This window comes from Mycobacterium stomatepiae, assembly GCF_010731715.1.
Lineage (GTDB): Bacteria > Actinomycetota > Actinomycetes > Mycobacteriales > Mycobacteriaceae > Mycobacterium > Mycobacterium stomatepiae.
On record NZ_AP022587.1, the window covers coordinates 6,138,157 to 6,195,827 of the forward strand.

The window sequence follows — 57,671 nt, forward strand, 5'->3', positions numbered from 1 at the left end:
CGATTCCACTGCAGCATATTCAGAGGAAGCGGGAGCTTGTCGATGAAGACGAGAAATCAACTGATCTGCTTATCCAGCGGGTACGGATTCTTTGTGCTCTACCTGCTGGGACTGGTGCCGGTGGCCGGCTTCATCTCACCACCGGCGCCAGACTGGGGCGACAACATCGTCGCTGCTTACTTCCACGCACGACATTTCCGCATTCTGGCGGGCATGTCCATCTGCGCGGTCGCATCCGCCCTGTATGTGCCGTGGGGTGTGGCCATTGCGGGTCAGATGCTGCGCATGGAGAAGGGCCGTTTTCCGGCTCTCACTGCCGTGCAGGCTATTTCGGCCGGGGCCGGCGCCGTGTTCTTTGGCCTGTCGCCATTTCTGTGGCTGACCGTCGCCTACCGCGCCGGACATTCCGGAGACATTATGGTGGCGCTCAACGACTTCGCCTGGATCTCGTGGATCGTGAGTTGGCCCTTCTTCTTCGTACAAGCGGGGGCGTTCGCGCTCAGCGTGCTGATGTATCCGACTGTTGTCATCCCGCGCTGGGTCGGATATCTGAGCCTGTGGTTCGCAATCAGCATGTTTCCCGCGAGTGCGATCGTGTTCTTCTACCACGGCCCGCTGGCCTGGAACGGTGTCTTCGCGCTTTATCTGCCACTGACATTATTTGCCCTGTGGTACAACGTGTCCGCGTTCTGGCTACTCAGGGCGATCAGGCAGGAGAGTCAGGCCACCACAGCGACTGCCGCGCCACCTCGGGAAGTCGCGACAATCTCGCGTTGAGGGCGTTCAGTTCACGTGCGCCAGGTCTTCTTGTTCAAGGCGGCGCACCGCGCGAAACGCGTAGGGCGTGACGGCAGCAATGAGGACGAAGAACATCACGAACACCGCCCAAAAGTTCAGCAGGCCCTGCCAAGCGAACGGACCCGTCCGGACAAAGGGCACCAGGCTCAGCGGAATATAAAGCGCCGCAGTGAAAAAGCACAAGTAGCCGACCCACCGCGGAAACAGTGGTTGCGCACGACGATCCAGCAGTATCGCGAAACCCAGTGCCACACTCTGCAGCAGCGAGAACATAAAGGTCAGGTCGAAGAACAGCCATCCGAAGTCGTATAGCGTCTGCACGGTTTCCGAAGAGCGAGCTTCGGCTCGGAACGCCGCCGTCTGCCACACTACCGCCGGCACAGCTGTGACGAGGCCCGTCATCAAGCCACCTAGCAGCTCGGTGGTCGAAAGAATCCCCGTCGGTCCTTCCATGCGACCGATCAACTTGGAGATGGCGGCACTCCAGGTGTAGTAGCAGGGTGCGCCGACAATCATCAACACCATCCCCACCTGAATGGCGGTGTGGTGAGTTTGGAAGTAGCGAGATATGGCCGAGGCGTCCAGCTGCTGTCCTGGCGGCGGCCAGAAACCGGCGAACACCGCGAAACCCAGCAGGCCCAGGGCCGCGTACACGCACACGGACCATAGGCCGAGGCGAAGGGTCGTGTAGTCGGCGCTCGTCGTCCGGGCATTCTCAACCGTGGTGTGTCGCGCTGTCGTTGTCATCGTGCCTCCCGAGTGTCGGATCGTGAGTCGCGTCGATGGGATCACTTGCCGGCCGCGGCCGAGAGAATTAATTTAACAAGCACTAGAAAAATCTGCTAGGGTGCGGATAGAATGCTCTTTAGCTGGTCTAATGCATGTCTAATGAGCCTTAAATAACTAGCTGGTGCCGTTCATCCGAAGGGAAATGGAAGCCATGGCGCTTGACGCGTCGACGCCGTGGGAGGCCAACGTCGCCGCCATTCGCAGCCTGTACCGTGCATTGGCCGCGGGCGACCGGGAAACGCTGGGCAAGCTGTTGCATCCGGACTTCATCGGTCGCGCCACGACGGGTCTGCCGCTGGGACTGGGAGGCGAGCACGTCGGGCCGGAAGCCATGCGCCGGCAATTCTGGTGGGAACTGGGTCGGCACTACGACGTCGCGGCGTATCCGGACACATTTCATGCCCTCGATGACGGCCGTCTGCTGGTGGCGGGCCGCTATCGCGGCCAGGCGCGCCGCTCCGGCAAAAAGCTCGACGCGGCTTTTCATCACGTAATCGGTTTTGCCGAGGACGGGCGTATGACGTCGCTTGATCAGCTGACCGACAGCGCACTGTGGGCCGACGCGCTCGACGAGCGATCGTCGCTGGAAACAATCGATTACCACGTCACCGATGGGGTGGCCACAGTTTGCCTGAACCGACCCGAGGACCGCAACGCAATCGACATGCGGATGGCGAACGAATCTCTAGTCGTGGCACGGCGAATCGCGGACGATCGGTCGGTTCGCGCGGTGCTGATCTGCGGTAACGGGCCGTCATTGTCGGTCGGCGGCGACATCAAGTCGTTTCCCTCGGATCCGTCTACGGAATACGGTGACCTGCTGGAGCGGATGACCACACCGTTCCACGAAGCTTTCCGCATACTCAGCGGAATCGACGCGCCTATCGTCACCGCGGCCCGCGGGACCGTCGCGGGCGGCGGCTTGGGCTACGTGTACGCGGCCGAACAGGTCATCGCTGCCGAGGGTACCAAGTTCCTGACAGCGTTTGCCGCCCTTGGTCTTTCCGGAGATGGGGGCGGCACCTGGCACCTGCCGCGCCTGATCGGCGCGCGCCGCGCGGCCCAGGCGTACCTGCGCAATACGCCGATCGAGACGAACGACGCCCTGGCGTGGGGGCTGATCAACGAGATCGTGCCCGCCGACAAGCTGCGGGTGCGGGCCCTGGCGCTGGCCACCGAGTTGGCGCAGGGCCCCACCCGAGCGTTCGCGAAAATGCGAACACTGTTGCGCGAGTCCTGGCACAACGACCTGGCAACGCAACTGAAATCGGAGACCGACGCACTAAGTGCCGCCGCGAACACCGCCGATGCCGCAGTCGCGCTTTCGGCATTTCGGGCCAAGCGCGCGCCGCGCTTCACGGGAGGCTAGGAGATGGGACTGATCAGTGATTCGCCCGAGCACGAGGCGATTCGCAACAGCGTTGCCGGGATTGCCGGTCGGTACGGCCCTGCCTACTTTCTGGAGCGGGCACGTACCGGCGGGGGAATCGAGGAGCTGTGGAAGGACCTCGGTGCCGCCGGGCTGCTCGGCCTGCACCTGCCCGAAGATTACGGCGGTGGCGGGGGCGGGATGTCTGACGCCGTGGTGGTAGTGGAAGAGCTTGCTGCGCAAGGGATGCCGCTGCTGATCTGGGTCATTTCGCCCGCGATCTGCGGGAGCATCCTGGCGTGCCACGCGTCGGACGAGATGAAGCAGCGGTGGCTGCCGGGTATCGCGGACGGCACCAAGAAGATGGCGTTCGGCCTCACCGAACCCGATGCGGGATCCAATAGCCACAACATCAAGACCACCGCCAAACGCACTGAAACCGGCTGGACGATTTCGGGATCGAAGTACTATATCTCGGCGGTGGACCAATCCGACGCGATACTGCTGGTCACCCGGGACGCGGATCATTCGTCCGCACAACAGAACCGACTCTCGTTGTTCGCGGTGCCGACAGACAGTCCGGGCCTTACCTTTGCGCCCATTGATACCTCGATCGTTTCACCGGACAAACAGTTCACCGTCTACCTCGACGATGTCTCGGTTGGCGAGGAAGCCCTAATCGGGGTGGCCGGCAACGGTCTTCGCCAGGTTTTCGACGGCCTCAACCCGGAGCGGATCCTGGTCGGAGCGCTGTCCAGCGGAATCGGACGATATGCGATCGGCAAGGCCGCGGACTACGCGCGGCAACGCAGTGTGTGGTCGACGCCGATCGGCGCCCATCAGGGCATCGCCCATCCGCTGGCCGAATGCCACATCGCGGTCGAGTTGGGCCGGATGGCGACGCTGCGCAGCGCGGAACTGTTCGATGCCGGCGAGCCCGCCGGCGAGGCCGCGAACATCGCCAAATTCGCGGCCTCCGAGGCCGCGTTGAAGGCGCTCGACCAGGCGATCCAAACCCACGGCGGCAACGGTCTGTCGCACGAATACGGGCTTTCCGAGTTGTGGTTCGTCACTCGATTGATGCGCACCGCGCCGGTGAGTCGCGAGATGGTGCTCAATTTCGTGGCCCACGCGTCACTCGGCTTGCCGCGGTCTTACTAGAAAGGGAAACCTAGATGCAATCAACACGCTTCGATGTGATCGTTATCGGTGCCGGTGCGGGTGGTCTGTTCACCGCGGCTCGCCTTGCCCACCGTGGCTACCGGACCTTGGTTGTCGAACGCCTCGACAAGGTCGGTGGCCGGGCATCTACCGACGACATCGACGGGTTCAAGGTCAGCACCGGTGCCATCGTGATCGAGGTGGGTGGGATCACCCAGCAGATCTGCGACGAGGTCGGCGCACCGTTTGATATCCGCGAGCCCAAACCGCCTCTGCTGTACCGGATCGGCGGCAAGGACGTCGACGTCACCGGCGGCGGGTGGGGCATGCTGCTGAGCAAACTTACTCGTCAGGGCGCCAAACTGGTCGCCGGCATCGGCGCCGCCCGCCACGACACCGGTCTGCCCGAAGATCAGATCAGTACCGCCGAGTGGGTGTCTCGATACACCAAAAATGAACGCGTACACGGGATTTTCCGCAATATGTGCGCCTTGATTTTCGCGGTTGGCTCTGAGGATCTTCCGGCGCGAGTGTTTCTTACCTATTTCACCCGAAAGAGCGCGTTCAAGCGGTTTGGGTTTCGCCCCGAAGGCACGATTGGGTTGTGGCGTGGTCTGGCCGATGTCGTGCAGGCCCGCGGCGGCGAAGTATGGCTGTCGACTTCCGTCACCCGGATCCTCCTGGAGCGCGGCAGGGTGATCGGGGTGGAGTTGGTGCGTGGCGGCGAGGAGGTCAGCGTCTCGGCGCCGGTCGTCGTAAGCGACGTTGGACCCGCCGCGACGGTTGAACTTCTTGGCGAGCAGAACGTTCCATCCGAGTATCGGGACCTGGTGAAAAAGGGAGATCGCCCGACGGCGATGATCTCGGTGAACTTCGCCAGTCGCGATCGCCTGGTTGAGGTTCCCGGGATGCTCAGCTTCGCTTCCTCGCGCCGGCTGGCCTACATCGCGAATTTCACCGATCGCTGTCCCGAGATGGCACCGCCCGGATGGCATCTCTACGTTGGGACGTCGGTGCCCAAGCCGTCCATCGGTGACTTCGACGAGGCGGCCGAAACGGAGCTGCTCCTCGAGGATCTCCGTGACAACATCGACGGCTTCGATGAGCGTGCGCGGATACTCAACGTTGCGGTCACCCGGGACGACTGGCCCCCGCAACGTGCGGTGGCTGGTTTCGATCTGCCACACGACACCCCGTTCGCCGGCCTGTGGAACGTCGGCGACGGGGTCAAGGAGTACGCCAACGGGGGTACGACGGCCTGCGCCGAGACGGCGCAGCTGGTGACCGACAAGATCATTGAGGCTTACCCTGTTGGGGCAAGTTGAGCAAAGTACCGGAATTGCCTGGACGAGAACAGCTTCGATCAGCCGACCGATGTCTCGGCGAGGCCATGCCGGACGAATGACTGTGCGTTGGCGACCACGGTGTCCAGCGAGCCGCGCCGCGGGTCCCACCATTCCACTGCCCAGTTCAACGCACCCAACACGAGCATCTGCGCCAGGTACAAATCGAGGTCGGCCCGCAAGGCACCCGAGCGCGCCATGTCGTTGATCAGTCGCCGCCAGATTTCGCCGTAGCGTTGTTCTTCGAGGATCTGACGCTTGCGGATCGCCTGCGGCACCTGGCCGGCGTTGCGGATGGCCGCGGTGGTGTAGTCCGAGATCTCGAGTTCGTGTCGCAGGTGAGCCTCGACCGCGGCGAGCAACCGATCCAGCGCCGAGACGTCGCTTGGCAAGCCGTCCAGCATGGCGATGACGTGTTCGCGCATGTCGGCGATGCCGGCCCACATCACCTCCTCGATGAGGTCATCGCGGGAGGGGTAGTAGTAATAGATCGCCGGTGCCTGCAGCTCGGCCTGCGCCGCGACGTCGTTCAGGCGTAATCCGGCGTACCCTTTGGCGCTCAAGACGTGGGCGGCCGCGTCCAGGATCCGCCGTCTGGTCAGCGCCGATTTGGACTCGGCGTTGGTGGCGGACACCGCCCCCCGTGCGGGAGCTACGTCGGTCGGCCTGGTCATTGACCAATTTTAGCCAGTGGTCGCCGGAATGCCGCGGTATGCCGGAAGAATTTTTATGTGAAATTTGACCGTGTTTGGGGCCTCTTGTTGCAGCGCGAGCCATAGATCAGGGCCGCACCAGTCCCAATTTCTACGCAACATTAAACAATGTCTTGCCGGAAGGTGTGGGTGATGCCGTGGCGGGGGATAACCTCACCCCGCCACGGCAAGCTCTAGATGCTTCTCGCCTTCGCGGAGCATCTGCTGCGGTGTGCTGCTCAGCTGGGTATGACAAAAGCGATCCATCCGACGCCAGGCATCTGACGCATCGATTTAATATATATTAGATTACTCTGGTTGCGTTAGCGACAGCTCCGATGAAAGCGTTGCTAGCCGGCGATCTCGCGCCCGATGAGTTCTTTCATGATTTCGGTAGTCCCGCCATAGATGGTCTGGGCCCGGGTGTCGAGATAGGCCCGGGCGACCGGATACTCGACCATGTACCCGTAGCCACCGTGCAGTTGCAGGCATCGGTCGATAACGCGGCGCTGCAGCTCGCTGACGTACCACTTGCCCTTCGCGGCGTCGACGGGGGAGAGTTCGCCCGCATTGAACGCCTCAACCGATTTGTCGACGTATGCCTCGGTGATGTCGAGCTCGGTGGCGATGTCGGCGAGTTCAAAGCGGATGTGTTGCAACGCAGTGAGTGGCTGGCCGAACGCGTTGCGTTGCCGGCAGTACTCGACCGTTTGCTCGTAGATCGCGCGCGTGGTTGCGATGGCTTGGGCAACGACGCCGAGGCGCTCGCGCGGCAGATGGCTCATGAGATATTGCAGCCCACGGCCTTCTTCGCCCAGCAGGTTGTCGCCGGGGACCAGCGCGTCGTCGAAGAACAGCTCGGCGGTGTCTTGTGCGGGCAGTCCAATTTTGTCGAGCTGACGTCCGCGTCGGAACCCGGGTGTGTCGCGTTCGACGATAAACAAGCTGAAGCCGCGGGAGCCGCCCTCCGGGTTGGTCCGTGCGGCGACCACGACGAGGTCGGCCATGATCCCGCTGGAGATAAAGGTCTTCTGGCCGTTGAGGATCCAGTTGTCGCCGTCGCGCTGGGCGGTGGTGCGAATTCCTCTGAGATCGCTGCCGGCGCCCGGTTCGGTCATCGCGAGGGCGCCGATCAGCTCGCCGGAGGCGAAGCCAGGCAGCCACCGTTGCTTCTGCTCTTCGTTGGTGAGGTCAAGCAGGTAGTGCAGCACCAGATCGTTTTGAAGGCTGACAGTCAGGCCGAACGAGAGGGCATTGACCTTCGCGATTTCCTCGCAGACCACCATGCGGTAGCGGTAGTCGTGTTCGCCGGCGCCGCCGTAGCGCTCCCCGATTTCCAGTGCGTAGACACCCGCCTTGGCGGCGCTGGTGAACACGTTCCGATCGATCTGGCGGTTGTGATCCCAATCATGCTGGTGGGGAACCACTTCCCGAGCCAGGAATTCTCGGACGGTCTCTCGGTACGCCTCGTGATCGGGGCCATACAGGGTGCGGCGCACCGGTTAGATCCTCTCGATGATCGTCACGTTGGCTTGGCCCCCGCCTTCACACATTGTCTGCAGCCCGTAGCGGCCGCCAGTGCGTTCCAGTTCGTGCAGCAGCGAGGTCATCAGGCGCGCCCCGGTGCAGCCGATGGGGTGCCCAAGGGCGATAGCCCCTCCGTTGACGTTGACGCGCTCGGGGTCGGCTTCGAGCTCGGCGAGCCAGGCAAGGACCACCGGAGCGAAGGCCTCGTTGATTTCGGTCCGGTCGATGTCGTCGATCGACAGCCCCGTTCGCTTGAGTGCGTGGCGGGTGGCCGGGATCGGGGCGGTCAGCATCATCACCGGGTCGGAGCCGAGCGCCGACATGTGGTGTATGCGTGCTCGCGGCGTCAGGCCGAACCGATTGACGGTCTCTTCGGATGCGATCAGCAATGCGGCGGCGCCGTCGGAGATTTGGCTGGCCACCGCCGCGGTCAACACCCCACCCTCGGTCAGGGGCGACAGTTTGGCCATTTTTTCCAGGGAGGTGTCGGGGCGTGGCCCTTCGTCATTCACGACGCCGGCATATTCACTGATCTCACGGGTGAACCGGCCTTCGGCGATGGCCGCGGCGGCGCGTTGATGGCTGGTCAGCGCAAACCGTTCGTTGTCCTCGCGGGAGAGCTTCCATTGGCTGGCGATCAACTCCGCGCCGCGGAATTGCGAGATCTCCTGGCTCCCGTACCGGGCTTCCTAGCCGCGGCATCCGGTCCAGGGGTCGGTCGAACCGAATGGCTCACCTGCGGTGAACGCGCTCAGAATGGGGTATTGGCTCATCTTTTGCACCCCGCCGGCGACGATCAGATCCGCGGTGCCGCTCATCACCGCCTGCGCGGCGAAATGTACTGCCTGCTGCGCCGATCCGCACTGACGATCGATTGTCACACCGGGCACCGATTCGGGCAGGCCCGCGGCCAGGGCGGCCGGCCGTGCGATGTCGCCGGCTTGGGAACCGATGTTGTCCAAGCAGCCGAGGATTACGTCGTCTATGGCTTCGGGATCCAGGTCGTGTCGCTTGACCACGGTCCGGATTACGTGGGCGGCCATGTCGGCGGGGTGCTCGTCGGCAAACCCTCCTCCGCGCTTACCCACCGCTGTACGAACCGCATCGACAATGAACGCTTCAGTCACCTACATAATTTAACATAGAATCAAAAAGCTAGGCCAGCCGCGTCGAAGTGGTGATCGTCTCAGCGTCTGCTGGTTGTCGTGCGCGCCTTTCGGGTGCTGCGTGCCCGTGATTGCCCCTGCGGGCTCAGCCCGTGGCTCACCAACGATTGAGCGGTGGCGACGATGCCGTCGACGGAGTCGCGTTGGGGGTCACGCCATTCGGCCGCCCAGTTGAGCGCGCCAAGAGCCAGCAGCTGCGCGTAGCGGAGGTCGAGATCGGCCCGGATTTGCCCGTCTGCTTGGGCATTGTCAAACAATCGGCGCCATATCCGTCCGTAGCTCGCTTCCTCTTTGAGTTGTCGAGCGCGGAGGTGCTGGGGGATCTGCCCGGAATTACGTATCGAGGCGGTGGCGTAATCGGAAATCTCGAGCTCGTGGCGCAGATGGGCCTCGACGGCCGTCATGATCCGATCCAGTGGCGAGGTCTCCGGTGGGAGCTCGTTGAGGGCGTCTTGCACGTTCCGGCGTAGTTCGGCGACGCCGCAGTACATCACCTCTTCGATGAGTTCCTCGCGAGAACCCAAATAGTAGTAGATTGCCGGCGCCTGAATCTCGGCATAGTCGGCAACATCGGAGAGCCGTGTGCCGGCAAACCCCTTCGCGCTCAGAACGTGCGTGGCGGCATCGAGGATGCGGGCACGTGTGCGGGCGGATTTGGAATCGGCGTCAGCAGTTCCGCGATTAGAAGCCGGCGTAGATTTTTTAGGCGCCATCACATCGTAGACGTGGATTTGAATCTAGGATCAGGCGCGCTAGCCCGTGTCGTGGAATGGCACTCCGCGCGACGGAAACTCGGGGCCGGCCGCCAGCGACTCGTTATGGCCAGGAGTTTCTTGGACGGGCGCATGAGTAACCGAAGATACGTTGCGCAGCAGCTTGTTCCGGCAGGCGTCGTTGAAATGGGATCGCGTTGACCCGGACATGGATCACCTGCCAGCATGTGGCGTTGTGACTATCAACGGCCCTCGGGCTGGGTATCCGGGACAACGTCAGGGCGGCCCGTTCTTCGACGACCTGTCGGTAGGTCAGGAATTCGACTCGGCGCCTGCGATAACGCTGTCGTCCGGCTTGGCCGCTGCCCACCAAGCGATCGTGGGGGATCGGTTGAGGCTGGCTCTCGACGCCCACCTGTGCTTGGGCGTGACCGGTGTTCCTGGCCCGCTGGCGCATCCGGCGCTGGTATGTGACGTGGCGATCGGGCAGTCGACGTTGGCCACCCAGCGCGTCAAAGCCAATCTGTTCTACCGTGGGCTCACTTTTCACCGATTCCCGATGATCGGCGACAGTGTCTACACGCGAACCGAAGTGGTTGGGCTGCGCGCCAACTCGGCGAAACCTGGGCGCGCACCGACCGGAATGGCGGCGCTTCGGATGACGACGATCGACCAGGCCGACCGGCTGGTGCTCGACTTCTACCGGTGCGCCATGCTGCCCGCTAGTCCCGATTGGCGTCCCGGCGATGATCCAGGCGATGACCTTTCCGCCATCGGATCCGACGCACCGGAGTCCGTTGTGAATGCGACCGCGCAATGGCAGGGGGAGGTGTTCCGGAAGCGGGTACCCGGTCCGCATTTCCACGCCGGTATGGCCGGCGCGGTGCTGAACAGCACCGGCGACGTCGTCAGCGACGCGCCTGAACTGGCCAGACTCACCCTGAACATTGCTGCGGCCCATCATGATTCGCGGGTCAGCGGGCGTCGGCTGGTGTACGGGGGCCATACCATCGGCTTGGCGCTGGCTCAGGTCACGAGGCTATTGCCCAATCTTGCGACGACCCTGGGCTGGGAATCCTGTGATCACACCGGTCCGGTGTACGAGGGTGACACGCTGTATAGCGAGTTGCACATCGACGCCGCGGAACCCACTGACAACGGGGGAGTGCTCAAACTGCGGTCGCTGGTGTACGCGGCCTCCGAGTCGCCAGCTGAGGCCGATCGGCAGGTGCTGGACTGGCGGTTCCGTGCTCTGCATTTCTAAATGGTCGTGGCAATGCCGCACGTTAGCTCCGGTGCCATAGCGGTTTGCGGTAACGGATGCGCACGATCATATCGGCATGATGCCGGTCATCAGGTTGGTGAAACGGTCGGTGATGAGGTCCAGTTCGGTATTGCTGCTGAGGAACACGATGTAGAAAATCATTCCCCAGGTGATCGCTAACAGTGATTCGACCAAGAGCGGCGCTTCGATGTCGGTCCTTAGTTCACCTCGTTCGACAGCGCCGTTGACTGCCCATTGAACGAAGCTTCGGGTGTGCTTCGTCGCGTCGTGTTCGGTATCGCCGTTGTGCTGCGGGCGATGGCACGGCAGCAACGAGGTCACCAGAAATGCAGCAGCGGAACGATCCTCGGCGTCGACCTGAGCGGCGACATGAACAAACGCCATTAGCTGCCCGAACAATGTCGCAGCCTCACGGCCCCTTTGGATCCCGACTGCGACGACGAGCGCGTCGGTATGGTCGACGACGGCGCGGTAGAGTTCGCGTTTGCTTTTGAAGTGGTAATTGAGCGCGGGGCGGGTCAAATTCGCGCGATGGGCGATGGTCGAAAACGTTGCGCCCTCATAGCCGACTTCGCTGAACACGCGGCACGCGTTGTCGATGATGCGTCCGCGTGTCTCCGCCGCCGCGATCGCGGGCGGCCGCCCGGCTCGCCGTGCGACCGTTGATCGGCGTGATCCCGTCACGCGCCTAACCCAGCAAAATTGCTGCGTTCGGGGGTCACCACGATCATCACTTCCTCGACTAGGTGTCGCACTCGCCGCAGCGTGCTGCAAATTTTCGAGTTTAGAATAGATTAATCGATTCGCTGCCCGCTAGTGCTGGGCTATTTCGACGTCGGACGTCATTTTCGTTGAATGCAACTCAATTGCGGTCAACCGCGATCCGCCAATCGGCTTTTGAACCGACTTTCAGCCATGCGAATAATCGTCAGAAGCCTAGCCAAACTAGCAAGCTGATGCCCAGGCCGGAGGTGCGGCGAGAGCAACGCCACCGCGAATAAGCAAGCCAATTCTCGCAGTGGCCTTACCCTCGCCGGCCGGTCGTTCCAGGCCGGTCGTCAGACGTCGGCCCGATCAGAGTCCGATGTAGACGGCCTTGGTGTTGAAGTAGACCTCGATGCCCTTCCGGCCGCGCTCGCCGCCCCAGCCCGACTGCTTGTGCCCGCTGATCGGCATCGACGGGTCCGCCGCGAGCGAGGAGTTCACCCAGACCTGGCCCGCGCGAAGCTCGTTCACGACACGGTGGGCGCGGCTGAGGTTTTCGGTCCAGATGGAACCGGCAAGCCCGTAGTGCGTGTCGTTGGCGGCGGCGAGCACCTCGTCCTCGTCGTCGAAGGGGATCACGCAGCCGACCGGCCCGAAGATTTCCTCCTTGATGAGCCGCATGTCGGGCGTGGTGTCGGTGACGATCGTCGCCTCGTAGAAGTAGCCCTTGCGGTCCATCGGTTTGCCGCCGGTGATCACCTTCGCGCCGCCGGCCACGCCGTCGTTCACGATGCCTTCCACCCGCTTGCGCTGCTTGTCACTGATCAGCGGCCCCAGCACGGAGTCGGGATCGTCGCTGCCGCCCATTGGCAGCATTTGGGCGAAGCCGGCGAGGCTTTCCACGACCTGGTCGTAGATGCCGCGCTGGACGTAGATGCGCGAGGTGCACGAGCAGTTCTGCCCCGAGCCGGCGAGCAGGCCCATGCCCGCCCCCATGATCGCCTTGTCGAGGTTGGCGTCGTCGAACATGATCAGCGGTGACTTGCCGCCGAGCTCGAGCGTCAGTCGCTTGAGGTTGCCCGCGGCCGCTTTCACGATCAGCCGTCCGACCTCCGTCGAACCGGTGAACGAAATCTTGTCGACGTCGGGATGCGCGGTGAGCGCGGCACCCGTCGTCTCGCCGTAGCCGGTGATGACGTTGAGGACGCCGTCGGGCAGACCCGCCTCGCGGAAGATCTCCTCCAGCTTCAGCGCGGTAAGCGGCGTCTCTTCGGCGGGTTTCAGCACGGCACTGCAGCCCGCCGCCAGTGCCGGCGCGACCTTGAGCATCGCGACGAAGAAGGGGCCGTTCCACGGGATGATCAGGCCGACGACGCCGACCGGCTCGAGCTGGGTGAAGGTGTGGTAGGTCTCCCAGTTGCCAAGCAGTCCGTCGGACACGAGATTGGCCGACTCGCCATGGATCTTGCCGACCCAGCCGGCGTAGTACTTCAGCATGGCGACTGAGACCGGGATGATGTGACGCGCGGCCGTTAGGTTCATGCCGTTGTCCTGGCCCTCCAGCGCGGCGAGTTCATCGGCACGTTCTTCGATGATGCGCGCGGCGCGGAAAAGGACATTCGCGCGGTGCGACGCGGGCGCCTTGCGCCACACGCCCGACTCGAACGTCTCGCGCGCCCGGGCCACCGCCGCGCCGACGATCGCCTGGTCGGAGTCGGGGACCTCCGTGATCAGCTGCTCGTTGGAGGGGTTGTAGACCGCGATGCTGTCAGTCAATGTCCTTCATCCTTTCGCCGAGCCGTTCGCTCGCGAAAATGGTGGGGGTGCCCGACAGAGGTTACGCGCGTAACTAGTAGGTGTCTAGTATGTCCCGAGCGCGTGGCTCAGGTGGACTCTCGGATGACCAGCGTCGCGATGTCCCGGGGATCCGCAGGTGACCCGTCGGGCAGACCGAGTTCGGTCAAAACCGCCGACAGTGCCACTTCGGCGATCGCCTCGCGGTCGAACACCACCGTGGTCAGCGCGGGGACGCTGAAGGGAGACAGGGCCGTCGCGTCCACGCCGATGACCGCGAGATCGTCGGGGCAGCGTAGTCCGGCGCGCCGTACGCCGTTGAGGACTACGAAGGCCACCTCGTCGCTCTGTGCGCAGACCGCGGTGACGCCCGCCGCGTGCAATTCACCGACCGCCTTGGCGCTGTCGTCCGGCGTCAACGCCTTCACCGCAACCTCGGGCAGTCCACGCTGGTGCGCGGCGCGTCGGACGCCGTCGATCCAGTAGTCGCCGAGTGCGCGCCACCGGCGATCGCCCGAATACGCGAACGCCACATTGCGATGACCCCGCGAAACGAGATGGTCGACACGCATTTGGCCGACCGAATACTGCGGGTCTTGAAGACCCGGCAGCGTGTGGACACAGATGTGGGGAATGGCTGCATCCGCGACGGCGCCAGATGCCTTGCGGCCCAAGGGGAAAAGGCTCGTCACCGCGATCGGCTGGAGGTGATTGATGGCGTCGACGACCGCGTCGTCTTGCTCGGTCTCGAAGAGCTGTACCTGCATGATCCCGCGGCGGGCCAACTCGGTGGTCATGTGAGTGCCGACCTGCATGGGCATCTCGCCACCGGCGAGCCGCGGCACGATGTACAAGATCACGCCACTTTTCCCACGGGCAAGATTGCGGGCGGCAAGGTTTGGGCGATACCCCAATTCAGCCGCCGCACTGTGCACCGCGGCACGCGTCTGCGCCGAAATGGTGCGCCCGACAGAGTTGTTGAGCACATAACTGACCGTCGCGGTCGAGACGTTAGCTCTCCGCGCAACGTCGGCCTTGGTGGGCCTGCCCTTGACGCTCAGTTCGACCTCCCGGCGCAGCCGTCTCATGTGCTGACTTACCTTACGTGGCTCCCGCGTAAGCAACCGGCGATCGCGGCCAATCGTGCCCACCCGGGGTCTTTTCTTTTGGCCTCTGTACAGGGAAAATGTGGCCAGTGTCCGCGGCAGACGGCTGGAGGTTTTGATCGGTAGCGAACTCGCCTCTCGGACGAAGCAGCGATCAGGAGAACACAATATGAAGCGAATCCTTGCCGGTGCTCTGCTGTCGGGTACCACCGCACTGGCCGGCTTGTCGCTCGGCGCGGGCACCGCTGCGGCCGACCCGGGCACAGGTATCTGTAACCAGCTAGCGGTGTGCAGCCGCATTTGGTGCCCCGGCAGCCCGCTGCCGTGGCCGAACGTGGTGTGGGACATGAACCGCTGCCACCACTACTACGGCGGCACGGTCGGTGAAAGGGGAACCGCGGGCGGCGTTCAGGTTGGCACCGGCATCATCGAGGGAGATCCTTCCCCGGCAAGCACCTGCGACGGAGCACCCATCTGCTTGCCCGGCCTGTAGCGGCGGCAACGAATCGTTGAAGTCGGGCGGTCCGATGCGAAAGACTCGGTGCGGGCCATCCAGTCGCAGGACTTCGAGCAATGGTTGGTGATGGGACGCAGTGAACCGTAGCCAGGTACGCGGCGTGTCGTTCGCCGTGGCGATGATCGTGCTCGCGATCGTCGGCTGTTCACAGTCGATGGCGTCGCCGGCAACCACGATGCTCGCCGAGGCGCCGCCCCTGGGGGCGCAACCTCAACTGGCGTCCGATCCCGAGCAGTTGGCCAACGATCTCGTTGCTGACGAACTCGCGCTGCGCGGGCCGTCGACGCCGGAGGCTGCGCTGGCAGCGGCGGCACACCGCGAGCAAGCGGCCTATCGGGCCATCGGGCGGCATCCGGAATGGGATGCGGTCACCCGACCGCGAGTCCCGCCATCGCTGCTCGATGTCTACGACCGCAATGTCGACGCCCGTCGACAACTCCAGGCGATGGCACAAGTGCGAGACACGTTGCCCGCCTGGCGCATCGACCCCCCGATTCCGGCCGACGATCTGATCGGTTACTACCACGCGGCGGAGGCCGAGTCCGGTGTCGGCTGGAACTACCTGGCCGCGATCAACCTGGTCGAGACCCGCTTCGGCAGCATCAATGGCGTGAGCACCGCCGGCGCGCAAGGCCCCATGCAATTCTTACCGTCGACGTTCGCCTCCTACGGCCAAGGCGGCGACGTCAATTCGCCCCACGACAGCATCATGGCGGCGGGCCGCATGCTCGCCGCCGACGGCTTTGCCAACGACCGCGATCACGCCATCTACAGCTACAACCACGCGCACCAATACGTCCAAGCGGTCGACGATTACGCCGCGCTGATGGGGGCCGACCCTGCGGCTTTCGTCACCTTCTATCGCTGGGACGTCTACTACGTCACGACCGCCGGCGATATGCTGCTCCCCATCGGCTACGCCGCATCTTCGCCGATTCCCGTCGGGGACTACTTGGCGGCGCACCCACAGTAGCGGTCGCGGCGGGTGCAAACCGGATTGTCGACTTGCCGAACCCGCCCGCCACGCAAACGTCATAGTTGTGGGCTATCCAACGAAAAGCTGGCGACGAGAGCGCGGTGAGTGGTTCTCTTGTGGAGACCGCAACGGGCAGCGGTAGGCGACCGCCTCAGGGTCTGAGCACATTTCGGAAGGGCTGGCAGTGGTTTTCCGGGCAGACCAGGAGATCGGCCTTGACCTCGCCGCCGTCGCCTGGGCGGCCACCCCCCTTGGGCCAGTGGAGGATTGGCCGCAAAGCCTCCGCACGGCGGTCAGCATCCTGCTTTCATCTCGGTTTTCGATGTGGATGGCGTGGGGCCCGGAGATGACGTTCTTCTGCAACGCCGCCTATCGCCTCGACACCCTGGGCCGCAAATACCCGTGGGCGCTTGGCCGCCCGGCCAGCGAGGTGTGGGCCGAGATCTGGGATGACATCGGTCCGCGAATCGAGAGCGTGATGTCGACGGGCGAGCCCACCTGGGACGAGGCCTTGATGCTCATCCTGGAGCGGTCGGGCTACCCCGAGGAGTCGTACCACACCTTCTCCTACAGCGCGCTGCGTGACGAGGACGCCAGCATCGTCGGGATGCTCTGTGTGGTCCGGGAAGACACCGAGCGGGTGATCGCCCAGCGCCGGATGGCGACGCTGCGCGACCTTGGTTCCGACCCGAGCGTCGTGCGCACCGAACGTCAGATGCTGGACCACGCGGCCCGGCAACTCGCGAACAATCCGTACGACCTTCCCTTCACGACGACCTATCTGTTCGGTGACCACGGCGAGGCGTTGCTGGCCGGGGTCAGCGGAATCGAGCCCGCGCATCCCGCGGTGCCGCGAATACTTCCCGCCGACGGCCTTTCCGCGTGGCCTATCGAGAAGTTGGCGCAGGGTGCGACCGAACTGATCGAGCTCGATGGCGATTCGTTGGAGCTGCCTACCGGCGCCTGGTCGGAGCCGCCCGGTCAGGCGCTCGTGGTGCCGCTGCTACAGCAGGGCGGAGAACCTGTCGGATTCCTGGTGGCCGGGCTGAACCGGTACCGCCCGCTCGACGACGGCTATCGCGGCTTTGTGGAGCTGGTGGCCGGTTACATCGCTGCGGGGGTGGGCAGCGCGCGCAGCTATCAGGCTCAACAGCAGCGCGCCGAGGAGCTGGCCGAACTCGACCGGGCGAAGACGGCGTTCTTCTCGAACGTCAGCCACGAATTCCGCACTCCACTCAGCTTGATCCTCGGCCCCGTCGACGAGTTGCGCGGCCGGGCAAGCGGGTTGGACGAGCAGGCGCGTCAGGAACTGGAACTCATTCACCGCAACGGCTTGCGGTTGGCGAAGCTTGTGAACACGCTGCTGGACTTTTCGCGCATCGAAGCGGGGCGAATGAAGGCGCGATTCGAGCCTGTCGACTTGTCAACTGTCACAGCGGATTTGGCAAGCGTGTTCCGTTCGGTCATAGAGAGGGCCGGCCTGGCGTTCACGGTGGATTGCCCGCCACTCGGCGAACCCGTTTATCTCGATCGCGAGATGTGGGAGAAGGTGATCCTCAACCTGCTCTCCAACGCGTTGAAGTTCACTTTCGACGGCACTGTCGGAATCGCCGTAAGCCGCGACGAGACCGACGCCATCGTCACGGTCACCGACACCGGCGTCGGCATACCCGCTGCCGAAATCCCGCGGCTCTTCGAGCGTTTCCACCGCATCGAAAACGCACGCGCGCGCTCCACCGAGGGCAGCGGGATCGGGCTGGCTCTGGTCAAGGAACTCGTCGGCCTGCATGGCGGCACCATCTCCGTCGACAGCCAGGAGGGCGTCGGGACCAGCTTCGTCGTCCGCCTGGCCTTCGGCTCGGCGCATCTTCCGATCGACGAGGTCTCGGCTCCGCCGGTGGGCCGTCCGACATCCGGCGCGATCGCCGAACCGTTTGTCCAGGAAGCGTTGCGCTGGCTTCCGGGCGATACCAGCGCCCAACCTTCCGACGCCGGCACAACCGCGATGATGACCGCCGCCGCGCCCGCCGGGAAGGACGGCGCACGGACGCGCGTGTTGATCGCCGACGACAACGCCGACATGCGTGAATACCTGACCAGCCTGCTACAGACGTCCGGCTACCAGGTCACCGGCGTCACCGACGGGCGCCAGGCGTTGGACACCATCCGCGCGCAGATTCCCGACCTGGTCATCAGCGACGTCATGATGCCCGAGCTCGACGGTCTGCAACTGCTCGGGGCGTTGCGGAATGACTCGCGCACCGCCGCGCTGCCCGTGTTGTTGCTGTCCGAACGCGCGGGACAGGAAGCCTCCATCGAAGGCTTGCTCGCCGGGGCGGACAACTATCTCGTCAAGCCGTTCGCCGCCGCCGAACTCCTCGCCCGGGTCCGGGCCAACGTCGAGCTGTCGCGGTTGCGCAGCCACCACGCCCAGTGGCGCACCGCCCTGGTGGATTCGCTGCAGGAAGGGTTCTTCGTCTGCGACGAAGACGGTGCCGTAATCGAGGTCAACGCCGCGTTCAGCGAGATCCTGGGCTATGGCCCCGAACAGTTGCCGTACGGCGCGCCCCATCCCTGGTGGCCGGACGCGGCGGCCGATCCCGAAGCGAACCGGCAAGTCCAAGGCGTCTTCGAGCAGCTGCTGAACGAAACCCAAGGCTCTTTCGCGGCTCCGGTAGTGCACCGGGACGGGCACCGGCTGTGGGTCGCGGCCAGCTTCAATCATGTGGACGACCCGGACACCGGCGGCCGGATAACGGTCGGCACCCTGCGTGACATCACGGCCGAGCACTACATCGTGCAGAGCCAACTTGCCCTGGCGGCGCTGAACCAGCAACTAGCACAAGCAGATACGCTTGACGACACCCTGCGGGGCGCGATCGGAGAACTACGACGGACGTGGAACGCGCGCCGCGTTTTGGCCGCGACGTTCGCCCGCGACGTTCCCCGCGACGAGCCGCCGGCGCTGGTGTATGCCGGTGAGCCTTCTAGCTGGGATGAACTGCCGACGCGCCACCGGCTGCAGATCGAGGCGCTCCGCGATTCCGACCTGCTGACCACGGTCGCCGGAGAGGCTGGCACCGCGGGCATCTCGCTGCAGCACCCCCTCGGCGTGCTCGTCGTGTGGATCGAATTGGTAGAGCTGCGCCCGTTCAGTTCGGAGGATCACAATCTGCTGAAGGTGCTGGGCGGGCGGCTCAGTCAAGGCCTGCACCGCGTCTATCAGTTGGACGAACAACGCGAAACAGCCCTGGCGCTGCAGCATGCGATGCTCGGCCCGGCAACTCTGCCCGGGGGCTTCGCGGTCCGGTATCACCCGGCCAGCCATCCGCTCCAGGTTGGCGGTGACTGGTACGACGTCGTCGATCTCGACGACGGGCGCGTCGCGTTGATAGTCGGTGACTGTGTCGGCCACGGCTTGGCCGCCGCGACGGTGATGGGTCAGCTCCGCAGCGCGTGCCGTGCGCTGCTACTTGAGCAGCTCGGCCCAAGTGCGGTCCTCGCGGGTTTGGACCGCTTCGCCGCGCGTTTGCCCGGCGCGCGGTGCACCACCGCATTCTGTGCGGTGCTCACTGTCGACACGGGGGATCTGACGTACTCCAATGCGGGTCATCCGCCGCCGATCATGGTGCACGCCAACGGAACTGCCGAGCAGCTCGATGGCGAGCATGGTCTGCCGCTGGCGCTTCGACCCGACTGGTTGCGGCCCGAAGTCCGCGTGACGATGCCGGCGCGGTCGACGTTGTTGCTCTACACCGATGGCCTGGTCGAACGTCGCGGCCGCTCGATCGATGAAGGTATCTCCAGCGCGACCGATCTGATTCAGGACCGTCGGTTCCAGTCGCTCGATGAGATGGCGGACGATCTGATGGTCCGGCTCGAACCTGGGGGCGGCTACCTGCACGATGTGGCCACGCTGCTCTATCGGCAGCCTGCTCCACTGTCCATGCAGTTCGACGCCGACGTCGATCATCTCGCTCCGAGCCGTGATGCGCTGCGCGGCTGGCTGGCCCGGGCGGGTGTCGAACCCGATCAGATTCAATACGTGCTCACCGCCGTCGGTGAGGCCGTCGCCAACGCAATCGAACACGGTTACCGCGATCAACGCGCGGGCACCGTCTCGCTACGCGCGACCGCGGTCGTCGACGCGCTACACGTCACCGTCGCCGACGGCGGCACCTGGAAGACGCCGCGCAACATCCCTGGAGCCAACCGGGGCCGCGGTATCACCCTGATGCGGGGCCTCGTGGAGGACATCACGATTCGCTCCACTGAAGCCGGCACCACCGTTCACTTGTACGCGAGGATCGCCTAATGCCCGCAGAGCTCACGCTGAAGACAGACACCGGCCCTGACGGGAACCCGCGGGTGACCGCGACGGGGGAAATCGATCTCAGTAATGTCGCCCAGCTCATTCAAGTACTCGGCACGGCGAGCGCGGGGACTCGAAGGCCGATCACCATCGATCTCAGCACCGTCAAATATCTGGATAGCGCGGGAATCAATGCGCTTTTCGACCATGCAGACAAAGTCGACGGCCTGCACATCATCGTCCACCGCTTGCTGGTTCGGGTCCTCACGATCACCGGTCTGGACAAGGTTGCGACCCTCGAAGCCGCACAGGCAGGCGACGATAACGCCTAAAAGTGGTGCAGCACCTAGTCTTCGGCCCAAAGCAGTGCGCCCGTGACGTGTGTGCCCTCGAAACGGAATTCGTGCGCGGGTCGGCGCAGCGGCTCGAAGGTGCCGTCCGGATGGACGACGACTCCGCCTCCGGACGGGATTCCGAGCCCCGTGGCTGCTCCCTGCAGCGACACAATTGCGCGGGATAGCCGCGCCCAATTCGTACGCTCGTCGTGCGTGTCGACAATCGTCGGGACGAGCTTGAACACGTCGAACAGCTCGGCCGCAGCGGATTCGGAAGCCTCGACGATTCCGTACTCTCCCAGCTGGACCGCGCCGGCCGAAATACCCACCAGGATCGCTCCATCGGCGTAGCGGCCGCGGATCGCCTCTTTCATCCCGGTCCTCTCGAACGTGGTCCAGCCGAGACGCACGTCGCCGCCTGCCAAGACGATCAACTCCGCGGCTTCCAGGAAGGCGCGGTCGTCTGGGCCGAACGACGAACCGATCATCCGACGGTTGCTGATTCCAATCGCATCCATCGCCGCCTCGAAGATTTCGTAGAACTGGGGGCTGTCCCCGTTGGACGCACCGATGTAGGCCGCGTTGGGCGGGGTGTCCCGAGTCAACCCATCGAGTGCCGTGTCGAGCAATGGTCGGTCCCGCTGCTTCCAGAACAGCAGCTGACTGTCCGCCAGCAGATAGATCGGTTGTAGTGAACCGCTCAATTCCCGATCAGTGCCGGACATGAGAGTCACCCTATCGGCGAAGGCGGCCGGCAAGCCCTTCGCGCTTCATTGATAAAGCCGGATCCTTGTTCGTCTCAATATCGCGAGTTACGATAGTGATCGTTCACTTTTAGGGCTTCGGAGGTGCCGGTATGGATTCTGACTTCCAGCTGATGTCGGTGCGTCGATTCACCAATGCCGACGAAAGTGCACGCAAGTGATCGTTCGCTTTCTGACGTCAACTCCTTAGGATTTCGCGAATGTATGACGGACGACAGACCCTGACCGCCATCGACCATCACATGGTTGGGATCTTGGCGTTATGCGCGCTGGCGATGATCTTCAACTACACCTGGTTCTTCGCCGCATACGTGATCGCCCGGCGCGAGAAGGTGTACTCGATCCCGATCTTCTGCACCCTGTTCTGGTTTGCCGGCGATGGGTCGTTCGTGGCTCACTACCACACCTGGTTTCACACATACCACCACTGGTATGTCGAATTATTCTGGTGCGCACTGGTTTTGACTGTCACGTTCGAGGTCGCCTACATCGTGCAGGCGATCCAGTACGGCAGGAAAGAACTGCTGCCGTCGGCGACTCCGGGCCAGTTCGCGGCACTGATGGTGGCCGGGGCCGTCGTTGCGGTCATCGTCTGGAATTTCCTCAATCATTTGATGGCTGACCCGATCGCGATCGCCTATTTCTCCATCGCGAACACCGCGCTCCCGTTGATGTATATCGGAATCCTGATGCGCCGCCGCAGCACTGCCGGGACGGCCCCGGTGGTGTGGTGGGGCTACCTCGGCATGATCAATTGCTGGTTTGTGGCCCTCACGCTGTTTTTCGGACCGGAATTCCGGTCGTTCTGGTATCTCGCGTTGTGGGCCGTCTGTAACGTCGCGGGCGTCGCTGTGCTGGTCGCGGTGCTGCGGCTGCCGAAAACGTCCCCACAATCGGGCCCCGTACCGTCGACCCCTGGCGCATCGCTGGCGCACTGAACCGAAGCCGTTCGTGCGGGCGGCAGGTTAGCGGCTCTATCTTTGGATTCTTCGCCGCCACTTCGGTGTTGACATAACCATGCCCGCGACGAGGATCAGCGGCGCGAACGCTGCGCAGCTGTGTCATAAACTTCTTTTCCGTGGACGACGTGACAGACGTCGGCCACATATCGGAAAGCGCCAGTCGACTACGTTGCTGAGTCCTGGCAGTACAGAGGGGTTGTCGACCATCGACTCTGTGGTGATTCCGGACCAGGAGCGTGCCGGCGGCGGAAAGCCGTCGACGTGGGCGCCGTTGCGCAATCGCGTGTACCGGGGTCTGTTCATCGCCCAGTTCATCTCGAATATCGGCACCTGGATGCAGGCGGTGGCGGCGCAGTGGTTCCTGGTGGAAAACCACAGCAGTGATGTCATCGTGGCGTTGGTTCAGACGGCGAGTTTGGGACCGACGCTATTGCTGGGCTTGTTCGCCGGAGTACTTGCCGATCTGTTCGATCGGCGTCGGTTGCTGATCGTTCTGCAGTCGTATGCCGTGCTGGTGGCACTCGCCTTGGCGCTGCTGACGAACCTTGGTCGCCTCACCCCGACCGCGCTGTTGATGTTCACCTTGGCCATCGGGTTCGCTGCCGCGTTGACCGGACCGGCCTGGCAGGCAATTCAGCCCGAGGTTGTCCCGCGGGAGCAAATACCGGCGGTGTCGGTCTTGGGCAGCGTCTCGGCCAACTCCACCCGCGCGATTGGGCCAGCCATCGGCGGCGTCGTGGTGGCATGGCTCGGCCCGTCGGCCGTCTTCGCGATCAACGCAGTATCTTTCTCGGCGATCATCGTTGCTTTGCGAATGTGGAATCGGCCGAAGCAGATCGTGCCACTCGAGCGGGAACGCATCGGTCCGGCCATCATCACCGGGCTGCAATACATCGAGAACAGTCCGATTTTTCGCAGGATCCTGTTGCGGACAGCCCTTTTCCTGTTTCCTGCCTCGGCTATCCTCGCTTTGCTGCCGGTGGCCGCCGCGCACAAGTGGCACTTGGGCGCCGGCGGCTACGGTGTGGCGCTGGGGGCCATCGGTTTTGGCGCCATACTCGGAGTCATAGCTGCCGAGCGGTTGCACGCCAGAATGTCGGACAACGTGCTGCTCGCAGTCTCGGCCGCTGCATACGGTCTTGCGCCGCTGGCCGTGGTCTGGCTGCCGTTCGCGGCTGCGATTCCATTCTTGATCTTGTCGGGGATGGCGTGGCTGATCACCTTGACGACGCTGAATGCGGCCGCGCAACTGTCATTGCCCCGATGGGTTCGAGCTCGTGGATTGTCGGTCTACCTGTTGGTCTCTACCGGATCTCAGGCACTTGGCGCCTATCTGTGGGGTGCCCTGGCCACGCGGTGGGGCCTTGACGACGCGATGCTTTGGTCGGCGGTCGCGCTGGGCGGGGCTGCCCTCAGCGTCACCGCGCTTGGGCTGCGGCCATGCACCGGGACGGTGAGCGTCGAGGTTTCCAGCGCCTGGCCGACACCGACGCTCGTGTTCGAACCATGCCCGCAAGACGGCCCCGTGCTGGTGGCGGTCCGCTACCACGTGCCGCCCGAGAATCTCGACGAATTCGTCGAAGCAATGCGGGATGTCAGGCAATCACGGTTGCGAACTGGCGGCCACAGTTGGCGGCTTTATCACAGTGTCGAGGAACCCAACTCGTTCCTCGAGCGGTTCACGGTGACGTCCTGGAGCGAATTTGAGCGCCAGCGCACCGAGCGCTGGGTGGACGTCGACCATGATGGCGTCACGAAGGCGGTCAGCTACACCGTCGACAATACCCGGCGGCATGAGTATTACGTCGCGTTGCGTACCCGCAAGTGAGAGCCGCGCTATACGGCTGCCTCGCAACACAATCGGGAGTTAGCCGAGTGCTCGCGGCGGGTCCTGTTGCTCGCCGGGTCCCAGATCGAGTTGCATCCACGCGACGTCGTGCCAGCGCTCGTTCTTGAAATAAACCCGCGGCCAGGCGCCGATGTCCTCGAATCCGAGGGACCGGTGAAACGCGTTACTCGTCTCGTTGGGTTGGGTGATGCCGGCGAAGACCCTGCGGTAGCCGCGCTCGGCTAGCCGGTGCAGCACTTCCGAATAAAGTCGGCGTCCCCAGCCTGCGCGGTGACGGTCGCCGCTGATGTAAATGCCCGTCTCACATGACCATTTGAAGGAGGGCAGGCTGATCAATGCGTGGCCGTAGGCGAAGCCGATGACCTGATCGTCACGTTCGAGAACTAGCCATTCGTGCGCCTTTTGGGCGTTGGCGATGCGCGAAGCCATCTCGTCCGTGGTGGGGGCCTCGAGTTCCCAACTGATCGACGTGTTCTCGACATACGGCCGGTAAATCGCAACGCAGGCGGCCGCGTCCTGGGGGGAGGCCGAACGCACCGTGCCGCTGATCGCTTGCATGCCAGCAGTCTTCCAGCCACTCGTTTCGCGGGTGAGTCGCGGGTCCGGATATCGCAGCCTCATCGCGCACTGGCAATACTTGCAATCAGACAAATCCCATCCAGGCAGCGATCAGCAAAGCACTCCAGGGAGGATTTGACGTAGCAAGGGTTGGGCGCACCGCGTCGTAACCGCCCGGATCACCGAGTCGTACTTTGTTGGGGACGTCCCGATAAGTCAGCGAACCCCTCAATGCCGTAACGGGATACGCAGCGCAGATTTGGCGGCCCCGCAACTACGCGATGAGAAGCGAAGGGGCGCAATGGAAAAGGGCTCGGGATTTAGCGTCCGCCGCCGGCGCCGCCGCCGCGACCACCACCAGCGCCGCCACCACGTCCGCCGCCGGCGCCGCCGCCGCGACCACCACCCGCGCCGCCACCACGTCCGCCGCCGGCTCCGCCGCCGTGGCCGATGAATATTGCCCCGATGCTGTTGTTGATCATGGTCCCTACCCTATCGCCGAATCCGACGCAGCGGCAATACGATTCACCGCTAGCACCGGCCCGGGTGAACGGCGGTTTGAGCGCCGTTTAACAAAAGGGGTGGATTGCCGCCGGCGTTGCGTTCACAGCCCGATGAGGTTGTGGTATCCGGCGTTCCCGCCACTCGGGATCCCGGCTCGCGTTCGGCGTTCGCGGCAGTCACCAACTCAACGGCGCGCCTGATCGGTGGCCTGTCGTAGCGGTGCGCGACGGCTCTGTTTGACCAGGGCTGGCTGCACCCAATCCGAACGGGTCCGGCACGTAGCCGCGGTCCCGGCATCTCCTTTTCTGGGCAACGCGGTTAGGCTCGATTGATGTGCGGAGCCACCGGTGAGGTGCGACTCGACGATCGGGTGCCCGACGTAGCTGCGGTTTCGGCCATGGTTGCGGTGATGGCACCGCGGGGGCCGGACGGTGCGGGCGTGTGGTCGCAGGGGCGCGTTGCGCTGGGACATCGTCGACTGAAGATCATTGACCTGACGGAGCACGGCGCTCAACCGATGGTCGATTCCGATCTGGGCCTGACGATCGCGTGGAATGGTTGCATCTACAACTACAAGCAACTGCGCGAGGAACTTAAAAGCCACGGTTACAGATTCTTTTCGACTAGCGACAGCGAAGTCTTGATCAAGGCCTATCATCGCTGGGGCGACGACTTCGTCAGCCGTCTCAAGGGCATGTTCGCGTTCGCCATCGTCGAGTGCGACAGCGGCCGGGTGTTGCTTGGCCGGGACCGGCTCGGCATTAAACCCCTGTACCTGACCCAGGACAGCAATCGCATCCGATTCGCCTCGACGCTGCCGGCGTTGCTGGCCGGCGGCGGTGTAGACACCCGGATCGATCCCGTCGCGCTGCATCACTACATGACATTTCACTCGGTGGTGCCCGCGCCGCTGACGATCCTGCGCGGCGTGCGCAAGGTGCCGCCCGCTTCGCTCATAGCCATCGAGCCCGACGGTCGGACTACCACCAAGACCTACTGGACGCCCGACTTCAGCAGGCAAGCGGATCGTTCTGACTGGTCGGAGCGGGACTGGGAAGACGCCGTGCTCGCGTCGCTGCGGACAGCGGTCGAGCGCCGACTCGTCGCCGATGTGCCGGTCGGATGCCTGTTGTCCGGCGGCGTGGACTCGAGCCTGATCGTCGGCCTGCTCGCCGAGGCGGGTCAACACGGCCTTGCGACCTTCTCGATCGGCTTCGAGTCGGTGGGGGACGTCCAGGGCGACGAATTCCAGTACTCGAACATCGTGGCCGAACGCTTCGACACCGATCATCATCAGATCCGCATCGGAACGGATCGGATGCTGCCCGCGCTCGACGGTGCCATCGGCGCGATGAGCGAACCGATGGTCAGCCATGACTGCGTCGCCTTCTACCTGCTGAGCCAGGAGGTAGCCAAACACGTCAAGGTTGTGCAGTCGGGTCAGGGCGCCGACGAAGTGTTCGCCGGCTACCACTGGTATCCGCCGATGGGTTCGCCGGCCGCGGCGTCCGTGGAAGGGGCCGTCGCCGAATACCGCGGCGCCTTCTTCGATCGCGACGCGGCGAGCGTCGGGGCCATGTTGGGTCCGGGGAAACACGCACCCGGCGATCCCAGCGGGCTATTCGTCAGCGAGCATTTCACTCGCGCCGGCGCCGAAACCGGCATCGATCGCGCGCTGCGGCTGGACACGATGGTGATGCTCGTCGACGACCCGGTGAAGCGGGTCGACAACATGACGATGGCCTGGGGTTTGGAGGGCCGGGTCCCTTTTCTCGACCACGAGTTGGTCGAGCTGGCCGCGACCTGCCCGCCGGAACTGAAGATCGCGCACGAGGGCAAGGGTGTGCTCAAACAGGCTGCGCGACAGGTGATCCCGTCGGAAGTCATCGATAGGCCCAAGGGGTACTTCCCGGTTCCCGCGCTGACTCACCTTCAGGGTCCCTATCTCGATCTGGTCCGGGACGCGCTTTACGCGCCAATCGCCAAGGAACGCGGACTGTTTGCCGCCGAGGCGGTCGACGCGCTGCTGGCCGACCCCAACGGGAGGCTGACGCCGTTGCGCGGCAATGAACTCTGGCAGATCGGCCTACTCGAGTTGTGGTTGCAGCGTCACGGTGTGACAGGGCCTGCCGCATGACGGTCCTCGACCCTTCAGACGACCATCCCGAGGCGATTACGCTCGGCTTGCACGATGCGTCACCGCCCCACCTGGTGGACGCGATGGCCAAGGATGTCGACCTGGAATTGGGTTGGGCCGACTGATCTTCGGCCAGACGTTTGCCGATCCCGACACGCTGGCCGAGGCGCTGCGCCGAGAAGCGCCGGGGCGCCGCGACATCTGCATCTACGCGCGCGAGTCCCACGTGGTGGTCGCGAGGGCGCCAACCGAGCTCTTCATCGATCCCAGTCACACCTATCGGCTGCGCTTTACTCCTGAACACGAGAAAGAGTTGGCGCCGTCTCCGCTGGGCGTGACGGTGCGCACGCTCGTTGACCCCGCCGATGCCGATGCGATGAATCGGGTGTTTGTGCGATGCGGGATGGTCCCGGCGCCGGTGGACACGATCTGGGACAACCATTTGCACGCAGACGCGGTGACCTACCTGGTCGCGGTGCGCGACGAGGATGGCGAAGTGGTGGGCACCGTGACCGGCGTCGACCACGAGATGTTGTTCTCCGACCCCGAACACGGGTCGAGCCTGTGGACACTGGCGGTCGACCCGGCAGCTGGGTTGCCCGGCATGGGCGAAGCCCTGACCCGCACGCTGGCCGAGCACTTCCGTAGTGCGGGTCGCGCCTACATGGACCTGTCGGTCGGCCACGATAACGCCGCCGCCATCGCCCTCTACGAAAAGCTGGGATTTCGCCGCGTTCCGGTGCTGGCGATCAAGCGGAAGAATGCCATCAACGAGCCGCTGTTCAGCCCGCCCCCGGAGACCGTGGACGACCTCAACCCGTACGCGCGGATCATCGCCGATGAGGCGCTGCGACGTGGAATCCGGGTCGAGGTTCTTGATGCCGAGACCGGCGAGATGCGACTGTCTCTCGGTGGCCGCAGCCTGATCACTCGCGAGTCGCTGTCGGAGTTCACCTCGGCCATCGCGATGTGCCGGTGCGACGACAAGCGCCTGACCCGGCGCCTGGTCTCGGAGGCGGGCATCACCGTGCCGCGGGCCCGCCTGGCCACTTTCAACGATGACGACTACGCTTTTCTGCGCGAGGTCGAAGAGGTCGTCGTCAAACCGACTCGCGGAGAACAGGGTAAGGGCATCACCGTCGGTGTCGTCGCCGAAGATGAGCTCACGACGGCCCTGGCACGAGCGCGCGAGCAATACCCGGAGGTGCTGATCGAGCAGCGGGTAAAAGGCGACGACCTTCGATTAGTGGTGATCGATGGCCGGGTGATTGCCGCGGCGCTGCGGGTGCCCCCGGAGATCATCGGCACGGGGGAGCACAGTGTGCGAGACCTCATTGCCGCCGAGAGTCGGCGGCGCTCCGCGGCCACCGGGGGCGAGTCCCGCATCCCACTCGACGACCTCACCGAGGCGACGGTCGGCGATGCCGGTTGGACGCTGGACGACGTTCTGCCCGAAGGAATTCGACTCCGTGTTCGCCGTACCGCCAATCTCCATCAGGGCGCCACGATCCATGATGTGACCGCCCAGGTGCATGAGGATCTGTGTCGGGTCGGGGTGGCGGCGGCCGAGGCGATCGGCATCCCGGTGACGGGCATCGATTTGATCGTTCCCGACGTCACCGGCAGTCGACTACGCCTTCATCGAAGCCAACGAGCGGCCCGGGTTGGCCAATCATGAACCGCAACCCACTGCCTCTGCTTTCGTCGACTTCCTGTTCCCTGGGCAGCCAGGCCAGCCGCCGGCCTGGACTCCCGAGGAGCCGGCGACTCACACCGATTGACGATTAGCCACGTACCGCGGACGCCAGAATCCCTGGCACCGCAGCGGGATTGCCCTGCGCGGCAAATTTGACCAGACGCCGCATCGTGGTCAAGGCCGTCTTGTTGGTTATGAAGAACACCGGTTTCGGCGAGAGTGTCAGCTCGCCGCCGAAGAAAGAGCGCGGCGCCGGACGAAAGGGCAGCCGCGAGCGCCCCAACACAGATCCTCGAGCGCCTTTTCGAGCGCAGGTGTGTCCCCGTCGTCGTCCCCGCGGTCATCGTCGCCCTCCGATCGCCGATCCCTTATCCGCAAAAGTAGGCTCGCGCTCGGGCGATTCCACGGTGCCAGCAAATCGGCAAGCGCTGTTGTCAGAAGTTCTCGGTTCGCTCACCGGGCGAGTTCCTCGAAGCGGGCGAGCGCCATCTCGAGGTCCGCCTCGTCGAACATCTCGCAGTGATTGATCAGATCGCCATCAATCGTATAGACGCTGGTGATGCGCCATTCGGCGTCGAGGCCGTCACGCGACGTGCCCTTCGCCACATGGGTAACGACCGCGCCACGACTGGTCGACCGGTGAACGGCCAGGATGCACAGGCTGTTGCCCACCGAGTCGTCCAGCGCTGCACGAAGGTAGTCCATCAGACGGCCAGGCTCCAGCGTTGCCCCGCGACGATGGTCGAAGTCTACCAAATCATCCGTGCTTTCGGGCATTTCACCCCGATTCAGCGCGGCATAGCCGTGCATGATTATCGACCAGGTGTGTGCGTGGGAGGCGCGCGCGCCGTCGAGGTAGCGGGCGTCGAGTTCCGCGAAGGCGGCGTCGATATCGTCGAAATCGAAGATCACTACCGCCACGGCCTGGCCTTCGGTGTCGACCTGGAGGACGTGGAACACATCGACCTGGAACGCTTCGGGGCGATGGCCCCCCTCGGACATGCGGACTCGCGTAAGCGCCAGGCGCTCACCGCGGGTCGCCACGACGGTAGACGTTGAGCTCTTGAACCCAGCTGCCACGCTGGCTTGTAAATCATCGATCGCGGCATCCCGGCCGTGTCGTATCCCGGCATTGACCCCATGTCGGCGATCGTCGACGGCAATGTCGACCGCGAGGATCTCAGCCATCGCGCTCCAGTCGCGCGCCGCGTAGTGCACCTCAAAGTCTTTGACTACTTGGCTGGTGGCACTTTTCGGCCGCCGCAGCTGCGAGCGCAGTCCGTCGAACCTCGCGAGTGCGGCGTCGACATCGGCTTCGTCGAAGACCTCGCAGCGGCTGAGCATGTCGCCCTCAGTCCTCAGCAGGCTGACCTCGCGCCACTCGGCTTCGAAGCCCTCGGGCGAGGTCCCGACCGCGGCATGGGTGATGATCGCGCCCTGCGAGCTTAGCCGATGCACCGCAGCGATTCGAACGGTGAGGCCGCTGGTCTGATCCAGCGCACTACGAAGGAAGTCGAGCAGTTCGCCGGGGGCCATCGTGGCCCCGCGCCGACGGTCGATATCCTCGAAGTCAGTTGTGGTCAAAGGGAGTTGGCCCCGATTGATCGCGGCGTAAGCTTCCACGATGGCGGACCACGTGTCAGACTGGGCAGCAGCTTCGCCGGCGAGGTAGCGGGTATCGAGCTCGGCGAAGGCGGCGTCGATGTTGTCCGCGTCGAACGTGATGACCGCGGCGATCCGCTCGTCGGCGTCGATCTCGACGATTGCGAGCACATCAAGGAAGAATTCTTCGTTGCCTTGATCCTTGGCCACAGCGCCGATCATCAGCAGGACAAGTCGCTCCCCACGAGTCGCCAATGCTGTCGACTTCAAGTGTCTCAGCCATACATCGGCGATCGCCTGCATGTTGATGATCTCGGCATTCCGTCCATGTCGGACTCCCACGCCCACCATGCGCCGCCGGTCATCGTTCGAATAACCCTCGGCCAGCATCCTTGACAGGCCGTCCCAGTCACCGGTCTCGAAACGATTCAGGAAGTCCTTGCTCACTCTGCGTGCGCCGTTTTCCAGGACTCGGGTTGGCTGGCTGAGCTGTTCGAAGCGAGCGATCGCGGCGTCGAGGTCTGCCTCGTCGAACGTCTCGCTGCGGTTGACCAAGTCGCCTTCGACGGTCGCGACGTGGATGCCGCGCCATTCGGCGTCGAAGCCCTCTTGCGACGTCCCATGCAATGCGTGAGTGACGACCGCCCCGAGGTCACTCAACCGGTGGACCGCCTCGACGCGGAAGTTCACGCCGGGAACCTGATCCAACAGAGCGTGGATGTATGCGACGAGGTCGCCGGGCGCGAATGGCGCCACCCGGCGGTGGTCGGCGCTCACCAAATCCGTTGTCACCGGCGGTAGTTCGCGGCGGTTGAGCGCGGCATAACCTTCCGCGACGACCGACCACGTGCCCGCATGCGCGGCCGCTTCGCCGGCGAGGTATCGGGCGTCGAGTTCCGTGAAGGCGGCGTCGATGTCGTCGAGGTCGAATGAAACTAATGCCACGAATTGATCGTCGGCGTTGACTTCGACGACGGTGAGCGACTCTGTGAAGAACGACTTGGGTCCTTGATCGTGGAGCGAGAGGCATCCACGGGTGAGGACAAGGCGGTCGCCCCGCGTCGCAATGGGAGTCGATGTCACATTGGTGATCCCGACGTGAGCAATCGACCGCAGGTCCGCCATCTCCGCATCCCGACCGCGGCGGACGCCCGCGCCTATGACCCGGCGGCGATCGTCGCTGGCAAAATTGTCGGCGAATGTCTCAGCCATGCCGGCCCAGTCGCCGGCGGCGAAGTGCGCCACAAAGCGCGCAGCCGCTTGGGTTGCCGTGTTTTCCAACCGGCCTGCTGGCTCGATTAGTTCCTCAAATCGGGCGAGTGCCGCGTCGAGGGCTGCCTCGTCGAAGATTTCACAGCGGCTGACCTTGTCGCCTTCGACCATCGAAAGGGTGATCGCCCGCCATTCGGCGTCGAAGCCGTCGTGGGAGGTTCCACGCGCCACGTAGGTGACGACCGCTCCGCGCTCGTTCAACCGATGCACAGCCTCGATATGAGTTGTAGCTTGGTCGATTTCGACCCCGGTACCGACGTAGGCAATCAGCTCGCCGGGGGCGAACGACACCGTTTGGCGGTGGTCGATGTTCACGAAGTCCGGGGCGATCGGTAACCGCTCGTGTCTGTTGAGCGCTGCGAAAACTTCCGTGATCACCGACCACGTGCGCGCGTGAGCACTCGCTTCGCCTGCAACATAACGGGAATCGAGCTCTGCGAAGGCGGCGTCGAGATCGTCGAGGTCGAACGTGACAAGCGCGACAATCTGCTCATCCGAGTCGACCTCGATCATGGTGAGCCCCGAGACCTGGAACGCCGCAGTCGCTTGTCCCTGCCCCTCGAAGACGAAACGAAGGAGCGCCTGGTGTTCCCCGCGGGTGGCGACCACGGTCCACCCGACATTGGTGCTCAAGATATCGGCGGTCCCACGCCAATTCGCTATCTCGACATGTCGGCCGCTCCGAATCCCGGAATTTACCACCCGACGGCGATCGTCTGAGCACATATCCTCGCTGAGGAGCTCCGCCATGGAATCCCAGTCGTGAACCCGATAATGTGCCAGGAACTGCTCGGCCATTCGGGTTGCCGCGTTTTCCAGCCGATGCGCCGGCAGGCTGAGCTGGTCGAACCGTGCGATCGCCGAGTCGAGATCTGCCTCGTCAAAGAGTTCGAAGTGATTGACCATGTCGCCCTCGAGTGTGCACACGATGACGTCTTGGAACTCGGCCTCGAAGCCGTCGCGCGAGATCACATGCGCCGTATGAGTGATGACCGTGCCGCGTTCATTCAGCCGATGCACGACCGTGGGGTGGATGTTGGTTCTTTGGCTTTGATCGATCGCGGTACGAAGGTATTGGAGGAATTCGCCTGGCGCGAATGCGGCCGCTCGGCGGTGATCAATCGTCACGGCGTCGGCTGTCATCGGGGGTAGTTCGTGCCGGCTCAACGCGGCGTAGTTCTCAGTGGTTCTCACCCATGTGTGTGCGCATGGTGCCGCTTCGCCGGTGTGATAGCGCGCGTCGAGATCGTTGAATGCCGCGTCGACGTCGTCAAGGTCGAAGATATCGACCAATGTGATCCGTTCGTCAGCGTCGATCTCGATGACATTGAAGGCATCGTTTTGTACTGTCTCTGGGTCGCCGCCGGCGGCGCGGACGCGTCCGAGAGCGAGGCGCTCGCCGCGCAGCGCCACGACGTCAACCATCGAGATCGTGAAGAGGTCGGCAGCCACCCGCAGGTCGTCGATCACGGCATCTCGGCCACGCCGCATCCCGGCATTCACGACCCGTCGGCGATCCATACCGGAAACGTTCTCGGCGAGGGTTTCAGCCAGCGCCGCCCAGTCACGGGCCGCGTAATGCGACCAGAAGCGGTCGAAGACGAGTGTCGCCGCATTTTCCAACCGATGGGTCGACAGGCTGAGCTGCTCGAACCGCGCGAGCGCGGCTTCGATGTCCGTCTCGGCGAATATCTCGCCGCGGCTTAGCATCTCGTCTTTGACGGTCAGCAGCTCAATCATTCGCCATTCGGCATCGAAGCCCTCTTGCGATGTCCCGTGCGCCGCATGGCTGACGACTGCTCCGATGTCGGAAAGCTGGTGTACAACCTCGACGTAGGCGGTGATTCCTGGCATGGCATCCCATGCGGAATGCAGGTATGTCTCTAGTTCATGTGGTCCGATCGCGACGACCGGCCGGTGATCGACTGTTACCCAATCCGGCGCCATGGGGGGAATTTCGTGTCGGTTGAGTGTCGCGAAAGCATCAGCGATCGCAGACCACGTGTGAGCGTGGGGGGCCGCTTCGCCGGCGAGGTAACGATGATCGAGCTCAGCGATGGCGGCATCGAAGTCTTCGAGGTCATACGTTACGACGATCGCGATGCGGTCATCAGCGTCGATCTCAACGACGTTAAGAGCATCGTTTTGTGCCGTTTCCGGATCGTTGCCGCAGGCGCGAGTTCGTGCCAACACGAGACGCTCCCCGCGAATAGCCATGGCGCTCACCATCGATATCGCGAAGCCAACTTCGGCGGCCGCCTTTAGGTCTCTGATGACGACATCGCGACTATGTTGAGTCTCGGCACTCAAGACCCGGCGGCGATCGATGCCGATGTAGTCGTTGGCCACGGCTTGGGCGATCGCGTCCCAGTCGCGAGTCGCCATGTGCGACCAGACATGCCGGAAGATGCGGGCTGCCGCGTTTTCCAGGTGTCGTGCTTTCGGACGCTCTGCTTCGAACCGGGCGTGCGCGGCGTCGAGTTCTGCAGTCGCTCCATCGATGTCGTCGACATCGAACCACACATCCAGCGCGAACCGACCGTCCTCGTCGATGCCGACTAACTGGAGCACCTCGCCGCGCGGCGCCCCGGGACTGACATCTGCATTGGCTAATTCCGTTTGATAGAGCGCCAACCGCTCGCCTCGCACAGCGACAACTGTGCGATGGAGTTGAACCGCTCCATCCATCTCGAGAGAACGTCGTGCGTCGTATGGCCACCGGCCAGACCGAAGATCGGTCTTGCCGAAACCAAGTATCTTGCGGCGACTCTCGATGAGGATGTCGTCCGCGAAACATCCCTCGAACTCGTCAAAAGCCCCACGATGGAAAGCCGCATCTCCGCGAGCGACCGCTTGCACGCATGCATTGTCGAACCCGACGTGCGATGGCTCGGGTCGAGCGGAAGGCGCCGGGAGCGTGCGCTCGTCGAGAAGACCCCGCGCCATCTCCACCAGTGCTGTAGCGCCTTTGCGCTCGTACAGCCCGACCGCCTGTTCGGCGGCGGTTCGCGCCGCGACTGTATTGCCGGCAGCGCCCAAAACGGTTGCCAACGTGAGGCAAGCGTCGCCGTGGTCAACCAGGGCGTCAGTGCGCTCGGCCAACGATACCGCGGCCTCGGCAACCCGCCGGGCCTCCTCGTGGTCACCGCGGCGGGCCAGCAGGTGTGCCCGAAGTGTGCGCCACCCCATCGACGCCTTCAATGCGTGCCCGGCGAGACGCTCACTTTCCGAACACAATTCGTCTGCCTCGGCGTCGCGATCGAGCGCGAGGCAGGCCCGGCCCAGCAGCGCACCGGTCTCGGCGGTGTCGGCGTCGAGACCCATGCGTCGAAAGCCGTTGTAGGCCTTGCGCAGATACGGCTCGGCCGCGGCAGGGTCCCCTACCACGAGCTCGACGATGCCGGCGAACTGCTCGACTTCGAGTCGGGCGTGGCGCAAGCCGAGCTCGACGACGGTACGCCGGGCCGAGTCGATCATCCGCCGGGCCGCGGCGGCGCGTCCGCGGAAAGCCTCCAGCACGGCCTGACAACGGGTCGAGGTGGCTTCGACCGCGGGGGAGTCGGTCGTGATCCGCAACAGCCGCACCACATCAAGACACCGCCCGCCCGCGCGGAACCGGGTTGGGTCCCCACAGCGCGGCGAGCGGCGCGCCCGCCAGCACCGCGTTCACTCGCCGGTGTTCACGGGCCCGCCGTGCCGCGGTCAACGCGTCGTCGAGCGCGATTTCACAGTCGCCGATTCGCCCGAGCCGCGCGAGGCACCCAGCGCGGACGGTATGTGCCTTCGCTTCTCCGGCAGCGTCGTCCAGTTGGGCGAGTTTGGCGGCGGCCGCACCCAACGCGACCTCCGCCTCGTCCAATCGCTCGGGGTGGATCAACATGGAGAGTTGGCCGTCGAAGCACGTCGCCCATGACGTCAGCCGGGCCGAATCGATTGTCGTCTCCTGCAATTGAGAGACCGCACCCGCCGCAGAGGTCACGTCACCCGCGGCCAGCAGGGCCTCGCAGCGGGCAATCAGTAGCTCGGCGGTTTGGTCGTCGCGATCGGGCAGCTCGTCGTCAAGCTCCTCGAGCGAGTGCAGGGCATGGCGGTACAGGTCGGCCGCACCTTCGTAGGCGAGTCTCGCCATCGCCTGGTCTGCGGCACGCCGGCAGTAGAGGACCGCCTTGGCCGCGTTTCCAGCCCAGGCACATTCGTAATAGTGATGAGCCAACTCGGCCAGCAGCTCGTCGTCGGTGCCCGGCAGCGTCTCCAGAGTCGCGGCGATGCGCTGGTGCAATCGCATGCGCCGCACCGATGCCAACTCGGCGAGCAGCGACTGGCGCACGAGGGCGTGGTTGAACCGGTAGTTGCCGCCCGGCTCTTCGATGACGATACCGGCTTGGCACGCCTCGTCGAACGCGTCGATGAGTTCGTCTCCGACCACCCGCTCGACCAACTCCAAGGCAAACCGGCTACCGACGACCGCGGCCGCGGCAAGCGCCTTGTTGGTCTCGACCGGAAGCCGAGAAAGTCTGCGGCTCACGGCTTCTCGTACACCCTGTGGCAGGGTGCTCTGATCCCACACCCCGCCACTCTCGTCGACGTGGCGCAGGGCCTCGATCAGGAAGAAGGGGTTACCGCCCGTGACCGACGCCAATGCGTGAGCGAGTTCCTCGTCGTTATAGCCCGCCTCGGCGACGTACGCGGTCACGTCCTCCTCGTCAAGGCCGCTGAGACTCAACCGGTTTGCGGTGCCGTCGCGGTGCAGGTCGGCCAGCGTCGCCGCCAGGGGCTGGGAGCGGTCCAGGTCCGTGCTGCGATACGTGCCGACGATCTGCACCCGGGCGTGGTCGCCGAAGCGCAGCAGATGCCGCAGGAGCAGCAGCGTCGGCTTGGCCGCCCAGTGCAGGTCGTCGAGGATCAGCAGGACCGGCGCACTCTTGGATGCGATTTCCAGCAGCGCAACGACGGCATCGAAAAGCGCATAGCGCTCGGTATCGGGATCGGGATGGGCCCTTGGGGAGAGATCCGGCACGATCTCGGTCAGCCCAGGCACGAGGGCTGGCAACGCTTCGACGCCGCGCAGTCCCCGCAGCCGGTCGGCTCCCATGCATGGCACGAGCGAACGCAGCGCTTCGGTGAACGGCTGGTAGGGCGCACCGAGGTCCTCGTCGCAGCGGCCGTACAAGACAACCGCCCCTTGCGCATAGGCGCGCTGCGACCACTCACCGGCCAGCCGTGTCTTGCCGACGCCCGGGTCGCCGGCGATCAGCACCGTGGGCGCCCCGCCCGCAAGCGCGGTCTGCCACACGGCCAGCAGCCGTTCCAGCTCGCGCCCACGTCCGACGAACGGCCCCGGTCCGACGAGTACCGCGGGCAGGCCGGGACGTTCCATCGGCGGTTCGGCCGTCTGCGGTTCGGGCTGGACCGACGCGGTTTCGAGGCGTAGCTCGAACACGTGCTCGGGACGCGGGAGATTTCTCAGTTGACGCATGCCCAGGTCGTTGAGCATGACGTCGTCGGCCAGCGAGTCGATGACCAGCTCGGCGGTCGCACCGGAACACAGGATCTGACCACCCTCCGCCAGGGATCGCAGGCGCGCCACCCGTTGACCGCCCGGCCGAAGTAGTCGCCGTCGCGCAGCTCGACCTCGCCGGTATGTAGCGCCATGCGAATTCGGATGGGATCTCGCAAGGCCCACGGCTCGTGAGTGATGGCGTCTTGCAATTCGATTGCCGCGGCGGCGCCCGCCGACGGTCGTTCGAAGACCGAGAACGTCGCATCGCCCTCCCCACGCGTTTTGACCAGCCGTCCGCCGCGCGACGTGACGACCTGCTCGACCAGCTCGTCGTGGCGTGCGAGTGCTTTCGCCATCGCGTCGGCGTCGGCCTCCCAGGCGGCCGTCGACCCCTCGATGTCGGTGAGCAGGAAGGTCACGGCGCGTGTCACCGATGGAAGATGCTGTGTCACAGCAACATCCAGTGACGAGTCTTGGGCAACGATTGCGGTTTCGAGCCGTCGAAGCTCCGGCCCGGGATCGACCCCGAGCTCGTCGGCGAGCAGCGACCGCACCCGTTGATAGGCCGCCAGGGCTTCGCCCTGGCGGCCGGCCCGGTAGAGGGCGAGCATCAGCTGGCCCCATCGTCTTTCGCGTAGCGGAGCCTCGGCCACGGCCGCCTCGAGGTCGCCGATGACTTCGGCGGCCCGGCCGGTGGCGAGCAGCGCGTCGGCCCGATCCTCGACGAGCGCGGCGTGACTCTCGATCCAGCGTGTCTTCTCGGACACCCCCCGCTGACCGTCGGGAAGTTCGGGCACTCCGCGCCAAAGGGCGAGCGCCGCCTCCAAGCGCACCGCCGCTTGGCTGGTGTCGCCGATGGTGGCCGCATCACGCCCCGCCTTGGCTGCCGACTTGTAGCGCGTCGCATCCACGTCGGCGCCGTCTAGCCGCCAGCCCGCTCCTTCGGTGACCACGAGGCCGTCGCCGAGGGCACGGCGCAGCGCCGAGATATGGGTTTGCAGGGCCTTGGCGGCGGTGCGCGGCGGATCGTCGCCCCACAGCAACTTGATCAACGCGTCGGCAGGCACGACCGATGCGTCGTTCAGTCCGAGCATCGTGAGGATGGCGCGCGGCTTGGCGCCCGGAATAGCAACGGGCGTTCCGTCCTGTCGGACCTGGAGAGGTCCCAAAACCCCCAGTTCCACCGATAAAAGGGTACTCACATCAGCCATCGTCGGTGGCGGAATTCAATACCTGGTCAAGAACGAGTAAAGGCGCCGCTGCGCAATTCACCGCAGCTCTTGATCCGCAGCGCTAGCTAACGCCCCTACTCCGCCGGTGTGGGGGTCATCGACGCGATGTAGTAAACCTCGTTGCCCTTCGGATAGCCGCCGCCGCCCGTCGCGATGTGGACGTGGTCGTAGTGGTTGGCGGTCTCGTTTCCGAGGTCGGCCGTCCATGCTCCCGAGTTGGGACCCGGATAGATCTTCTGCCGCCAGATCACGTGGTTGATGCCCCATCGCTTCGCATTCGCCAGTGCATATCCGGCGATCTGGTTGCCGAGTTCGATGCCCTCCGGGCTGCCATGATTCGGGATCATCACATCGATCGCCAACCCGTTGGGATGCCACGGCAGGGCGTCTTGCCGGTACCCGTAGATCGTTTTGACCTGCGGAAACAGCACACCGATGACACGTGCCGCCCAGATGGTTTTGACCTGCAACCGGTCCTCCGACGCGACGCCGGCCGGCAACGGGAATTGGAAGCTCTGCGCCCCGGTCGGTGCGGTCGCCGCCAGCGCCGCCAACGATTCCACCTCCGCCGGGGTCGCGACGTGTGGGCCCAGGCCGGTCGCCGAGTCTTTCGGGGGCGGAGCCGCGGTCACCGTCGGGCTTGCCGTGGGGGGTTCAACGGGCAGCGATGACTTTGTTCCCTGGGCGTAGATCATGCCGGCAGAAACAACGAGCGAAGCCGCGATCGCCATCCAACGGCTCCGGCCGATGGCTAACACGTTCCTGCTCACCCAGAGCACTTTAGTGTTGCGTGCGACGCGTGTGGTGATCTTGTCGTTTATGGTGACTGCTATCGAATTTCTGCTCTGGCGGGCCATTCAGGATGGGGGTAATGGTGTCATCGGATGGCGCAGCGCGTACCGAAGGAGACAGCTGGGACCTTGCCTCGAGCGTGGGAGCGACGGCGACAATGGTGGCGGCGTCTCGCGCGCTGGCGTCACGCGAACCGGATCCGCTGCTCGACGATCGGTTCGCCGAGCCGTTGGTCCGCGCGGTGGGACACCCGTTCTTCACGCGCATGCTCGACGGCGATATTCCTCTCGACGACGCCGATGTACCCCTGACGGTCCGGCAGCGCTGCGAGCAGATGGCGGTGCGCACAAGGTTTTTCGATAACTTCTTCCTTGCTGCGACCGAGAGTGGAATCCGTCAGGTCGTCTTCGAGGTGGACCAGCCCGAGGTGATCGTGTTCAAGGGCACCACGTTGGCTCAGATCGGCGCCGAACCGGCCGCCGAACGCCGTGCGGTTGGCGTCGACCTGCGTGACGACTGGCCTACCGCCTTGCGCGACAACTTCTTTGACACCTCGGCCCCGACGGCGTGGATCGCCGAAGGCCTGCTGCCGTATCTGCCGCCAGACGCCCAGGACCGATTGCTGGACAACATCACCGCACTCAGCGTGCCGGGCAGTCGCCTCGCGACCGAAAACATCACCGACATGGGCGTGTTCACCGACGAGCGTGCGCGGGCCCTACGCAGCGGTTGGCAAAAGCACGGGCTCGATTTCGACGTCGCCGATCTGGTGTGGATCGGTGACCGTCGTCAAGCCGGCGAGCACCTGGCGGACACCGGCTGGACGGTCACGCAGCATCCCACCGAAGACCTGTGCGCCGAAAACGGGTTTGCGCTGCCGGAACACGAACTGCTGGCCGAGTTTCGGCGCGCCATCAGCTACCTGAGCGCAGAACTGGGCTGACCGCCGACCGTTTCGGGCTGGCAAGCGCCTCGAGGAGATCGGCGGCGCTGGCAACGCTGGCGTCGGGTTTGCTCATTCGAGTGGCGAATTCGCGGGCTCGGGTCACGCATTCGGGAGCGAGGATCTGGCGCAGATCGGCGACCAACGACTCGCGGTTCGTGTTCGCAAATCGTCGGGCCGCACCCACTTTCAGCCGGGTGATCTGAGCTCCCCAGATCGTCTGAACGAGGTCCATTGACAGGACCAGCGTGGGAACTCCGGCGCGCAGGCCCGCGGCCGTGGTGCCCGTCCCGCCGTGGTGCACGACCGCCCGGCAGGCCGGGAAAATCGCCGCGTAATTGAACTCGCCGACCACCTTGACGTTGTCGAAATGTGGCACCTCGCCGAAGTCGCTCCATCCGGAGCACAGCAGCGCCCGCTCACCGAGTTTCTCGCATGCCGCGCTGATCATCGCGACCGTATCGGCGGGAGAAGCGATACGCATGCTGCCGAAGCCGAAGCAAATCGGCGGCGTGCCCGCCGCAATCCACGACGCGACTTCCTCGTCGGCGTCCGTCATCAATTCCAAGGTCAGCGCGCCAACGAAGGGGCGCTGACGCTTCCATTTCGCCCATTCGGTCACCAGGCCGGGGAAGCATGCCTCGTCGTAGGCCTGGATCTCCAGCGATCCACGGTCGGCGATGCGTCGCGAGGCCGGACGAGTTGCGTTGGGCAGGCCCAGTTCACGGCGCTGCGCGTCCTCGAGATGTTTCGTCATCCGCCATGTCAGCCAGTTGGACATGCTCATGGCCGAGCGGACCACTGGCGCGGGCATGATCGGGACGAGCCGCCCGTTGGCCCGGATCGGGACGTAGTGCAGGGTGGCCAGAGGTATGTCGTAGTACTCTGCGACGTTGGCCGCCGTCTCCATGAAACTCTCGCCGGTGAAGAGCACGTCGGCCCCTCGCGCCAGCGGCGTCAGCGTTTCGCTCATCTGTATGCAGCTCCGAATGACGGATTCGCGAAGTTCGCGCCACATGCTGATCAAGGAGGGAACTTTCCACGAGTTGTGGAACGCGGACGCCCAGAAGTCGCGGTACGTATCCAGCCATTCCTGGGTGTCGAGCCCGTAGGCGACCGCGGCGACGCCTGCCGCTTCGGCAAAGCCAACGAGGTCTGGTGAGACGGCCATCTGCACGTCGTGCCCTCGGCGCAGCAATTCGCGGCCGACAGCGACTGATGGCTCTGTATCCCCCCGAGTTCCATAACTTGCGAGCACAAATCTCATTGCGAATCCCGGATCTTCAATTGTGGTGTGCCTGGTCCGACCTCAGGGGGCATCGGTGGAAATGTTGCTGCCGGCCCAGCGTAGCGTGCCGCGGTGTCGCCGCGAGCAAAGTCTGGGTGCATCCATATTCGTCCGCTTCGAGAACGGAAATTTGCGCGTTCGTCACGTCGGCACCACGCAGAGCGGGCGAAGTGGTTCTCAAAAGCGATAGTGCATGCGGTATCGCTGTGGCGGACGGCCACAGCCCTGCTCTCCCGTGACGCGTGGGATTCGAATCCGAGCACATACCTCATAGCGCGCGCGAAACGCGGTCGGCGCGCCAGCACCATGCGCGCATCGGGATATCGATCATGTCGGCACCGGGGAAGCGTGCTTGCATCGCCTCGCGCGCCGCGTCGAGCGTCTGAGCGCGCTCCTCTGGGGCGGCGATGATCGCCCGGCTGTAGGTCGCCAGCATCGCCACGGCGCCCTCGAGCGACATCGTCCGGACGAACCGGAAGATTTCGCGCTCGATGTTGTGGAAGATCTGCGGTTCGGGGAGGTCGAAGTGCAGGCGCTGGCGGAAGCGGTCTACCGATTGGACCTCTTCGAGGTCCTGGCCCGGCAGCCGGCCGAGGTCACGCACCCAGTCCACCTCACGGTCGCGGCTCGTCCAGATCAGGCCGAAGCGACCGCCGTCGTGCAGCACCCGACCGATCTCGGGAAGGGCTCGTTCGTGGTCCATCCAGTGCCGCGCCGACGAGACGAAAACCGCATCCGCCGCGGCATCCGGGAGCGGTATCGACTCGCCGCGGCCCTCGAGTGCGCGGATTCCCGGGGATCGCTCGGTCAGCACTTTACGCATCCGCGCGTCGGGCTCTACCGCGATGACTTGGTCGGCTCTGTCCACCAGCGTGCGGCTGAACAATCCGGTTCCCGCCCCCACGTCGACGGCCACCTCGCAATCGGGCGGCACCAGCCAGCCCACCGCCTCCTGCGGGGCCTGGGGCCGCAGTCCGTCATAGTCTTCGGCGATCGATCCGAAGGACATTGCGCGTTCTTGGCGATCAGTCACAACGCCACGCTAGTGCGCTTACCTGTGTCTGAACTTAGTGATTGCCATGTGCTGCAAGCGTTTCGTGCAATCGGCTGACCGATCCCCACAGGCAGAACTCGGGGCGGGCCCGCTGCAAGCCCGATCGATATATTCCGGCCCCCGCCGTCGGCGGCTCGTCATCGAGGTGCGCGGCCCGGGCGGACCGGGCTTGCGGCACAGTTCCTTGGCGGAAAAGCAGGAGCCCGCGATGCCCGCCACCGGGCAGCCAAACGAATCCGGACCGCGAACGGCGCGGCAAGCGCAAAATAATATGGCCGGTCGCCGGCCGGACGTTTGCGGGGAGGAGAACCTAGATGACCAAGACGAATAGGGCGCTAGCTCGCCCGCGATTGCTACAGCGTTGCGCGATAGGCGTGTTGGCTCTCGTGTTGGCGGGGTTGCCGGCGGCCTGGATGGCCGCGCCCGTGTTCAGCCGGGCCGACCCGTACTGCGCCCCGGGCTGGGCCTGGAGCGTCGAGTTAAACCAATGCGTGTTCGTGCTTCCCGCCGCAAACGGGCCGGGCGGGCCGGGCGGACCTGGTGGCCCCGGCGGACCGGGCGGCCCTGGTGGCCCCGGTGGACCGGGAGTTCCCGGGCGGCACTAGACATGTCATATGACCGCACCGCGACGTCGGGAGCTCAACCGTGCCGTCACCCGGATTTGGACTTTCCTAGCACCGGCCTACGACCAGCCGATGCTGCAGCAGTGGGTGTACCGTCCGCCGCACGACGAGGTGATCGCGCGGCTGCGTGATCATCAATCGCGCAGGATCGCTGACATCGCCTGTGGAACAGGAATTCTCAGCGACCGCATCGAGCGTGAATTACACCCCGAGGTCATCTACGGCGTAGACATGTCGGACGGCATGCTCGCCCAGGCGCGTGCCAGATCTGATCGGGTGCAATGGCGGCGCGGCCCAGCCGAGCAGCTGCCCTTCGACGACGGCACCCTCGATGCCGTCGTGACGACCTCGGCGTTCCACTTCTTCGACCAGCCGGCAGCGTTGCGAGAGTTTCATCGCGTACTGGCGCCGGGCGGACTTGTGGCCGTCTCCGCGCTCAGCACGCGACAAACCCTGCTGCATGTGTCGTCGGTGAATAGGTGGAAACCACAGCACAATGCGTCGCCCGCGGAGGTGCGCTCGACCTTCGAGGGTGCCGGCTTCACGGTTACCGATCAGCACCGCATCCCGCGGGCATTCTGGCTGCGCTTCGTATCCGACGTGGTGACCATCGGCATCAAAAGCTAGGGGCCGGTCAGGAAATCAGCACGGCGGGGGATCGGCATCCCATTCGGTCAATGTCCAGCCGTCGGAAGGATCTCCCGTGAGCACCACGTGACCCACGTTGGTCAACGACTGGGTCTTCAGCAACGACGGGTCCGCATTGCGCGCGTTCATCAACACCCAGAACATGATCGCCGCGCTGTGTGAGAACGCGACCGGGTTCTGCTCTCCGGTGTCGTAGATGCGCTGGACCGCTTCGGTGAACCGCGCGTTGAACTCGTTGCCATCCACGGAACCGGGGATCCGAGCGGTACGGTCGCCCTGTATCCAGCGCGCGGGAGCGGCGAAGTAGGTCTGGGGTATGTCGGCCTCGGGCGTGCCCTCGAACTTGCCGGCCTCGATCTCCCGCAGCCCGGGCAGCACGGTGATCTGTTCACCCAGCAATTGCGACGTCGGTGTGGCCGTCTCCTGAGTCCGGATCATGGTTGACGCGTAGACACCGTCGTAATGGTTGGGCGCCAACTCTGCACCCACCACGCTCGCCTGGCAGAAACCTCTCGGCGACAGTTCGGGGCCCGGGACCGTGGTGTCGATCAGTCCCGATGCATTGGCCGCCGACTGGGCATGTCGAACGAAAGTCAAGGTGATATTGCGATTGCCGGCGGCATGTGCGGGCGTCCAGCTCGCGGCCAGCATCGCGACGAGGGCGACCGCGACGAAACGTCGTATGTTCACGGCGATTTCACCCACACGCGCGAATACGTCGTCGTCATCCGCAGATTCACGCGAGAAGTGTAAAGCGTTGCGCGCAAGCGTGCCGCCCAAGGCCGCACAACAACGCACGACGCCCGCCTCGCCAGGCGGCGAAACGGGCTTCGTGTCGGGTCGAGGTCAACTATTTACAGCGGAATCCAGACTCCGAAGAACCAGAAGCCCCAGGCGTTGAAACCGGGATCCCACACGGGAGTTTCCTGGTAGCCCCAGTAGTTGATCGGGCCATAGTTCCACGGGCCCCCTGGCGGCGGGAGGGGTCGATCCCACGCCGGCCGAGGCGGTTCACCCGGACCCCAAGGGGCAGGTCCGTTGCCCCATGGCGCGTTGTTGAAGTATCCGCGGTGCGGATCCCCGTGCCACGGCCCGCCAGGGCCACCCGGCCCACCCGGTCCGCCAGGTCCACCCGGCCCACCCGGTCCGCCAGGTCCACCCGGACCATTGAAACCGGGGCCGCCGGGATGTCCGGGCCCACCAGGGCCATCGGGTCCGGGGCCGCCGGGACCACCTTGAGGTCCACCGGGGCCACCTGGGCCGTGTTCTCCGGGACCACCCGGGCCGCCCGGTCCACCGGGGCCGCCGGGATCATTTGGGCCGGCCGGAGCGCCGTGGCCTCCCGGGCCAGGAGCGCCGTGGCCTCCTGGAGCCGCAGGTGGTGTACCTGGAGCGGCATTCGCCAATCCCACGCCCACGCCCAGCGCTGCTGCACTAAAGGCGCCGGTAAGCGTGGCCGCCGCAATCATTTGCTTGAGTTTTATACTTTCCCCACGTATTTATCTAGTGGATAAATCGAACGTTGACCCCCAACTCGCTCAAGGCTAGAAAGGCTCGCTATGAGTCGGCTGTGTCTTACGCCTGCGAGGGCTTTGGCGGATGTACGGTAGCCGCGGATCGACGGGCGGGCCGGCGGGCCGACGTCCTGCCGAGAAAGTCAATAGTGCTGAGCGCGTGGAGTTTCGACTAAATAACAACCGCATATCTCGCGGCCGGGAAGACGAACTGTAACATCTACTGTTGCTCACCTCACAGGAGGAATAGGGATGAAAGCTCAGTTCGCGCGGAGATTCATGTGGTGACCCGGCCGAATGCCCTGCCGGATGACGTCGATTCAACGACGCCGCCGTACTTCATGCGCGACGAAAGTCGCTACGTGCCAACGGCAATGGCACGCGGCGGGTGGGGCCCGTCCATGAGTGGGCACGTGGTCGGTGGCATCCTGGCCGCGGCTCTCGAGGGTATGGTCGACGACCTCGAGTTCCAACCCGCACGGCTAACGGTCGACCTGCCCGCACCGGCCGCACTCGAGCCGTTCGACCTGCACACCAAGGTGCACCACGAACGCAGACGATTGCGGCTGGTCGAGGCGTTTCTCATCCAGCGGGGCGAACCGGTCGCACGCGCCAACGCGCTGTTCTTGCGGCGCGGCTCGCAGCCGGACGGCAAAGTGTGGTCGCAACCTTTACAGATGCCGCGGTTGCCCACCGAACTCGACGGAGGCGCGCCGACGCTGTTCCTGCGAACCTACGGTTGGGGCGGCGAGCTTCAAAACCCCGATCCCGAATGGGACACGACCGGACCGAAGTACACCTGGCTACACGAAACACGTCCGCTGATCGATGACGAGCCCCTCACGCCGTTCACCCGCGTGGCACTGTGCGCCGATGTCACCGCCGCCACCGCCAACTGGGGCACGAAGGCGCTCGAGTTCATCAACGTCGACTACACGCTGACCCTGAGCCGACTTCCCGAGGGGCCGCACATCGGGCTGGCCGCGTTGACTCATTACAGCGACGATGGAGTGGCCAACGGTTCGGCGGTGCTCGTGGACCACCTCGGACCGGTCGGCAGCGCGGTGTCGGCGTCGATCGCGCACTCCGGGTTTCTACCACCCTCGGACTTGCCGTCGGCTGGATGACGACCGGAGCCGACGTCACCTTCTGGACGTTGATCGCCGACGCGGCTCAGCGCCGGCCGAATCGACCGCTTTTCGCCGACGACTATGGCCGGAGCCAAAGCGCACGTCAGCTTCACGATGCCGCATGCGCGACGGCCGCCGCGTTGGCCGAACGTGGGATCCGTGCCGGAGCGATGGTGTCCTGGCAGCTGCCAACCACGCTCGAGACGGTGGTGGTCATGGCGGCCCTGGCGCGACTCGGCGCGGTGCAAAATCCGATCGTTCCGATATTGCGCGAGCGTGAGGTCGGCTTCATCACCGGGCAGCTGTCGACCGAATTCTTGGTGGTTCCTGAAGTTTGGCGCGGATTCGATCACGGCGCGCTTGCTCGGTCGTTGGCATCGGCGCAGGGCTTCGAGGTCATCACCCTCGACCTGGCGACACCTCCGCTGGCCGATGAGCTACGGCTGCCGCGTGCCGGCCTCGAGACGCTCACGGCGTCACCCGATGGCGACAACCAGTGGATCTACTACTCGTCGGGAACCACCGCGGCGCCCAAGGGGATTCGTCACACCGACAGCACGGTGATCGCCGGCTCGCGTGGGATGGTGGCCGCGATGGGCATCACCGCCGACGATGTGGATCCGATTGCCTTTCCGATCTCCCATATCGGCGGGGCCGCTATGGTGGCCGCCGCTCTGATGACCGGCATGCGCCTGGCGCTCTTCGAGGTATTCGATCCGGTCGCGACACCGCTGGCGATCGCGGCGCACAATCCGACCTTCTTGGGCACGGCCACACCGTTTTTCGTGGCCTTCCTCGAAGCCCAGCGGGCCCATGGTGATCGGCCTCTCTTCGGCGCGCTGCGGGTTGCATAGCCGGAGGCGCGCCGATCACCGCCGAAGTGGGACGGCAGGTCCGCGAGACCTTCGGAATGCCCGGCATTGCCAACGCGTGGGGAATGACCGAGTTTCCCGTGGCGACCTCACCGCCGCTCAACGCCGCGCCCGAGGTGCTCGACTACACCGTCGGCGCACCGGTACCGGGAGTCAGCATCCGCGTGGTCGACAGCCGCGAGAACGAACTGGCCGTCGGCCAGGAAGGGGAGCTGCGACTCAAGGGACCGCAGTGCTTCCTTGGCTATGCGGACGCCACCCTCGACGCCGACGCGTTCGACGTCGACGGCTGGTTGCGCACCGGCGATCTCGGGCTGATCGACGCCGACGGCAACGTCCGGGTCACCGGCCGAATCAAGGATGCGATCATCCGCAATGCGGAGAACATCTCCGCCCTCGAAATCGAAAACGTGCTCGCCACCGATCCCGCCGTCGGCGACGTCGCTGTCATCGGGGTGCCCGACAGCAGCGCGGGGGAGCGGGTCTGCGCCGTCGTGGTACCTGCTTCGGCTGACGACGTTTTGTTGGAATCCCTGGTGCAGCATTGCTATTCGCTGGGTCTGAGCCGTTACAAGCATCCCGAGCGCTTGGTCATCGTCGACAGCCTGCCGCGCAATCAATTCGGCAAAGTCATCAAGAAGGGTCTGCGCGAGGCGTTCGGTCGAGACCAGCTGTGAGGTCAATCGGAATGCGAAACCACATCTTCCTGTGACATCGGGCTACAGCCCCTTGGGCGCATCGCGGACGGCCTGCACCGCGGCCCCATCGCCGTCGAACTCGACGCGGGCCGCTCGCCCGACCGAGAACAGCAGCAGCTCTTCGGGCGCACCGGTCACGGTGACGGCCGGGCCGCTGCCCGCGATCAGCACCGTCTTGCCCTCCGGGAGACGCAATGCGACCCGGCCGGGAACTTTCGATAGCGTCATCCGGGCCATCAGCGGAAGCGTGCGACGCAGGCTCTTGGCCAGGGCCGGCTCCAGGACGCGCGGCGTCCAGCCCGGCTGCGCACGACGCACGTCCTCGTGGTGAATGAACATCTCGCCGATATTGGCCACCGGGTCGAGCAGCTTCAGCGGCGAGTAAACCGGCGGCCCGGACGCGACCTTGGCCAGCAGCGCATCCCAATCGGTCCGCTCCGCCACGTCGTTTTGCACCTTGGCAGTGTGGCCGGCGAAGAACGGGATGAGGATTTCGGGCGAGGCGTCGGGACGATATTCGCGAATCACAAGGTGAGCGGCCAAATCTCGGGTTGTCCAGCCGTCGCACAAGGTCGGCGCGTCCGGCCCGACGCTGCGCATGGTGTCGACGAGGGCGGCACGCTCGCGTTGCGCAACAGACACCTGAATTCCCTTCACCGGGTGGGCTGACCCCTTCAGCGTAGAGCCCGACCACAACGGTAGATTTGGATCCCATGAATGCGGGTGTTGAGCAATTGGAATTCCAGGCCGAGGCGCGGCAGCTCCTCGACCTGATGGTTCACTCGGTCTACTCCAACAAGGACTCGTTTCTGCGGGAGTTGATCTCGAACGCGTCGGATGCTCTGGACAAGCTGCGGCTGGAGGCGTTCCGCAACAAGGACCTCGACGTCGACACGTCTGATCTCCATATCGAGATCGACGTGGACAAGGGCGCGCGCACGCTTACCATCCGCGACAACGGCATCGGCATGACGCGCGACGAGGTCATCGGCCTGATCGGCACCCTCGCCAAATCGGGCACCGCCGAGCTGCGTCAGCAGCTCAGGGAGGCCAAGAACGAGGCGGCGTCCGAGGAGTTGATCGGCCAGTTCGGTATCGGCTTCTACTCCTCATTCATGGTGGCCGACAAGGTCGAGCTGCTGACGCACAAGGCCGGTGAAAGCGAAGCCACCAGGTGGGAATCGACCGGTGAGGGCACCTACACCATCGAGTCCGTCGAAGACGCCCCGCAGGGAACCGCGGTCACCCTGCACCTCAAACCCGAAGACACCGAAGACGAGCTGCACGATTACACCTCGGAGTGGAAGCTCCGGAGCCTCGTCAAGCAGTACTCGGATTTCATCGCCTGGCCCATCCGGATGGACGTGGAGCGGCGCACACCGGCCTCCCAGGAAGAAGGGGCCGAGGGTGGTGACGAGGTCGTCACCATCGAGACCGAGACCTTGAACTCGATGAAGGCGCTGTGGGCCAGGCCCAAGGACGAAGTGTCCGACGAGGAGTACAAGGAGTTCTACAAGCACATCGCGCACGCCTGGGACGACCCGCTCGAGGTCATCGTGATGAAGGCCGAGGGCACCTTCGAGTACCAGGCGCTGCTGTTCATTCCGTCGCACGCGCCGTTCGACCTGTTCAACCGTGACGCCCAGATCGGGGTGCACCTGTACGTCAAGCGGGTGTTCATCATGGGCGATTGTGACCAGCTCATGCCCGAGTACCTGCGGTTCGTCAAGGGTGTGGTCGACGCACAAGACCTGTCGCTCAACGTTTCTCGCGAAATCCTGCAGCAAGATCGGCAGATCAACGCGATTCGTCGCCGGCTGACCAAGAAGGTCCTGTCCACGATCAAGGAGCTGCAGTCCGAGCGGCCCGAGGACTATCGCACCTTCTGGACCCAGTTCGGTCGCGTCCTCAAAGAGGGCCTGCTCTCCGACGTCGACAATCAGGACACCCTGCTGCAGATCTCCTCGTTCGCGTCGACGCACAGCGAGGAGGACGCCGCCACCCTCGCCGAATACGTCGGGCGCATGAAGGAAGGGCAGGAGCAGATCTTCTACGCCACCGGCGAGACGCGGCAGCAAATCCTGAAGTCGCCGCACCTCGAGGCCTTCAAGGCCAAGGGTTACGAGGTTCTCATTCTCACCGACCCCGTCGACGAGGTCTGGGTGGGCACTGTGACCGAGTTCGACGGCAAGCCTCTGCAGTCGGTGGCCAAGGGCGAGGTGGACCTCGATTCCGACGAGGAATCCAGCGATGCCGAACGCGAGGAGCGGGAGAAGGAGTTCGCAGACCTGCTGACCTGGCTGAAAGAGACGTTGAGCGACCACGTCAAGGAGGTGCGGCTCTCCAGTCGCCTGACGGAATCGCCGGCCTGTCTGATCACCGACGCGTTCGGGATAAGTCCCGCGCTCGCCCGCATCTACCAGGCTTCCGGCCAGAACATCCCGATCGGGAAACGGATTCTGGAGCTCAATCCGGATCACCCGCTGATCACCGGGTTGCGCCGAGCCCACCAAGAACGGGCCGACGATCCGACGGTCGCCGAGACCGCCGAATTGTTGTACGGAACGGCTCTGCTGGCCGAGGGCGGTGCTCTCGAGGACCCGGCCAGATTCGCTGAGCTCTTGGCGAATCAATTGACTCGCATGCTGTAAGCAGGCAAAACGCGCCCGCCGGTCGAAGTTCCAACCGATTGAAACTTGGCTGAAGGGGATAATCACCTCGCATGGCCACGTTTCGAGCTATCGACCCGCATGGCGAGATAGTCGCGGCGAAGAATTTGGACAGCGCAGAGGCTGCCCACGCATGGTTTATGGACACCGTCGCGGGCAGTACTGAGCTGGGTTGGCGTATGGAGGTCGACGACAACGGCTCGTGGGCGTCCTTCGACGACACCGGGGGCTTTACTGCCCCGGCGAGTCGGCGTCCGCGCAACTAGTCGGCAGTGGACAGCCCTTCGGCCGCATCGCGCGTCAGGTGGACGGGGAACTCGTCGCCGGGCTCGGGCCACGGCTGACGCGCCAACATATCCTCGACGGTGACGTAGCCTTCCTCGATCACCCCGGCCTTCGCGTCCGCGATCCGATACCACTGCCGTTGGGTGTGGATGGGTTGGCCTTCGAGAATGACCACCCGGACGTCGCCCTCGTCGAACGAGCAACGCCGCTGCAACGCCTCCAACAGTTGCTCGTTGTGCAGGTGGCCTTCGCCGAAGTTCCAGCCGACCAGCGGGCCGGCGACGGCTTCGCCCTCGCGCATCCGGTACGCGGCCTCGTCGTCGACGGCGCGGGGCAGCAGCCCGTTGAGCGCGCGACCATGAGTGTGCATCGACCGAAACGCGCCGGCCTTGTCGATCGTGATCTCGGCGGTCGCCTCGTCGTACAGCCTGGTGAGTTGCTTGGCCGTGAGCGCAGAGCTTTTCACGACGTTGGCTTCGATCTTCGCTTCGGCACCCGCGCGGAAGCACCACACACTGGTCGCCCAGTTGCCGGCGTAGTAGCCCATCGCTGGGAGGAATGAAAACTGCTGGGGGAAAAGGTTTCCCAGAATCGGCACCACGGCCAGCGCGACGACGAGGATGGCCAGCAAAAGCGGCGACTGAAGGTCCGTCGCGTGAATTGTGTTGTAGTGCCCGAACAGATAGAACAGCGAGAAGATCAGGAACACATTCCACTCCAACGGAACCCCCATCGGCAGGTTGGAAATGATGTTGAGATGGAAGATCACCATGAAGGCGATCAGAAACCACGCCCAGCGATGACCGTCCGCGAAGAAAACCAGAACCAGTGGCACCAGGAATTCGGCCGTGGTGCCACCCACGTGCGCCATGACTTTGGGCACCCACGACGGACGCAGATCATTGACCGGGTCGCGGTAGAGCCGGTGTTTGACCCAGTTGAACAGTTTGCTGCGCAATAGCGGGTGATTGCTCGTCATCACCGCTACGACGTACGGAAAATGATGGTTGAGCTTGGACGTCGCCGCGCCCCACCACAGCCCGAGCATGATGATTTTGAAGCCGGCGATCTGATCGGTGAAACCGAAGAAGAACACGAATAGGGTCAGCCAGTAGTGTTCGCCGCGCGCGGCCAGGAACGCCGTCTTGTCGCGCAGACCCAGCAGCGCCAGGGCGATGATCGCCGGCGTCAGCAGGGCCGGATCGAGCAGGCCGACATCGCCCGCCGCGGTGACCGGCCCGCCGCGGCCTGGTGACAGCAGCGCCCAGACGCCGGAGGCCAGCACGATCGCGTAGAGGACCACGTCGATGATCGAGCGACTATCGCCGCGGGTGAAAGGAACCACGTGCGGCCAGGGCGGCAGACGAATCGTGTTCGGCCGTAACCAATAGAGAAATCCTCCGATTGGGGGCCAGAACCTTGCCGTGAGCGGCCCGGACCCGCAGCCCAGACCGTGCACTTCGAATAGCAGCGTGTAGACCACGACCTTCTGGTACACGATCGGCTGGGTCCACCACTGTTCGATGCGATCCAGGCCGCCCAGGCCGGGGGTGAGCGAGATGAGCGCTGCGGCCCCGCCGGTGTACGCGGCCATCTTGAGCACATAGAGCAGATAGATCGCATACGGGGTGCCGAAGCCGTGCTCCACCCAGTGCCGCGTCACCACCTGCATCCGCGTGGACCGGGGCAGCGAGGACCAGGTGTCGCGATCGACGTCTGGAAGGTCCGGCGTGATGAATCCCATGCTGGCCTCGTTCCGCATTGAACCTAGTAGGCGATTACTCAATGTAGCGCCACCACGCCATCTAATCGTGAGCTTGGCTTCGAATGCGGCGATCAAAACTCGACAGCCGAACGACAACACGCATTGCCTTCTGATGACACGCTCATTGTGGGTCTTCGCTAGCGCGTTGTAACGAAATACGCTGTGGTGACACGTTTGCCATCGCACCGTGCTCGAAGCGCGGACCGCCATAGCGACTTCAGCTCTGCCACTTGCGTGCTACGCGATGGTCGTTCAGTGGATGTTGTTCAGCGAGAGGGCGAAATGAGTTCAACGACAGAACAGGCAGTGCCCGCACGCCATCGGACGCCGCTCAACCGCTCACAAATCGTGGGTTTCTGGGGCGCGTGGACCGGTTGGACGCTCGATGGGATGGATTCCTTCATCTACGCGCTGGTACTCGCGCCCGCGCTGACCGAGCTGTTGCCGCGATCGGGGATATCCGCAACCTCGGCCAATGTCGGGTTGGTGGGCTCGGTTCTGTTCGCCCTGTTTCTCGTGGGGTGGGGTCTTTCCTTCATCTGGGGGCCGATCGCCGACCGCTTCGGGCGGACCAAGGTACTGGCGGCGACCATCTTCACTTTCGCGATCTTCACCGGGCTTTCGGCCATGGCGGAAAACGTCTGGGAGCTTGCCGTGTTCCGTTTCATCGCGGGTGTCGGGATCGGGGGCGAATGGGCCCTCGCCGGGACCTATGTGGCCGAGGCCTGGCCAGAGGATCGGCGCAAGATGGGTGCGGGCTATTTGCAGACCGGTTATTACGCGGGCTTCTTCTTGGCCGCGGCGCTCAATTACACGATCGGAGTTCACTTCGGTTGGCGCGCAATGTTTCTGATCGGCGCGGTACCAGTGGTGGTCGCAATTCTGATCCTGACGCGGGTGAAGGAGACCGAGAAATGGCAGCGCGTCGAGGCGGCGAGCTCGGTCCAGACGAATCCCCTGCGTGAAATCCTTGGCGTGCGCTACCGGCGTCGCACGTGGGTGGCGTGCGGGCTACTGACGATTGCGATCGTGGGCTTGTGGGCGGGCACCGTTTACGAACCGACGGCCGTGATTCAGCTCGCCCAGCACGCGGGTCTGGGCAGGGGTGACGCGACCAGAACGGCTTCGTGGGCGACGGGCTTGTTGTCGATCGGAACCATCCTGGGCTGTCTCGTCCTGCCGGTGATCGCGGAGCGCGTCGGACGCAGGAAGACGTGCGCGATCTATTTCGAGGGAATGGCGGTCGCGATCACGGGCAGCTTCGGCTGGGCGTTCTATCTGCCCAACGGCCTCGCGCCATTTATCGCGTGGCTGTTCGTGCTGGGCTTCTTCGGCGGCAAATTCGCGCTGTTCAGTCTCTGGCTGCCCGAGCAGTTCGAGACGCGGGTGCGCGCAACGGCGTTCGCATTCTGCACGTCGATCAGCCGGTTCGTCGGTGCCGGCGTGAACTTCTTGCTCGGCGCGGCAGTGCTGCACTCATACACCCTGGGCTTCCCCGTTGCTCTGACGGCGATCGTGTTCTTAGCCGGACTGTTCATCATTCCGCTGGCGCCCGAGACGCACGGCGAGATGCTGCCCCAGTAGGGGATTCGTCGCCGTCTTGCGCGGGCCAGCCTGAAGTGAACGAATACGGTGGCACCGTAGCGCCGGTCGCCGGCGTGACGCCGGTCCATTCCGCAAGCGCGTCTTCGGCCCAGCGAGCCCAGCGGATAACCGCCTCGTGTTGTCCCATCAGTAGCTTGCCCGTGATCGCGGCGACGGGCAGGCGATCAGGGAATGGCCCACCCGTGGTGGTGTACTCCGTTGATCTGTCCATGATTTCAGCGAGTCGCGCCTCGGCGTCGGCCCGGATTTCGGCCACCGTCGAGCGGAACTGATCGACGTCGCCGGCGTCGGCGAACGCCACCTTGATCATCGCTTCGGATTCCATCCGCATCCCGGCGGCGGGTGCATCCAGCCAGTCGCGCAGCGCGTCGCGCCCGGCGTCGGTGATCTCGTAGACGGTGCTGCGCCGTTTGCCCGTGAAGGTGACCGTCGAGTCGGCTAGGCCCGCGGAGGCCAGCTTCTTCGGCTCCTCGTAGATCATGCTGGCCGCCCGTGGCCAGAACCAGCTCAGTGCCCGCTCCATCTGTTGTGCGAGTTCATAAGTCGTGAACGGCCGGATAGAGAGCAGCCCGAGGATCGCGAAGGATGTCGGGCTCAGCTGCTTGCGAGACATGGGTTGAGAATACTCCAGATCGGACTAATATGGAAAATGCTCCGATATGCAGCATTTCTGAGGAGGCGGCATGCCCGATTCGACCGACAACGCGCCTCGCTTTGCGACGCGGTTGACCCGCGAATACGCCCTGCGCTACCCGCTCGTTGGCGCGGGTATGGGATTCATTGCACACGAACGGCTCGCTGCGGCGGTCACCAACGCCGGCGGATTGGGTGTACTCGGCGCCTCCCCGGATCCTGCCGAAAGCCTGTCCGTGATGGTAGAACGGTTGCGCGCCTTGACCTCTGGCCCGTTCGGCGTCGATCTCATCTGTGCCAACACGGGGCTCGGCCCGGCCAGCACCGACGAACATGTCGACGAATGCATCCGCCTGAACGTGCCCCTGGTCGTGTTTCACCACGACCCGCCCCCGGCGCACTGGGTCATGGCGCTGCGCGCGGCGGGAATACGCGTGTGGATGCAGGCGTCGTCACCGGAGATTGCCGCAATGGCAATCGGATTCGGCGTCGGCGGAATCGTCGCGCAGGGCAGCGAAGCAGGTGGCCATGCCCGCGGACGCACACCGTTGGACGCGCTGTTGCGTATCGTCCGGCACAACTGGCCCGACATGCTTCTGCTGGCGGCCGGCGGTATTTCCGACGGTACGGCCGCAGCCGCCGCTCTACGGGCTGGTGCGGACGGGGTATGGGTGGGCACCGCCCTGGTCGCCGCGACAGAAGCCAATGCGCATCCCGAGTACCAGCGTCGACTCATCGATATGCCCGGTAAGACGTTGCGTACCAGGGCCTTCGGACCTGAGTGGCCCGATCAACCCTACCGGCTTCTGGCGACCCCCGCGGTGCATAGCGCCGAGGCAAGCGCTGCTCAGCACAACGGGACCATCGGGCGCACACGACTATTTCCGCACTCGGTCAACCTGCCCTACGACCTGCCGGCGAGGTCGGCGCTGCCCCCGACTCCCGAGACCAGCGGTGATTGGGAGTCAATGGTCTATCCGGCCGGGCAGGGAGTGGGCGCGGTTCGGCGCATCGCGCCCGCCGCCGAGATCATCGAGCAGATGATGAGCCAGGCGCGCGCATATTATTGCCGTCCACGTCAAGGCTCAGCGGGTGGTAATGCCGACATTCAGTAGGGTCTCGCACATTTCGTTCTCCGTTCGGGACGCCGAGGTCAGCGCCCGATGGTGGGCCGCGCTATTAGACCTGACCGAAATCGACCGGGTGGCCGGTGATGGATGGCGCGGGATCTTGCTGATGCATCCGACTACGCGGACCATCATCGAGTTCCAGCAGCACGACGCTAATCAGGGTGAGACATTCGATAGACGTTCACAGCTGAGGGTGCTTCGTGTGGCCTGTGCCGGGCGCATGGCGATCGCCCATCTCAGTTGCGAGTCCGATTGCTACGTGCTGGCCAACATTCGTTGTTTGGTCTGCACACTCGCCCTGCTGTCCATATTTGTCTTAGCGGTGGTTTGGGTTTGCAGTGGGCCGTGACTCGGCGCGGGCCGTCAGCGGCGCGTATCCGCGCGTGGACACCTGGAATTCTTGATCAGGTCGGCGCCTTTTTCGGCGATCATTACCGTCGCCGCGTTGGTGTTCCCACTGATGATTGCGGGCATCACCGACGCGTCAACGACCCGAAGTCCCTCGACGCCGCGAACTTTGAGCTCGGGATCGACCACGGCGCGTTCGTCGACACCCATCGCGCAGGTACCAACCGCGTGGTATTCGGTCTGCGACCAGTTCCTGGCGTGAGCGGCCAGGGCGGCTTGGTCCAGATTCACCTCGGTGGGCAGGTTCATGCCTTTGAAGAACTTCCGCAAGGAAGGCTGCTGCGCGATCTCGATCGCCGCGCTCAGGCCTGCGATGGTTTCGTGAATATCTGCCGGATCGGAGAAGTAGGCGGGATCGATGCGAGGAGGCTTCAGCGGGTCGGCGTGGCCCAGCCAGAGCCGGCCACGGCTGCGCGGGTGGGTTACGGCGGCGTTCATCGTGAAATTGGACAGCGGCGGGCTGAAGCGGCCATGGTCGACGAATGATGTTGGTCCCCCGATGAATTGGATGTTTGGGATGCCGTCGCCAGAGGTGGATAGGAATCCGCCGACCTCACCGCCGTTGGAGGCGAAGGGGACACCGCGCCGGTCTTGCCAGATCGCAAGATTTTCCGGGCTAGCCATCTCCAGCAGATCCGTCGAACCCTGGGTTGCCCAGACGATCGGGGTCATCGTGTGATCGTGCAGATTCTCCCCGACGCCCGGCACGTCGACTTTCACGTCGATCCCTAGTGCCCGCAGCGGGTCGGCCGGACCGATGCCCGACAGCAGCAACAGTTGCGAGGAGTTGACGGTACCGCCGGCGAGAATCACCTCGGCCCCGGCATAGGCGGTCGTCTCTGCGTCAGCGTGCAGGTAGGCCACGCCGGTGGCGCGCGTCCCCGACAAGAGAACCCGGGTGGCAAGCGCGTTGACCCGCACGGTGAGGTTGGGGCGCCCGAGCGCCGGTC

At 64.4% G+C, this 57,671-nt stretch carries 39 protein-coding genes and 4 pseudogenes (1 of these 43 running past the window's edge); 21 read left to right on the plus strand and 22 right to left on the minus strand.

Going from position 1 to position 57,671, the window contains the following annotated elements; translation table 11 throughout:
- Nucleotides 1-42: 42 nt before the first annotated feature.
- A complete protein-coding gene (locus G6N54_RS29095) occupies nucleotides 43-777 on the plus strand; it encodes a hypothetical protein (protein WP_163795098.1) in 735 nt (244 codons plus the stop codon).
- Between the two features lie 6 nt (nucleotides 778-783).
- On the opposite strand, the gene G6N54_RS29100 is transcribed toward G6N54_RS29095, so the two are convergent.
- A complete protein-coding gene (locus G6N54_RS29100) occupies nucleotides 784-1,545 on the minus strand; it encodes a hypothetical protein (protein ID WP_163794261.1) in 762 nt (253 codons plus the stop codon).
- Nucleotides 1,546-1,738: 193 nt separating this feature from the next.
- Between G6N54_RS29100 and G6N54_RS29105 the strand changes: the two genes are divergently transcribed.
- From G6N54_RS29105 to G6N54_RS29115, 3 genes are read left to right on the plus strand one after another with little or no spacing between them, the layout of a single operon-like run.
- The gene (locus G6N54_RS29105; protein WP_163794263.1) at nucleotides 1,739-2,956 is read left to right on the plus strand and encodes an enoyl-CoA hydratase-related protein; all 1,218 of its coding nucleotides are present in this window, start codon (nucleotides 1,739-1,741) and stop codon (nucleotides 2,954-2,956) included.
- Nucleotides 2,957-2,959: 3 nt separating this feature from the next.
- Nucleotides 2,960-4,117, plus strand: a complete 1,158-nt coding sequence (locus G6N54_RS29110; RefSeq protein ID WP_163794265.1) for an acyl-CoA dehydrogenase family protein — start codon at nucleotides 2,960-2,962, stop codon at nucleotides 4,115-4,117.
- A gap of 14 nt (nucleotides 4,118-4,131) precedes the next feature.
- Nucleotides 4,132-5,442: a phytoene desaturase family protein gene (locus G6N54_RS29115; protein ID WP_163794267.1), complete on the plus strand. Its 1,311-nt coding sequence runs from the start codon at nucleotides 4,132-4,134 to the stop codon at nucleotides 5,440-5,442.
- Between the two features lie 38 nt (nucleotides 5,443-5,480).
- Here G6N54_RS29115 and G6N54_RS29120 read toward each other — a convergent pair whose 3' ends face one another.
- From G6N54_RS29120 to G6N54_RS29135, 4 genes and pseudogenes are all read right to left on the minus strand, one after another.
- Nucleotides 5,481-6,134, minus strand: a complete 654-nt coding sequence (locus tag G6N54_RS29120) for a TetR/AcrR family transcriptional regulator (protein WP_163794269.1) — start codon at nucleotides 6,132-6,134, stop codon at nucleotides 5,481-5,483.
- A 368-nt stretch (nucleotides 6,135-6,502) separates the two neighbouring features.
- Entirely contained in the window at nucleotides 6,503-7,651 is a 1,149-nt protein-coding gene (locus tag G6N54_RS29125) for an acyl-CoA dehydrogenase family protein (RefSeq protein WP_163794270.1), read from the minus strand.
- A gap of 3 nt (nucleotides 7,652-7,654) precedes the next feature.
- A pseudogene (locus tag G6N54_RS29130) lies at nucleotides 7,655-8,806 on the minus strand (acetyl-CoA C-acetyltransferase).
- Nucleotides 8,807-8,865: 59 nt separating this feature from the next.
- Entirely contained in the window at nucleotides 8,866-9,558 is a 693-nt protein-coding gene (locus G6N54_RS29135) for a TetR/AcrR family transcriptional regulator (RefSeq protein WP_163794273.1), read from the minus strand.
- Between the two features lie 241 nt (nucleotides 9,559-9,799).
- On the opposite strand from G6N54_RS29135, the gene G6N54_RS29140 reads away from it, so the two are divergent.
- On the plus strand, nucleotides 9,800-10,822 hold the full coding sequence (locus tag G6N54_RS29140; protein WP_232073839.1) for a MaoC family dehydratase: 1,023 nt from the start codon (nucleotides 9,800-9,802) through the stop codon (nucleotides 10,820-10,822).
- Nucleotides 10,823-10,888: 66 nt separating this feature from the next.
- Here G6N54_RS29140 and G6N54_RS29145 read toward each other — a convergent pair whose 3' ends face one another.
- The 3 genes from G6N54_RS29145 to G6N54_RS29155 all read right to left on the minus strand — a co-directional run bounded on the left by G6N54_RS29145 (nucleotide 10,889) and on the right by G6N54_RS29155 (nucleotide 14,430).
- Nucleotides 10,889-11,527 (minus strand): TetR/AcrR family transcriptional regulator, encoded by a 639-nt coding sequence (locus G6N54_RS29145; protein ID WP_163795102.1) that lies wholly within the window; start codon nucleotides 11,525-11,527, stop codon nucleotides 10,889-10,891.
- A gap of 390 nt (nucleotides 11,528-11,917) precedes the next feature.
- Nucleotides 11,918-13,324, minus strand: coding sequence for an aldehyde dehydrogenase family protein (locus G6N54_RS29150; RefSeq protein WP_163794274.1), 1,407 nt, complete (start codon nucleotides 13,322-13,324; stop codon nucleotides 11,918-11,920).
- Between the two features lie 107 nt (nucleotides 13,325-13,431).
- The gene (locus G6N54_RS29155; protein ID WP_163794276.1) at nucleotides 13,432-14,430 is read right to left on the minus strand and encodes a LacI family DNA-binding transcriptional regulator; all 999 of its coding nucleotides are present in this window, start codon (nucleotides 14,428-14,430) and stop codon (nucleotides 13,432-13,434) included.
- 187 nt (nucleotides 14,431-14,617) lie between these two features.
- On the opposite strand from G6N54_RS29155, the gene G6N54_RS29160 reads away from it, so the two are divergent.
- From G6N54_RS29160 to G6N54_RS29175, 4 genes are all read left to right on the plus strand, one after another.
- Nucleotides 14,618-14,941 carry a hypothetical protein gene (locus tag G6N54_RS29160; RefSeq protein WP_163794278.1) on the plus strand — a complete coding sequence of 108 codons (324 nt, stop codon included), beginning with the start codon at nucleotides 14,618-14,620 and terminating at the stop codon, nucleotides 14,939-14,941.
- A gap of 178 nt (nucleotides 14,942-15,119) precedes the next feature.
- Nucleotides 15,120-15,938 carry a lytic transglycosylase domain-containing protein gene (locus tag G6N54_RS29165; protein ID WP_232073840.1) on the plus strand — a complete coding sequence of 273 codons (819 nt, stop codon included), beginning with the start codon at nucleotides 15,120-15,122 and terminating at the stop codon, nucleotides 15,936-15,938.
- Between the two features lie 187 nt (nucleotides 15,939-16,125).
- On the plus strand, nucleotides 16,126-20,256 hold the full coding sequence (locus G6N54_RS29170) for a SpoIIE family protein phosphatase (RefSeq protein ID WP_232073163.1): 4,131 nt from the start codon (nucleotides 16,126-16,128) through the stop codon (nucleotides 20,254-20,256).
- Nucleotides 20,256-20,585 carry an STAS domain-containing protein gene (locus G6N54_RS29175; RefSeq protein ID WP_163794280.1) on the plus strand — a complete coding sequence of 110 codons (330 nt, stop codon included), beginning with the start codon at nucleotides 20,256-20,258 and terminating at the stop codon, nucleotides 20,583-20,585. Before G6N54_RS29170 ends, G6N54_RS29175 begins: the two co-directional genes overlap by 1 nt.
- Before the next feature lie 14 nt (nucleotides 20,586-20,599).
- Here G6N54_RS29175 and G6N54_RS29180 read toward each other — a convergent pair whose 3' ends face one another.
- Nucleotides 20,600-21,313, minus strand: coding sequence for a Type 1 glutamine amidotransferase-like domain-containing protein (locus tag G6N54_RS29180; RefSeq protein ID WP_163794282.1), 714 nt, complete (start codon nucleotides 21,311-21,313; stop codon nucleotides 20,600-20,602).
- 239 nt (nucleotides 21,314-21,552) lie between these two features.
- On the opposite strand from G6N54_RS29180, the gene G6N54_RS29185 reads away from it, so the two are divergent.
- Nucleotides 21,553-22,290 carry a hypothetical protein gene (locus G6N54_RS29185; RefSeq protein WP_163794284.1) on the plus strand — a complete coding sequence of 246 codons (738 nt, stop codon included), beginning with the start codon at nucleotides 21,553-21,555 and terminating at the stop codon, nucleotides 22,288-22,290.
- 238 nt (nucleotides 22,291-22,528) lie between these two features.
- Nucleotides 22,529-24,142, plus strand: a complete 1,614-nt coding sequence (locus G6N54_RS29190) for an MFS transporter (RefSeq protein ID WP_232073165.1) — start codon at nucleotides 22,529-22,531, stop codon at nucleotides 24,140-24,142.
- 39 nt (nucleotides 24,143-24,181) lie between these two features.
- Here G6N54_RS29190 and G6N54_RS29195 read toward each other — a convergent pair whose 3' ends face one another.
- On the minus strand, nucleotides 24,182-24,721 hold the full coding sequence (locus G6N54_RS29195; RefSeq protein ID WP_163794288.1) for a GNAT family N-acetyltransferase: 540 nt from the start codon (nucleotides 24,719-24,721) through the stop codon (nucleotides 24,182-24,184).
- Between the two features lie 320 nt (nucleotides 24,722-25,041).
- On the minus strand, nucleotides 25,042-25,203 hold the full coding sequence (locus G6N54_RS29200) for a hypothetical protein (protein WP_163794290.1): 162 nt from the start codon (nucleotides 25,201-25,203) through the stop codon (nucleotides 25,042-25,044).
- 353 nt (nucleotides 25,204-25,556) lie between these two features.
- Between G6N54_RS29200 and G6N54_RS29205 the strand changes: the two genes are divergently transcribed.
- Both G6N54_RS29205 and ngg read left to right on the plus strand, forming a co-directional pair.
- On the plus strand, nucleotides 25,557-27,362 hold the full coding sequence (locus G6N54_RS29205; RefSeq protein WP_163794293.1) for an N-acetylglutaminylglutamine amidotransferase: 1,806 nt from the start codon (nucleotides 25,557-25,559) through the stop codon (nucleotides 27,360-27,362).
- Nucleotides 27,359-29,143, plus strand: a pseudogene (ngg, locus tag G6N54_RS29210) (N-acetylglutaminylglutamine synthetase). Before G6N54_RS29205 ends, ngg begins: the two are co-directional and overlap by 4 nt.
- 3 nt (nucleotides 29,144-29,146) lie before the next feature.
- Here ngg and G6N54_RS29215 read toward each other — a convergent pair.
- The 3 genes and pseudogenes from G6N54_RS29215 to G6N54_RS29225 all read right to left on the minus strand — a co-directional run bounded on the left by G6N54_RS29215 (nucleotide 29,147) and on the right by G6N54_RS29225 (nucleotide 39,434).
- A complete protein-coding gene (locus G6N54_RS29215) occupies nucleotides 29,147-29,341 on the minus strand; it encodes a hypothetical protein (protein ID WP_163794295.1) in 195 nt (64 codons plus the stop codon).
- 170 nt (nucleotides 29,342-29,511) lie between these two features.
- Nucleotides 29,512-38,616, minus strand: a pseudogene (locus G6N54_RS29220) (BTAD domain-containing putative transcriptional regulator).
- A 122-nt stretch (nucleotides 38,617-38,738) separates the two neighbouring features.
- On the minus strand, nucleotides 38,739-39,434 hold the full coding sequence (locus G6N54_RS29225) for a glycoside hydrolase (protein WP_372513263.1): 696 nt from the start codon (nucleotides 39,432-39,434) through the stop codon (nucleotides 38,739-38,741).
- Nucleotides 39,435-39,538: 104 nt separating this feature from the next.
- On the opposite strand from G6N54_RS29225, the gene G6N54_RS29230 reads away from it, so the two are divergent.
- The gene (locus G6N54_RS29230; RefSeq protein WP_163795109.1) at nucleotides 39,539-40,399 is read left to right on the plus strand and encodes an SAM-dependent methyltransferase; all 861 of its coding nucleotides are present in this window, start codon (nucleotides 39,539-39,541) and stop codon (nucleotides 40,397-40,399) included.
- Here G6N54_RS29230 and G6N54_RS29235 read toward each other — a convergent pair.
- Both G6N54_RS29235 and G6N54_RS29240 read right to left on the minus strand, forming a co-directional pair.
- Nucleotides 40,371-41,666: a glycosyltransferase gene (locus tag G6N54_RS29235; protein WP_163794297.1), complete on the minus strand. Its 1,296-nt coding sequence runs from the start codon at nucleotides 41,664-41,666 to the stop codon at nucleotides 40,371-40,373. The genes G6N54_RS29230 and G6N54_RS29235 overlap by 29 nt on opposite strands.
- A gap of 289 nt (nucleotides 41,667-41,955) precedes the next feature.
- Entirely contained in the window at nucleotides 41,956-42,720 is a 765-nt protein-coding gene (locus tag G6N54_RS29240) for a class I SAM-dependent methyltransferase (protein WP_163794299.1), read from the minus strand.
- A 635-nt stretch (nucleotides 42,721-43,355) separates the two neighbouring features.
- Between G6N54_RS29240 and G6N54_RS29245 the strand changes: the two genes are divergently transcribed.
- Nucleotides 43,356-43,991, plus strand: coding sequence for a class I SAM-dependent methyltransferase (locus G6N54_RS29245; protein WP_163794301.1), 636 nt, complete (start codon nucleotides 43,356-43,358; stop codon nucleotides 43,989-43,991).
- 15 nt (nucleotides 43,992-44,006) lie between these two features.
- On the opposite strand, the gene G6N54_RS29250 is transcribed toward G6N54_RS29245, so the two are convergent.
- Both G6N54_RS29250 and G6N54_RS29255 read right to left on the minus strand, forming a co-directional pair.
- Nucleotides 44,007-44,663: a histidine phosphatase family protein gene (locus G6N54_RS29250; RefSeq protein ID WP_163795111.1), complete on the minus strand. Its 657-nt coding sequence runs from the start codon at nucleotides 44,661-44,663 to the stop codon at nucleotides 44,007-44,009.
- Between the two features lie 203 nt (nucleotides 44,664-44,866).
- Complete coding sequence (locus G6N54_RS29255; protein WP_170313101.1) at nucleotides 44,867-45,496, minus strand: chitin-binding protein; 630 nt, start codon at nucleotides 45,494-45,496, stop codon at nucleotides 44,867-44,869.
- 371 nt (nucleotides 45,497-45,867) lie between these two features.
- On the opposite strand from G6N54_RS29255, the gene G6N54_RS29260 reads away from it, so the two are divergent.
- Together G6N54_RS29260 and G6N54_RS29265 are read left to right on the plus strand one after the other, a co-directional pair.
- The gene (locus G6N54_RS29260) at nucleotides 45,868-46,653 is read left to right on the plus strand and encodes an acyl-CoA thioesterase domain-containing protein (protein WP_163795113.1); all 786 of its coding nucleotides are present in this window, start codon (nucleotides 45,868-45,870) and stop codon (nucleotides 46,651-46,653) included.
- A pseudogene (locus G6N54_RS29265) lies at nucleotides 46,650-48,205 on the plus strand (class I adenylate-forming enzyme family protein). Before G6N54_RS29260 ends, G6N54_RS29265 begins: the two are co-directional and overlap by 4 nt.
- 42 nt (nucleotides 48,206-48,247) lie before the next feature.
- Here the strand turns inward: G6N54_RS29265 and G6N54_RS29270 are convergent.
- Nucleotides 48,248-48,868, minus strand: coding sequence for a TIGR03085 family metal-binding protein (locus G6N54_RS29270; protein WP_163794305.1), 621 nt, complete (start codon nucleotides 48,866-48,868; stop codon nucleotides 48,248-48,250).
- Between the two features lie 71 nt (nucleotides 48,869-48,939).
- Here G6N54_RS29270 and htpG point away from each other — a divergent pair, with 71 nt between their 5' ends.
- Together htpG and G6N54_RS29280 are read left to right on the plus strand one after the other, a co-directional pair.
- Nucleotides 48,940-50,877, plus strand: coding sequence for a molecular chaperone HtpG (htpG, locus tag G6N54_RS29275; protein WP_163794306.1), 1,938 nt, complete (start codon nucleotides 48,940-48,942; stop codon nucleotides 50,875-50,877).
- A gap of 71 nt (nucleotides 50,878-50,948) precedes the next feature.
- Nucleotides 50,949-51,161, plus strand: a complete 213-nt coding sequence (locus G6N54_RS29280) for a hypothetical protein (RefSeq protein WP_163794308.1) — start codon at nucleotides 50,949-50,951, stop codon at nucleotides 51,159-51,161.
- On the opposite strand, the gene G6N54_RS29285 is transcribed toward G6N54_RS29280, so the two are convergent.
- Nucleotides 51,158-52,924, minus strand: coding sequence for a DUF3556 domain-containing protein (locus G6N54_RS29285; protein ID WP_163794310.1), 1,767 nt, complete (start codon nucleotides 52,922-52,924; stop codon nucleotides 51,158-51,160). The two genes, G6N54_RS29280 and G6N54_RS29285, sit on opposite strands and share 4 nt — an antisense overlap.
- 411 nt (nucleotides 52,925-53,335) lie before the next feature.
- On the opposite strand from G6N54_RS29285, the gene G6N54_RS29290 reads away from it, so the two are divergent.
- Nucleotides 53,336-54,529: an MFS transporter gene (locus tag G6N54_RS29290; RefSeq protein WP_197939559.1), complete on the plus strand. Its 1,194-nt coding sequence runs from the start codon at nucleotides 53,336-53,338 to the stop codon at nucleotides 54,527-54,529.
- On the opposite strand, the gene G6N54_RS29295 is transcribed toward G6N54_RS29290, so the two are convergent.
- On the minus strand, nucleotides 54,483-55,163 hold the full coding sequence (locus G6N54_RS29295) for a PadR family transcriptional regulator (protein ID WP_163794314.1): 681 nt from the start codon (nucleotides 55,161-55,163) through the stop codon (nucleotides 54,483-54,485). The two genes, G6N54_RS29290 and G6N54_RS29295, sit on opposite strands and share 47 nt — an antisense overlap.
- A gap of 70 nt (nucleotides 55,164-55,233) precedes the next feature.
- Between G6N54_RS29295 and G6N54_RS29300 the strand changes: the two genes are divergently transcribed.
- Nucleotides 55,234-56,298: an NAD(P)H-dependent flavin oxidoreductase gene (locus G6N54_RS29300; protein WP_163794316.1), complete on the plus strand. Its 1,065-nt coding sequence runs from the start codon at nucleotides 55,234-55,236 to the stop codon at nucleotides 56,296-56,298.
- A 378-nt stretch (nucleotides 56,299-56,676) separates the two neighbouring features.
- On the opposite strand, the gene G6N54_RS29305 is transcribed toward G6N54_RS29300, so the two are convergent.
- On the minus strand, nucleotides 56,677-57,671 hold the 3' portion of the coding sequence (locus tag G6N54_RS29305; RefSeq protein ID WP_163794318.1) for a GMC family oxidoreductase. The gene runs 613 nt beyond the window's last position; 995 of the gene's 1,608 nt are visible here — the last part of the coding sequence; its start codon lies off the right edge, out of view; its stop codon occupies nucleotides 56,677-56,679.

Bases quoted from the DNA above. Each gene is read 5' to 3' on its own strand.
- G6N54_RS29095 (WP_163795098.1), top strand. From the start codon at position 43: ATGAAGACGAGAAATCAACTGATCTGCTTATCCAGCGGGTACGGATTC.
- G6N54_RS29100 (WP_163794261.1), bottom strand. From the start codon at position 1,545: ATGACAACGACAGCGCGACACACCACGGTTGAGAATGCCCGGACGACG.
- G6N54_RS29105 (WP_163794263.1), top strand. From the start codon at position 1,739: ATGGCGCTTGACGCGTCGACGCCGTGGGAGGCCAACGTCGCCGCCATT.
- G6N54_RS29110 (WP_163794265.1), top strand. From the start codon at position 2,960: ATGGGACTGATCAGTGATTCGCCCGAGCACGAGGCGATTCGCAACAGC.
- G6N54_RS29115 (WP_163794267.1), top strand. From the start codon at position 4,132: ATGCAATCAACACGCTTCGATGTGATCGTTATCGGTGCCGGTGCGGGT.
- G6N54_RS29120 (WP_163794269.1), bottom strand. From the start codon at position 6,134: ATGACCAGGCCGACCGACGTAGCTCCCGCACGGGGGGCGGTGTCCGCC.
- G6N54_RS29135 (WP_163794273.1), bottom strand. From the start codon at position 9,558: ATGGCGCCTAAAAAATCTACGCCGGCTTCTAATCGCGGAACTGCTGAC.
- G6N54_RS29155 (WP_163794276.1), bottom strand. From the start codon at position 14,430: ATGAGACGGCTGCGCCGGGAGGTCGAACTGAGCGTCAAGGGCAGGCCC.
- G6N54_RS29160 (WP_163794278.1), top strand. From the start codon at position 14,618: ATGAAGCGAATCCTTGCCGGTGCTCTGCTGTCGGGTACCACCGCACTG.
- G6N54_RS29165 (WP_232073840.1), top strand. From the start codon at position 15,120: ATGGCGTCGCCGGCAACCACGATGCTCGCCGAGGCGCCGCCCCTGGGG.
- G6N54_RS29175 (WP_163794280.1), top strand. From the start codon at position 20,256: ATGCCCGCAGAGCTCACGCTGAAGACAGACACCGGCCCTGACGGGAAC.
- G6N54_RS29180 (WP_163794282.1), bottom strand. From the start codon at position 21,313: ATGTCCGGCACTGATCGGGAATTGAGCGGTTCACTACAACCGATCTAT.
- G6N54_RS29185 (WP_163794284.1), top strand. From the start codon at position 21,553: ATGTATGACGGACGACAGACCCTGACCGCCATCGACCATCACATGGTT.
- G6N54_RS29195 (WP_163794288.1), bottom strand. From the start codon at position 24,721: ATGCAAGCGATCAGCGGCACGGTGCGTTCGGCCTCCCCCCAGGACGCG.
- G6N54_RS29200 (WP_163794290.1), bottom strand. From the start codon at position 25,203: ATGATCAACAACAGCATCGGGGCAATATTCATCGGCCACGGCGGCGGA.
- G6N54_RS29205 (WP_163794293.1), top strand. From the start codon at position 25,557: ATGTGCGGAGCCACCGGTGAGGTGCGACTCGACGATCGGGTGCCCGAC.
- G6N54_RS29235 (WP_163794297.1), bottom strand. From the start codon at position 41,666: ATGAGATTTGTGCTCGCAAGTTATGGAACTCGGGGGGATACAGAGCCA.
- G6N54_RS29245 (WP_163794301.1), top strand. From the start codon at position 43,356: ATGACCGCACCGCGACGTCGGGAGCTCAACCGTGCCGTCACCCGGATT.
- G6N54_RS29250 (WP_163795111.1), bottom strand. From the start codon at position 44,663: ATGCTGGCCGCGAGCTGGACGCCCGCACATGCCGCCGGCAATCGCAAT.
- G6N54_RS29260 (WP_163795113.1), top strand. From the start codon at position 45,868: ATGCGCGACGAAAGTCGCTACGTGCCAACGGCAATGGCACGCGGCGGG.
- htpG (WP_163794306.1), top strand. From the start codon at position 48,940: ATGAATGCGGGTGTTGAGCAATTGGAATTCCAGGCCGAGGCGCGGCAG.
- G6N54_RS29280 (WP_163794308.1), top strand. From the start codon at position 50,949: ATGGCCACGTTTCGAGCTATCGACCCGCATGGCGAGATAGTCGCGGCG.
- G6N54_RS29285 (WP_163794310.1), bottom strand. From the start codon at position 52,924: ATGGGATTCATCACGCCGGACCTTCCAGACGTCGATCGCGACACCTGG.
- G6N54_RS29290 (WP_197939559.1), top strand. From the start codon at position 53,336: ATGGATTCCTTCATCTACGCGCTGGTACTCGCGCCCGCGCTGACCGAG.
- G6N54_RS29295 (WP_163794314.1), bottom strand. From the start codon at position 55,163: ATGTCTCGCAAGCAGCTGAGCCCGACATCCTTCGCGATCCTCGGGCTG.
- G6N54_RS29300 (WP_163794316.1), top strand. From the start codon at position 55,234: ATGCCCGATTCGACCGACAACGCGCCTCGCTTTGCGACGCGGTTGACC.